Source organism: Noviherbaspirillum aridicola, from assembly GCF_019656455.1.
Taxonomy (GTDB): Bacteria; Pseudomonadota; Gammaproteobacteria; order Burkholderiales; family Burkholderiaceae_D; genus Noviherbaspirillum; species Noviherbaspirillum aridicola.
Genome location: NZ_BPMK01000001.1, coordinates 221044 through 278714, shown reverse-complemented (window position 1 = coordinate 278714; position 57671 = coordinate 221044). Strand labels below are relative to the sequence as shown.

Annotated in this window: 47 protein-coding genes (2 of these 47 only partly in view); 28 read left to right on the top strand and 19 right to left on the bottom strand. The window is 67.4% G+C overall.

The annotated features are described in order from the left end of the window. The 10 genes in view from NCCP691_RS01330 to NCCP691_RS01285 are tightly spaced (at most 24 nt apart) and all read left to right on the top strand, a layout consistent with a single transcriptional unit that may run on beyond the window. Positions 1 to 5 carry the 3' end of a DUF3306 domain-containing protein gene (locus NCCP691_RS01330; protein WP_220806426.1) on the top strand. Its footprint begins 592 nt before the window's first position, so 5 of the gene's 597 nt are visible here — the last part of the coding sequence; the start codon falls outside the window, past its left edge; the stop codon is at positions 3 to 5. Continuing rightward, complete coding sequence (locus NCCP691_RS01325; RefSeq protein ID WP_238482260.1) at positions 2 to 670, top strand: TorD/DmsD family molecular chaperone; 669 nt, start codon at positions 2 to 4, stop codon at positions 668 to 670. The genes NCCP691_RS01330 and NCCP691_RS01325 overlap by 4 nt, the downstream gene beginning before the upstream one ends. After that, positions 667 to 885, top strand: a complete 219-nt coding sequence (locus NCCP691_RS01320) for a formate dehydrogenase (RefSeq protein WP_220806425.1) — start codon at positions 667 to 669, stop codon at positions 883 to 885. The genes NCCP691_RS01325 and NCCP691_RS01320 overlap by 4 nt, the downstream gene beginning before the upstream one ends. A 10-nt stretch (positions 886 to 895) precedes the next feature. Continuing rightward, positions 896 to 3784, top strand: coding sequence for a formate dehydrogenase subunit alpha (locus NCCP691_RS01315; RefSeq protein WP_220806424.1), 2889 nt, complete (start codon positions 896 to 898; stop codon positions 3782 to 3784). An 8-nt stretch (positions 3785 to 3792) separates the two neighbouring features. Then, on the top strand, positions 3793 to 4473 hold the full coding sequence (gene fdh3B, locus NCCP691_RS01310) for a formate dehydrogenase FDH3 subunit beta (RefSeq protein WP_238482259.1): 681 nt from the start codon (positions 3793 to 3795) through the stop codon (positions 4471 to 4473). Next, a complete protein-coding gene (locus NCCP691_RS01305; RefSeq protein ID WP_220806423.1) occupies positions 4470 to 4685 on the top strand; it encodes a hypothetical protein in 216 nt (71 codons plus the stop codon). Before fdh3B ends, NCCP691_RS01305 begins: the two co-directional genes overlap by 4 nt. A gap of 10 nt (positions 4686 to 4695) precedes the next feature. Then, positions 4696 to 5799, top strand: coding sequence for a formate dehydrogenase subunit gamma (locus tag NCCP691_RS01300; RefSeq protein ID WP_220806422.1), 1104 nt, complete (start codon positions 4696 to 4698; stop codon positions 5797 to 5799). Between the two features lie 17 nt (positions 5800 to 5816). Further along, complete coding sequence (locus NCCP691_RS01295) at positions 5817 to 6194, top strand: hypothetical protein (protein WP_220806421.1); 378 nt, start codon at positions 5817 to 5819, stop codon at positions 6192 to 6194. Between the two features lies 1 nt (position 6195). Continuing rightward, positions 6196 to 6567, top strand: a complete 372-nt coding sequence (locus NCCP691_RS01290) for a hypothetical protein (RefSeq protein ID WP_220806420.1) — start codon at positions 6196 to 6198, stop codon at positions 6565 to 6567. A 24-nt stretch (positions 6568 to 6591) separates the two neighbouring features. Then, positions 6592 to 7029, top strand: a complete 438-nt coding sequence (locus tag NCCP691_RS01285; protein ID WP_220806419.1) for a DUF3305 domain-containing protein — start codon at positions 6592 to 6594, stop codon at positions 7027 to 7029. A 52-nt stretch (positions 7030 to 7081) separates the two neighbouring features. On the opposite strand, the gene NCCP691_RS01280 is transcribed toward NCCP691_RS01285, so the two are convergent. The 10 genes from NCCP691_RS01280 to NCCP691_RS01235 form a co-directional block, all read right to left on the bottom strand. Beyond that, positions 7082 to 7969: a transporter substrate-binding domain-containing protein gene (locus NCCP691_RS01280; RefSeq protein WP_220806418.1), complete on the bottom strand. Its 888-nt coding sequence runs from the start codon at positions 7967 to 7969 to the stop codon at positions 7082 to 7084. Between the two features lie 94 nt (positions 7970 to 8063). Next, entirely contained in the window at positions 8064 to 9002 is a 939-nt protein-coding gene (locus NCCP691_RS01275) for a bestrophin family protein (protein ID WP_220806417.1), read from the bottom strand. A gap of 28 nt (positions 9003 to 9030) precedes the next feature. Then, a complete protein-coding gene (locus NCCP691_RS01270) occupies positions 9031 to 9732 on the bottom strand; it encodes a Crp/Fnr family transcriptional regulator (protein WP_220806416.1) in 702 nt (233 codons plus the stop codon). Between the two features lie 63 nt (positions 9733 to 9795). Then, positions 9796 to 11016, bottom strand: a complete 1221-nt coding sequence (locus NCCP691_RS01265; RefSeq protein ID WP_220806415.1) for a YncE family protein — start codon at positions 11014 to 11016, stop codon at positions 9796 to 9798. Between the two features lie 218 nt (positions 11017 to 11234). After that, positions 11235 to 11423, bottom strand: coding sequence for a hypothetical protein (locus NCCP691_RS01260; RefSeq protein WP_220806414.1), 189 nt, complete (start codon positions 11421 to 11423; stop codon positions 11235 to 11237). Positions 11424 to 11710: 287 nt separating this feature from the next. Further along, a complete protein-coding gene (locus NCCP691_RS01255; RefSeq protein WP_220806413.1) occupies positions 11711 to 13168 on the bottom strand; it encodes an aldehyde dehydrogenase (NADP(+)) in 1458 nt (485 codons plus the stop codon). Between the two features lie 68 nt (positions 13169 to 13236). Next, positions 13237 to 14592 (bottom strand): glucarate dehydratase, encoded by a 1356-nt coding sequence (gudD, locus tag NCCP691_RS01250; RefSeq protein WP_220806412.1) that lies wholly within the window; start codon positions 14590 to 14592, stop codon positions 13237 to 13239. 52 nt (positions 14593 to 14644) lie between these two features. After that, positions 14645 to 15595, bottom strand: coding sequence for a Bug family tripartite tricarboxylate transporter substrate binding protein (locus NCCP691_RS01245; protein WP_220806538.1), 951 nt, complete (start codon positions 15593 to 15595; stop codon positions 14645 to 14647). Positions 15596 to 15641: 46 nt separating this feature from the next. Further along, entirely contained in the window at positions 15642 to 16553 is a 912-nt protein-coding gene (gene kdgD / locus NCCP691_RS01240) for a 5-dehydro-4-deoxyglucarate dehydratase (RefSeq protein ID WP_220806411.1), read from the bottom strand. Positions 16554 to 16781: 228 nt separating this feature from the next. Beyond that, complete coding sequence (locus tag NCCP691_RS01235) at positions 16782 to 17849, bottom strand: LacI family DNA-binding transcriptional regulator (RefSeq protein WP_220806410.1); 1068 nt, start codon at positions 17847 to 17849, stop codon at positions 16782 to 16784. A 172-nt stretch (positions 17850 to 18021) separates the two neighbouring features. Here NCCP691_RS01235 and NCCP691_RS01230 point away from each other — a divergent pair, with 172 nt between their 5' ends. The 4 genes from NCCP691_RS01230 to NCCP691_RS01215 all read left to right on the top strand — a co-directional run bounded on the left by NCCP691_RS01230 (position 18022) and on the right by NCCP691_RS01215 (position 22216). Continuing rightward, a complete protein-coding gene (locus NCCP691_RS01230; protein WP_220806409.1) occupies positions 18022 to 18348 on the top strand; it encodes a hypothetical protein in 327 nt (108 codons plus the stop codon). A 1878-nt stretch (positions 18349 to 20226) separates the two neighbouring features. Then, positions 20227 to 21300 carry a hypothetical protein gene (locus NCCP691_RS01225; RefSeq protein WP_220806408.1) on the top strand — a complete coding sequence of 358 codons (1074 nt, stop codon included), beginning with the start codon at positions 20227 to 20229 and terminating at the stop codon, positions 21298 to 21300. Between the two features lie 89 nt (positions 21301 to 21389). After that, positions 21390 to 21728, top strand: a complete 339-nt coding sequence (locus NCCP691_RS01220; RefSeq protein WP_220806407.1) for a DUF6152 family protein — start codon at positions 21390 to 21392, stop codon at positions 21726 to 21728. Positions 21729 to 21730: 2 nt separating this feature from the next. After that, complete coding sequence (locus NCCP691_RS01215; protein ID WP_238482258.1) at positions 21731 to 22216, top strand: DUF6644 family protein; 486 nt, start codon at positions 21731 to 21733, stop codon at positions 22214 to 22216. A 955-nt stretch (positions 22217 to 23171) separates the two neighbouring features. On the opposite strand, the gene NCCP691_RS01210 is transcribed toward NCCP691_RS01215, so the two are convergent. After that, a complete protein-coding gene (locus tag NCCP691_RS01210; RefSeq protein ID WP_220806406.1) occupies positions 23172 to 23636 on the bottom strand; it encodes a hypothetical protein in 465 nt (154 codons plus the stop codon). 470 nt (positions 23637 to 24106) lie between these two features. On the opposite strand from NCCP691_RS01210, the gene NCCP691_RS01205 reads away from it, so the two are divergent. Continuing rightward, positions 24107 to 25057, top strand: a complete 951-nt coding sequence (locus NCCP691_RS01205; protein ID WP_220806405.1) for a nuclear transport factor 2 family protein — start codon at positions 24107 to 24109, stop codon at positions 25055 to 25057. Between the two features lie 6 nt (positions 25058 to 25063). Here the strand turns inward: NCCP691_RS01205 and NCCP691_RS01200 are convergent, their stop codons facing one another. Together NCCP691_RS01200 and NCCP691_RS01195 are read right to left on the bottom strand one after the other, a co-directional pair. Then, positions 25064 to 25657 carry an SAM-dependent methyltransferase gene (locus NCCP691_RS01200; RefSeq protein ID WP_220806404.1) on the bottom strand — a complete coding sequence of 198 codons (594 nt, stop codon included), beginning with the start codon at positions 25655 to 25657 and terminating at the stop codon, positions 25064 to 25066. Next, the gene (locus NCCP691_RS01195) at positions 25654 to 27333 is read right to left on the bottom strand and encodes a tetratricopeptide repeat protein (RefSeq protein ID WP_220806403.1); all 1680 of its coding nucleotides are present in this window, start codon (positions 27331 to 27333) and stop codon (positions 25654 to 25656) included. The genes NCCP691_RS01200 and NCCP691_RS01195 overlap by 4 nt, the downstream gene beginning before the upstream one ends. 118 nt (positions 27334 to 27451) lie before the next feature. Here NCCP691_RS01195 and NCCP691_RS01190 point away from each other — a divergent pair, with 118 nt between their 5' ends. After that, entirely contained in the window at positions 27452 to 27850 is a 399-nt protein-coding gene (locus tag NCCP691_RS01190) for a hypothetical protein (protein ID WP_220806402.1), read from the top strand. Here the strand turns inward: NCCP691_RS01190 and NCCP691_RS01185 are convergent. Both NCCP691_RS01185 and NCCP691_RS01180 read right to left on the bottom strand, forming a co-directional pair. Continuing rightward, positions 27847 to 30495, bottom strand: coding sequence for an AAA family ATPase (locus NCCP691_RS01185; protein ID WP_220806401.1), 2649 nt, complete (start codon positions 30493 to 30495; stop codon positions 27847 to 27849). The genes NCCP691_RS01190 and NCCP691_RS01185 overlap by 4 nt on opposite strands. Further along, a complete protein-coding gene (locus NCCP691_RS01180) occupies positions 30492 to 31613 on the bottom strand; it encodes a metallophosphoesterase family protein (RefSeq protein ID WP_220806400.1) in 1122 nt (373 codons plus the stop codon). The genes NCCP691_RS01185 and NCCP691_RS01180 overlap by 4 nt, the downstream gene beginning before the upstream one ends. A gap of 253 nt (positions 31614 to 31866) precedes the next feature. On the opposite strand from NCCP691_RS01180, the gene NCCP691_RS01175 reads away from it, so the two are divergent. The 6 genes from NCCP691_RS01175 (at position 31867) to NCCP691_RS01150 (ending at position 43548) form a co-directional block, all read left to right on the top strand. Beyond that, a complete protein-coding gene (locus NCCP691_RS01175; protein ID WP_220806399.1) occupies positions 31867 to 32457 on the top strand; it encodes a DUF2760 domain-containing protein in 591 nt (196 codons plus the stop codon). Beyond that, positions 32451 to 34286, top strand: a complete 1836-nt coding sequence (locus tag NCCP691_RS01170; protein WP_220806536.1) for an Hsp70 family protein — start codon at positions 32451 to 32453, stop codon at positions 34284 to 34286. The genes NCCP691_RS01175 and NCCP691_RS01170 overlap by 7 nt, the downstream gene beginning before the upstream one ends. Positions 34287 to 34290: 4 nt before the next feature. Then, positions 34291 to 37050 (top strand): Hsp70 family protein, encoded by a 2760-nt coding sequence (locus tag NCCP691_RS01165; RefSeq protein WP_220806398.1) that lies wholly within the window; start codon positions 34291 to 34293, stop codon positions 37048 to 37050. Between the two features lie 169 nt (positions 37051 to 37219). Then, positions 37220 to 37732, top strand: a complete 513-nt coding sequence (locus NCCP691_RS01160; RefSeq protein ID WP_220806397.1) for a LapA family protein — start codon at positions 37220 to 37222, stop codon at positions 37730 to 37732. A gap of 74 nt (positions 37733 to 37806) precedes the next feature. Beyond that, positions 37807 to 39627 (top strand): autotransporter assembly complex protein TamA, encoded by a 1821-nt coding sequence (locus NCCP691_RS01155; protein WP_238482257.1) that lies wholly within the window; start codon positions 37807 to 37809, stop codon positions 39625 to 39627. A 15-nt stretch (positions 39628 to 39642) separates the two neighbouring features. Next, entirely contained in the window at positions 39643 to 43548 is a 3906-nt protein-coding gene (locus NCCP691_RS01150; protein ID WP_220806396.1) for a translocation/assembly module TamB domain-containing protein, read from the top strand. Positions 43549 to 43763: 215 nt separating this feature from the next. On the opposite strand, the gene NCCP691_RS01145 is transcribed toward NCCP691_RS01150, so the two are convergent. Then, entirely contained in the window at positions 43764 to 44807 is a 1044-nt protein-coding gene (locus NCCP691_RS01145; protein ID WP_238482256.1) for a phospholipase A, read from the bottom strand. Positions 44808 to 44829: 22 nt separating this feature from the next. Then, positions 44830 to 45468 (bottom strand): TetR family transcriptional regulator, encoded by a 639-nt coding sequence (locus NCCP691_RS01140; RefSeq protein WP_220806394.1) that lies wholly within the window; start codon positions 45466 to 45468, stop codon positions 44830 to 44832. 176 nt (positions 45469 to 45644) lie between these two features. Between NCCP691_RS01140 and NCCP691_RS01135 the strand changes: the two genes are divergently transcribed. From NCCP691_RS01135 to NCCP691_RS01110, 6 genes are all read left to right on the top strand, one after another. Further along, the gene (locus tag NCCP691_RS01135; protein ID WP_220806393.1) at positions 45645 to 46868 is read left to right on the top strand and encodes an efflux RND transporter periplasmic adaptor subunit; all 1224 of its coding nucleotides are present in this window, start codon (positions 45645 to 45647) and stop codon (positions 46866 to 46868) included. Between the two features lie 12 nt (positions 46869 to 46880). Continuing rightward, a complete protein-coding gene (locus NCCP691_RS01130) occupies positions 46881 to 50036 on the top strand; it encodes an efflux RND transporter permease subunit (RefSeq protein WP_220806392.1) in 3156 nt (1051 codons plus the stop codon). 4 nt (positions 50037 to 50040) lie between these two features. Beyond that, entirely contained in the window at positions 50041 to 51459 is a 1419-nt protein-coding gene (locus NCCP691_RS01125; RefSeq protein ID WP_220806391.1) for an efflux transporter outer membrane subunit, read from the top strand. 217 nt (positions 51460 to 51676) lie between these two features. After that, complete coding sequence (locus NCCP691_RS01120) at positions 51677 to 53245, top strand: methyl-accepting chemotaxis protein (RefSeq protein WP_220806390.1); 1569 nt, start codon at positions 51677 to 51679, stop codon at positions 53243 to 53245. 142 nt (positions 53246 to 53387) lie between these two features. Further along, complete coding sequence (locus NCCP691_RS01115; protein WP_220806389.1) at positions 53388 to 53864, top strand: c-type cytochrome; 477 nt, start codon at positions 53388 to 53390, stop codon at positions 53862 to 53864. 567 nt (positions 53865 to 54431) lie between these two features. Further along, positions 54432 to 56141: a DNA adenine methylase gene (locus tag NCCP691_RS01110; RefSeq protein ID WP_220806388.1), complete on the top strand. Its 1710-nt coding sequence runs from the start codon at positions 54432 to 54434 to the stop codon at positions 56139 to 56141. Here the strand turns inward: NCCP691_RS01110 and NCCP691_RS01105 are convergent. Continuing rightward, the gene (locus NCCP691_RS01105; protein ID WP_220806387.1) at positions 56105 to 56869 is read right to left on the bottom strand and encodes an SDR family oxidoreductase; all 765 of its coding nucleotides are present in this window, start codon (positions 56867 to 56869) and stop codon (positions 56105 to 56107) included. The two genes, NCCP691_RS01110 and NCCP691_RS01105, sit on opposite strands and share 37 nt — an antisense overlap. 160 nt (positions 56870 to 57029) lie before the next feature. Then, on the bottom strand, positions 57030 to 57671 hold the 3' portion of the coding sequence (locus NCCP691_RS01100; RefSeq protein ID WP_220806386.1) for an NHL domain-containing protein. 585 nt of this gene lie beyond the right edge of the window; 642 of the gene's 1227 nt are visible here — the last part of the coding sequence; its start codon lies beyond the right edge, outside the window — the gene reads right to left on this strand; the stop codon is at positions 57030 to 57032.

The window sequence follows — 57671 nt, the reverse complement described above, 5'->3', positions numbered from 1 at the left end:
AATGAAACCGATGCCGCGCCCCCTGACGGAAGAAGACCAGGCGCGGGCCGACATGTATGCGCTGGTGGCGACGCTGCTGCTCAAGCCGCCGGCGCCGTCGCTGCTGGCCGCGCTGGCGGCGGCCGATTCCCTGCCCGCACGCGGCGCGGGACATCCGCTCGACCAGGCCTGGGAGGCGCTGGTGTCGGCGGCCGGGACGATGGATGCCGACGCCGCGCGGGAGGAGTTCGACGCGCTTTTCATCGGCATCGGCACGCCGCTGCTCAATCCCTATGGCTCGCGCTATCTGACCGGCTTCATGATGGAGAAGCCGCTCGCGCAGCTGCGTGGCGACCTGCACGCGCTGGGGCTGGCGCGCGTGCCGGGCGTGGCGGAATCGGAAGACCACCTCGGCGCGCTGTGCGAGACGATGCGGGTGCTGATCGCCGGTGCGCCGGGCGCCCTTCCCCGCCCCCTGTCCACACAGAAAACTTTCTTCGTCAGGCATGTCTCGCCCTGGTACGGGCGCTGCCTCGACGATCTCTGCCATGCCGCGCCGGCGCGCTTCTATCGCTGCGTCGGCGGCTATGCCCAGGCCTTCCTCGACCTGGAGCGCGAGGCGTTTTCGATCGACGACGAAGATGCCTCATCCGAACCGATTCATGCCGAGACCGAAGGGAGCCTTGAATGAAGGATGCAACGACCAAGGATGCAACGACCGTCAAGCGCCGCTCGTTCCTTGCGGCGGCGCTCGGAGTGCCGGCGGCGGCGGTGGCCGCGAGCTGGCTGGCGCGCCGCAAGGCGCAGCCGCTGCCTGAGGCCGAGCCGGCCGCGACCGCGCCCGCGAGCAGCGGATATCACGAGACAGAACACATCCGCAAGTACTACCGAAGCGCGGATTTCTAGGAGTCGGGCAATGACTCTGCTGAAGAGAAAAGAGGGAAGCGCCGCCAGGACCGGGACGAGCCGGCTTGCCGGAACCTTCGAAAGGCTCGCCGCCACGACCGCGACCGTCGACCGCCGGGGCTTCCTGATCCGGGCCGGCCTCACCGCCGGCGCGGGACTGATCGCGCGCGAACTGCCGCTCAATGTGATCGCTCCGGCCGCCGCCGCCGAGAACGTACAGACGCCGGCGCCGGGCAAGACCGAACTCAAGCACACCGTCTGCAGCCATTGCTCGGTGGGCTGCTCGGTCGACGCGATCGTGCAGAACGGCGTCTGGGTGCGCCAGGAGACGGCTTTCGATTCGCCGATCAACATGGGCGCCCACTGCGCCAAGGGTGCGTCGGTACGCGAGCACGGCCACGGCGAGCACCGGCTGCGCTACCCGATGAAGCTGGTCAACGGCAAGTATCAGCGCATCAGCTGGGACCAGGCGATCGCCGAGGTCGGCGACCGGCTGCTGCAGATCCGCGAGCAGGCGGGACAGGACGCGGTTTTCTGGATCGGGTCGAGCAAGCACAACAATGAGCAGGCCTACCTGCTGCGCAAGTTCGTCTCGATGTGGGGCAGCAATAACACCGATCACCAGGCGCGCATCTGCCACTCCACCACCGTCGCCGGCGTCGCCCAGACCTACGGCTATGGCGCGATGACCAACTCCTTCAACGATCTGCATCATTCGAAGGCGGTATTGTTCATCGGCTCCAATCCGGCGGAGGCCCATCCGATCTCGATGCTGCACTTCCTGCACGCCAAGGAACTCGGCGCGAAGATGATCGTGGTCGACCCCCGCTTCACCCGCACCGCGCGCTTCGCCCATCACTATGTGCGCATCCGCCCCGGCACCGACATCGCGCTCGTCTGGGGCATCCTCTGGCACATCTTCGAGAACGGCTGGGAAGACCGGGAATACATCGCCGCCCGCACGCACGGCATGGACGAGGTGCGCAAGGAGGTGGCCAAATGGACGCCGGAGAAAGTATCCGAGGTGACCGGGGTGCCGGAAGCCGCGGTACGCACGGCGGCCGAGATGCTGGCGAAGAACCGGCCGTCGTCGGTCGTCTGGTGCATGGGGGTGACCCAGCACCATGTCGGCACCGCCAACGTCCGCACGCTGTCCATCCTGCAGCTGGCGCTCGGCAATATCGGCATCGCCGGCGGCGGCGCCAACATCTACCGCGGTCACGATAATGTGCAGGGCGCCACCGACGTCGGTCCGAATCCCGATTCCCTGCCCGGCTATTACGGCGTGGCCGAAGCGGCATGGAAGCATTTCGCCGCGGTCTGGGGCGTCGATTATGAATGGCTGCTGTCCCGCTTCGCCTCCAAGGCCATGATGGAAAAGCCGGGCACCACGGTCAGCCGCTGGTTCGACGGCGTGCTGGAGAAGAACGAATTCGTCGACCAGCCGAGCAATCTGCGCGCGGTGGTGTTCTGGGGCCATGCGCCCAACAGCCAGACGCGCCTGCCGGACATGAAGGCGGCGATGCAGAAGCTCGACATGCTGGTGGTGATCGACCCCTATCCCACCATGACCGCCGCCATGCATGGACGCAAGGACGGCGTCTACCTGCTGCCGGCGACCACGCAGTTCGAGACCCAGGGTTCCTGCACCGCTTCCAACCGCAGCATCCAGTGGCGCGAGCGCGTCATCCAGCCGCTGTTCGAGTGCAAGACCGACCATGAAATCATGTACCTGTTCGCGAAGAAGTTCGGCTTCGCCAACGAGATGTGCAAGAACATCAAGGTCGTCAACAATGAACCGGTGATCGAGGACATCCTCCGCGAGATCAACCGCTCCTGCTGGACCATCGGCTACACCGGCTGCTCGCCGGAGCGGCTCAAGCTGCACATGCACAACAAGCACACCTTCAATCCCACCACCCTGCGCGCCGAGTCCGGGCCCTGCAAGGGCGACTACTACGGATTGCCGTGGCCGTGCTGGGGCACACCGGAAATGAAGCACCCGGGCACGCCCATCCTGTACGACCTGAGCAAACCGGTGGCGGAAGGCGGCCTGCCGTTCCGCGCCAACTGGGGCGTGGCCTACAAGGGCGACAGCCTGCTCGCGGCCGACGGTTCCGCCACCGCGGACAGCGAAATCGACACCGGCTACCCGGAATTCGACCATGTCTTCCTCAAGCGCCTCGGCTGGTGGCAGGAGCTGACGCCCGAGGAGCAGGCGCAGGCGGAAGGCAAGAACTGGAAGACCGATCTGTCCGGCGGCATCATCCGCGTCGCGATCAAGCACGGCTGCGCGCCTTTCGGCAATGCGCGGGCGCGCTGCAACGTCTGGAATTTCCCGGACCCGGTGCCGGTCCACCGCGAACCGCTGATGTCGCCGCGCCGCGACCTCGTGCAGAAGTATCCGACCTATGACGACAAGGCGGCTTTCTGGCGCCTGCCGACGCTGTACAAGTCGGTGCAGGCGGTGGACTTTTCGAAGGACTACCCGCTCATCATGACCTCCGGCCGGCTCGTCGAGTACGAGGGCGGCGGCGACGAAACAAGGTCCAATCCCTGGCTGGCCGAATTGCAGCAGGCGATGTTCGTCGAAATCAGCCCCCAGGACGCGCTCAACATCGGCGTGCAGAGCAAGGAATTCGTCTGGGTCGAGACGCCCACCGGCGCCCGCCTCAAGGTGTATGCGATGGTCACGCCGCGGGTGCCGCAGGGAACGGTCTGGATGCCCTATCACTTCGGCGGATGGTGGATGGGCGAAGACTTGCGCGAGCACTATCCGGAGGGTGCCGCGCCCATCGTGCTGGGCGAAGCCGCCAACACCGGCTGGACCTATGGATATGACGTGGTGACGATGATGCAGGAGACCAAGGTGTCTCTCTGCCGGGTCGTCCGAACATAGGAGGCAACATGGCCTCGAGAATGAAATTCATCTGCGATACCGAGCGCTGCATCGACTGCAACGGCTGCATCACCGCCTGCAAGAACGAGAACGAGGTGCCCTGGGGCGTCAATCGCCGGCGCGTGGTCACCATCAACGACGGCGCGCCCGGTGAGCACTATCTGTCGATCGCCTGCATGCACTGCACCAACGCGCCCTGCATGGCGGTGTGTCCGACCGACTGCTTCTATCACACCGTCGACGGCATCGTCCTGCACGACAAGGACAAGTGCATCGGCTGCGGCTACTGCTATCTCGCCTGTCCGTTCGGCGCGCCGCAGTTTCCCGAGACCGGCGCCTTCAACCATCGCGGCAAGATGGACAAGTGCACCTTCTGCGCCGGCGGCCCCGAGCCCGACAATTCGGAGGCGGAATTCCTCAAGTACGGCCGCAACCGGATCAGCGAAGGCAAGCTGCCGCAGTGCGCGGAGCAGTGCGGCACCAAGGCGCTGATGGGCGGCGACGCCAACATCATCGCCAACATCTACAAGAAGCGCGTCGATACCCGCGGCTACGGCCCGCAACTGTGGGGCTGGGACATCGCCTACGAGCCTGAAAACGGCGGCCCGGTGGAAGGACGCCAGGACGGCCCGCGCACCAACCAGATGCCGGGCGCTTTCCAGAACAATCCGAGGAACCTGCCGACATGAAATCCCTGCGCATGCTCGCTTTACTGATCCTGGTGCCGCTGTCGGGCTGTCTGGAGGTCGAACAGCATCCCGGCTGGCGCGCCGGCGAATACGACGGCAAGCCCGACAACCTGCCGTCGCAGGCCTACTACAGCGGCGACAGGCTGGCCTGGAATGCGGCGATCAGCAACCGCAATCACCTGCAGAACGAGTATGAGCGGACCAGCCCGTAGGAGGACAACGATGATTCGCGCACCCTTACTGTCGCGCTGGCATGCGCTCGTTTTCCTGATCGTCGCCACGCTGCTGGCGTTCGCGCCGGCGCGCGCCGCCGTGCCCCATGACAGCGCGGTGCCCGCCTACGCGGAAGAGCAGACCATCCTGCAGACCGAAAAGGACCAGCCCGAGCCGGGCTTCGGCTCCACCGCGTCGGGACGCCAGCATTTCGACCGCCACTACATCGTGCCGCCGGGGCACATGACCGAGCAGGACGTCGTGCTGCAGCGCGGCGGCAACACCTGGCGCACGCTGCGCAACGGCCCGTTCGCCATCATCGCCGGCACCATCCTGCTGGTGGTGCCGCTCGGGATCTTCGGCTTCTACCGGCTGGCGGGACCGGCAAAGGAGGAGCACGGGGGCGGCCAGATCGAGCGCTTCACCGGCTGGGAGCGGCTGGTGCACTGGGCGACGGCAATCACCTTCATCGTGCTCGCGCTGTCCGGCATCATCATCATGTTCGGCAAGAAGATAATGCTGCCGTGGATGGGCCACAGCGTCTTCTACTGGTTCGCGCTGATCTCCAAGTACCTGCACAACTTCATCGGTCCGCTGTTCATCGTCTGTTCGCTCCTGATGTTCTTCACCTTCCTCCGGCGCAATCTGTTCAACCGCAACGACTGGCAATGGATCAAGAAGGGCGGCGGCCTCATCCGGCACGAGCACATCCCGGCGGGCTTCTTCAACGCCGGGGAAAAGGTCTGGTTCTGGGTCGGCATCACCCTGCTCGGCCTGCTGATGACAATCACCGGCCTGATGCTCAACTTCCCCTACTTCAAGGGACCGGGCAACACGATGGAGATGACGCGCTATCTGCTCCAGATCGCAAACTACCTGCACATCATCGGCGCCACGCTCTACATCGCGTTCGCCATGGGCCACATCTACATCGGCACCGTGGGCACGCCGGGCGCCTGGCATTCGATGCGATACGGGACGGTGGACGAGGCCTGGGCGCACTCCCACCATGAGCTCTGGTACAACGAGCTGGTCGAGCGGCACCGCAGCGGCGCCCGCCGCCCGGCCGCCGGCGGCGACACCGACGGCGCGCCCGCGTATCCGCGCGGCTGAGCCGGGAAAGGACGAGCATGAGGACGGCACCAACACTTTGCCTCGCATTCGGCATCCTGCTGGGCGGCTGCGACCGCGGCGGCGATGCCGCCAGCGAGGTGCGCCAGACGAAGTTCCCGGGACAGGTCACGTCCGGCGGCCTCACCAGCGGCGAAGTGATGGCCCAGGCGACGCCGAAGCATCCGGCGCCGCCCGCGGCGAACGCGCCGCAGGAAGGCGTGCGCGGCCAGGCGCCGGCCGGCAGCGTCAGCGGCACGCCAAGCATTCCGGAAGGCGCGGGCGGCACGGCGAGCGGCGCGCAGATGGGCGGGACCACGCCGGGCGCGGCCGCCACCCAGGCGCCCCCGGCACCGAGCGGCGGCACCCCGGGCGTACCGCGCCAGGAAGGGAAATGACATGCACGACATCATGCAGCGATACCGTATCGCGCTCGGCCTGGCTTGCGCGCTCGTGAGCGGCGCGGCGCTGGCGAAGCTGCCGGCGCTGACGCCGGAGCAGCAACAGGCGGCGGAAGAGAAAAAGCAGGCGGCGGCGGCGCAGGCCGAGCGGGAGAAGAAGGAGCTGGCCGCATCGATGGACAGCGTGGCCGACCACTGGCGCAAGCGTGCCGCGGAAAACGGCTGGCAAGTCCACCCGCAGCAGCCGGCCGGCGGCGCCGCGGCGAAGCCGCAGGCCACGCAGACGCCCCAGATGCCGGTGCGCAGCGAAAAGGCGGGCACCGCCCCGCCGAGCGAAGACGTCAAGAACCCCGCCGAAAAAGGCAAGTAGCCATACTGGGGAAAGGAGCATCCGATGCTGAGGGGCGCCATGCCGATCGCCGTCGTCATGCAGCGGCATCCGCCGGCCCACCGCTGGTGCGACGGCAGCTGGTCGGTCGCCGCCGTGGTGCCCGGCACGAGCGGTGCCGGCAACAGGCTGCTGGAAGAGGATGGCGAACGCCAGACCTGGCTGATGCCGGGCCTGCGGCTGGAGCTGCACCGCGACGAGGACGACGGCTACTTCGAAAACTGGGCGGCGCCCGAGCCCAAGGTATTCGTGATGTGGCAGATGCGGGACGGCCTGCCGCAGCCCATGCTGGCCTCCGTCAGCTATGGCGAAGGCACGCGCATGCTCGATTCCGGCGACTGCACCGAAGGGGTGCCGATGCCGCCGGAAGTGCATGACTGGCTGAGCGCCTATCTGCAGGCGTATTACCAGCCGAAGCCCCGGCGCGGACGGGAGCACGGCTGACGCCGCGCGCCGGCCGCGATGCGGCAAGCCCTCCCCGCCCGCCGGCCGATCCTCAGATTCCCTTGTCGTTCGGCGCCCTGAACGCTTCCTTCAGTGCCGGCGACACCGCGAAATTCAGGTTCACGTTCTTCGGCGGTATCGGCGACATGAACCATTTCGCGTAGATCTTCTCGATCTCGCCGGAGGTCATCACCTGCGCTATCGTCCTGTCGACCAGCGACTTGAACTGGGGGTCGTCCTTGCGCAGCATCATGCTGTACGGCTCCTGTCGCAGGGATTCGGGGATGATCCTGTAATCGGACGGCGTCTTCGCATTGGCGATCTGACCGGCCAGCAGGATGTCGTCCATGACAAAGGCCGACACGCGGTCGTCGACCAGCAGCAGGAAAGACTCGGCATGATCCTTGCCGTAGATTTCCTTCACTTCCACACTCTTCGTTTTTTCGTATGCCTTGAGCAGCGGCACGGCGGTCGTCCCCGAGGTGGTGGAGATGTTCCTGCCGGCCAGGCCGGCGAGCGAGTCGATGCCCGAGGTCTTCTTCACCGCCGCCGTGACATTGATGAAGAAATAGGTGGGCCCGAACGCCACCTGCTGCTGCCTCGCTACGGAATTAGTAGTAGAGCCGCACTCCAGGTCTATCGTCCCGTTCTGCAGCAGCGGAATGCGGTTGCTCGAGGTGACGGGCTGCAGCGCGACCTTCAGATTGGGCATCTTCAGCTCGGCCCTGACCGCTTCGACGACCTTCTGGCACAGGTCCATCGCGTAGCCGATCGGCTGCTGCCTGTCGTCGAGGTAGGAGAACGGGATGGACGACTCGCGGTGGCCGATGGTGATCGTGCCGGTATCCCTGATCTTCTTCAGCGTGCCGGTGGGCTCCTGGGCCTGGGCGGCGGATACGAGGCAGATGGAGGCCAGCGCGGCGGCGGTCATGAGTTTCATTGCAAATGCTCCCTTTGGGTGAATGCCGAGATGAATGGCGAGGGATATCAGCAAATTGCGTGCCGGAAAAAATGCGCCGGAAAGGTGCGCGCCTTCAGGTGAGGACGAAGCCGTTCGGCTGCAGAACCGCGGGCGGCGAGGTATCGCCGGCGGCCGTCCTGAGATCGATCTCTATCGTGCGGCAGATCGCATCGAGCGGCAGGTCGTTGTCGGAGATGCCGAACGGCTCCTCGATCTCGTCGCCCAGCGCGTCCAGGCCGAAAAAGGTGTAGGCGACGATGGCCACCACCACCGGCGTCATGAAGCCGATCGAATCGACCAGCCCGAACGGCAGCAGGAAGCAGTACAGGTAAGCGGTCCTGTGCAGCAGCAGCGTGTAGGAAAACGGTATCGGCGTCGTGCGCAGCCGCTCGCAGCCGGTGGCCGCCTGCACCATGGACGACAGGGTATGGTCGATCGCCGCCGCCCGCGGCCCGTCGAGCAGGCCGTCGGCCTGCAGCCGCCGCAGGTCGCCGCCCATGCCCAGCATCAGGCGCTGCAGCGCCGCGCGCGGCTCGCCGCAGGCCCGCCACTCCTCCTCCGTCAGGTAGGGCCTGAGCTGCGCCGCGTCGGGCGCGTCGCGCAGCAGCTGCCGCAGCGCGTGGGCATAAGCGATCGCGCGGAAGATCATGCGGGTGCGGATGTCGGCAAGCGGCCGTGCGGCTTCGGGCGCGGGGCCGTCCACGAGGCTCAGGCACTGCCGCGCGAGATTGCGGCAGTCGTGCACCAGCCCGCCCCACAGCCTGCGCCCCTCCCACCAGCGGTCGTAGGCAGTGGCATTGCGAAAGCCGAGGAAGATGGCCAGCGCGAGTCCGATCAGCGAGAACGGAATCGGCGTCAGCGTGATCTTCACGCTGAAGAAGGCGCCGTGCAGCAGCGTCACTGCGACGGCGACGAGGATGTTGGCCGCGAGGACGCGCCGCACGCGCGGCAGGACCGAACCCTTGAGAATGAAGAAAAGCTGGAAACCTGTCGGGCGGTCACGAACGATCATGGGATGCGGGGCGGCGTGGAGACTTTCCTCATGATGCGGCCAGCGCCCGCAGGCCGTCAATGTCGAGCAGCTCTATGCCGCCGCGCGAGAGCCGCACGAGGCCGCGGCTTTCCCATTGCTTGAGGATCTGGTTGACGCTCTGGCGCGACAGCGACAGCATCAGCGCGAGCTGCTCCTGCGAGACGTAGAGCAGGCGCCGGCTGCGGTCCTTCCATTCGCCGTAGCCCTCGGCGATCGACACCAGGCGGCGCGCGAGCCGCCCGGCGGCCGGCAGCAGCGCCCAGTCTTCCAGGACGAGGAAGGTGGTGCGCAGCTTCTGCGTCAGCAGCAGTCCGAACTCGCGCCACCATGCAGGGTTGTCGCGCAAGGCGGCCAGCAGCGGCTGCTGCGGAATGTGGAGCAGCACCGTCGTGCCCTCGGCCCACGCATCGTGGGTGCGCGCCTGGCCGTCGAACAGCGCGATCTCGCCGAACCAGTGCGGCGCCTCGACGATCGCCAGCACGGCTTCCTTGCCCGACTCGGAGATGCCGGCCACGCGCACCGCGCCCTCGACCACGCAGTACAGGCCGTCCGGGGCGTCGCCGCGTGCGAACAGCAAACTGCCGGCATCCATGCGCCTGACGAGCGCCAGGCGTTCGAGCTGCGCGCGCAGGCCGTCGGGCAGCGCCTGAAACCAGCTGCCCGCCCGCATCGTCGCGAGATACCTGTCGATGCCCTGCCCTGCCTGCATGTCCGTGCCCGTTTGCTGTTGCGACGAAAGATTGTCGCCGACTTTGGCCCGGCGTGCAGGCGCTCAGCGTATCAGCAGCTTTCCGGTCCGTACCCGCTGCGGGTGGTCGCCGACCGGCACGCTGGCGACTTCCTTGCCGTCCTCGAAAGAAATCACCGAGACCCGGTCCTGCTCGCTGACCGAGATATAGCAGTACTTGCCGTCCGCGCTTTCGGTCGCCCAGTAGGGCTTGGCCCCGAGCGGCTTATCCGACAGCCGGACGGTGGTGTACCTGAAGCTGGCGCGGTCGACGATGGCCGCATAACCCGACATGGTGGCGGCCACGCACAGCTTCGTGCCCTCGGAATTGATCGCCAGACCATGGTGGGCGGAATTGAGCTGGTACTTGCGGTACGGCAGATCGGCGATCTCCTGCGGCACCGGCAGATCGAGCGCACGCGTCACCTTGTCGGCGGCGACATCGTATTCGAACAGGCCGTGGAAGAAGGAGACCTGGAAATAGACATGCTTTTCATCCGGGGCGACCGCCATCGGCCGCACCGCCTTGTCCACCCAGGGCCGCCCGAACTCGGCCAGCTTGCTGCCCATGTCGACGCGCCGCAGCACCTTGTAGGTTTGCGCGTCGACGATCTGGAACCAGCGGTCGCCCTTGATCCAGTCCAGCCAGGAAGCCGTGGTCGGTACATACACCTTGCCGATGCTGGCGTGATAGATGTGTTTGCCGTCCTTCGAGTAGGTGTTCTCATGGGGCTGGTCGCCCGACTCGAACTCGCCCACGATTTTGCCGGTGGCGGTATCGATCGCGTGCACCTTGCGCGCGGTGGACGCGGACACCAGGAAGATGCGGCCGTCCGGAGAGATCGCCGCATGGTCGGCGCGCACGCCTTCGACCGGCGTGCGCCATGCAATCCTGCCGGTCTCGACCTCGATCGCCACCACGTCCGCGAAGCTCGGCCGCGAGGCATAGATGAACCGGCCGTCGCGGGAGGGGAACAGATCGTCGACGAGCTGGTCATGCCCCTCGCCGATCACGTTGCGGATCAGGTGGAAGGCGGCCCGGCGGGTGATGGCGCCATTCTCGATCTCCTCCATGCGCTCCTTGCGGTCGGGCGCGATGTCGATGCGCTTGAGGACCCGGAAGCTGTGGGGATCGAAGATCTCGGCGGTGCCGTCCCAGTTGCTGCCCACCAGGACGACGTCGCGCAGGCCGTCGGGCTGTTGCGCATGCAGGGAGGTCGACGCCAGCGCGGCGGCGGCAAAGGCAAGGGAGATGTGAAGTCGCATGTCTCGGTGCAGGGATGGTTATCGTTATGCGTCCGGCGTGCGGAACCCTTCCGCTCCGGACCAAGCCAATTCTGCACCGGAGGCGCCCGCGGCAGTGTCGGGTTCCCGACATTTCAGCCGCCGTCCGGCAAGCCTCGGCCTGCCGGTCGCGCGCCACATCTCCCTCGCCGGCGCGGGCGACCCGCACCAAGCCGCCCGGCCGTCCTGCCCGCCGCGGCTCAGCCGCCGTGGTAGTACGTCAGTTCGCCCGTCCTCGGATCGACCACCGGGTAATTGGTGGAGTTGTAGTTGGACTCGGGGTAAGCGCGCAGGCTCTGGCTGGAACCGCCCGACGACTCCATGCCGCGCATGCCGGAACAGGCACTGACCGACAGGACCAGCAGCGTCAGGGGGAGGATGTTCTTCATGGTATTTCTCCTGCAAAGGTGGCGAGAAGCAGCAGTGTGCAGCGCACAAAAACCGCCTACGGATAGCTCACCTTAGAGGCATATCATGAGAAAGCAAGGACTCTCTGCGCCGCGCCCGCGATCGCTGTTTTCAGAGGCGGCGAGGCGATGTTCCGGCAAACCGCGGCAGGTCGCCACGTCCTGGCGCGCCTGATGCTTCCGCTATCTTGCGGCGCATCAGCAAAGTGCGGCGCGGGGGGCCGCAGAGAACGCATGCCGGCCGCCTTCACCGATGCCGGTGCCGATCCTCAAAGCGGCATGCCGCGCCGCGCCGCGAGCCATCCCGGCGGCGCCTGCAGGGCGACCGGCCGCAGGAAGCGATGCATGGCCATCAGACCCACCGAGGTGGTCTGCGGCTGGGTCGACGCGGGCCAGGGGCCGCCGTGGTGCTGCGCCCGCGTCACGGCCACGCCGGTGGGCACGCCGGCGAACAGCACGCGGCCGGCGATCCTGATCGCGCTGCGGACCACGGCCGCGGTGTCGGCATCCTCGTTGTCGGCACCCCAGACGGTCACGGTCAGGCTGCCTCCGATCGCGGCAAGCACCTGCTGCAGCGCCTGCGTCGAGTCCACGGTGACCACCACGCAGGACGGCCCGAAAATTTCCTCGCGCAGTTCGGGATGCCGCAGGAAGGCCTCGGTGCCGATCGCCACCAGGTTGGGCACCGGGTGGCGGTCCGGCGTCTGCTCGCCGGCGGTGAGCCGCCTGGCTTCCGGATGCAGGTTCAGGCGGGCGACGCCTTCGTCGAAGTTGGCGCGCATGGCGGGCGTCAGCATCGCATGCGTGTTCTGCGCGTCCATCGCCTCGGCCAGCTGCCTGATGAAACGGTCCGTCGTCGCGTTCCGGTGGACGATCAGCACACCGGGGCTGGTGCAGAACTGGCCGCAGCCCTGCGCGATGGACGCGGCGAGCGCGGTGGCCAGCGCTTCGCCCTGCGTCTCGAGCGCCGGCGGCAGCGCGACGATGGGATTGATCGAGCCGAGCTCGCCGAAGAACGGGATCGGCGTTTCGCGGGCGTTGATTTCCTTCTGCAGCGCGACGCCTCCGCGATGGGAACCGGTGAACGCCACCGCAGCGATATCCGGATGACGCACCAGGTGCACCCCGACTTCGCGCGATGCGCCGCTGACCATGCCGATCACGCCCGGCGGCGCGCCGCAGCGGCGCACCGCCTCGACAGCGAGGTCGAACACCGCGTTCGAGAGACCGGGATGCGCGGGATGCGCCTTCACCACCACCGGGCAGCCCGCGGCGAGCGCCGACGCCGTATCGCCGCCGAGCACGGAAAACGCGAAAGGAAAATTGCTGGCCGCGAACATCGCGACCGGCCCGAGCGGCACGGCCACGCGCAGCAGCCGCGGACGTCCCGCGGGCGGCGCGCCAGCCACCGCCGGATCGTAGATCACGGCATACGGCTCCCCCGCGTCCACCGCATCGGCGAAGGCGCGCAGCTGATAGGCAGTGCGGTCAAGCTCGCCGCTGAGACGGCCGGCGCCGAGATGACTCTCCGCGTCGGCGAGCGCCACCAGGCGTTCGCGCCCGGCTTCGAGCGCGCTCGCCAGTTCCCTCAGCAGCCCGCTGCGCTGCGCGCCGCCGGACGCGGCCCACTGCTCCGCGGCCTGCAGCGCGGCGTTCACCGCCGCGTCGATCTGCGCGAACGTCGATTCCTGCACCGGGACAGGCGTGATTCCTTCGTTGTCGGACATGATGTTTCTGCTCCAGTTAAAACGTCCCGGACAGGGCCGGGACGCGAATGTTCCACGGACGGCGGCGATCAGCGCACCATGCAGGGCTTCTTGTTGTCGAACTTCCAGCCCGGAATCAGGTATTGCATCGCGATCGCGTCGTCGCGCGCACCGAGGCCGCGGGTCTTGTAGAGCTGGTGCGCCTGCTCCAGCTGCTCCATGTCCAGTTCGACGCCGAGTCCCGGCGCCGTCGGCACGTCGACCATGCCGCCCCGGATGCGCAGCGGCTCTCGGGTGAGGCGCTGCCCGTCCTGCCAGATCCAGTGCGTGTCGATGGCGGTGATGTCGCCCGGCGCGGCGGCGGCGACGTGGGTGAACATCGCCAGCGAGATGTCGAAATGATTGTTGGAGTGCGAGCCCCAGGTCAGCCCCCATTCCTTGCACATCTGGGCGACCCGGACCGAGCCCTGCATGGTCCAGAAATGCGGATCGGCGAGCGGTATGTCCACCGACTGCAGCTGTATCGCATGGCCCATCTCGCGCCAGTCGGTGGCGATCATGTTGGTGGCGGTGCGCAGCCCCGTGGCACGGCGGAACTCGGCCATCACTTCACGTCCCGAGTAGCCGTTCTCGGCGCCGCAGGGGTCTTCCGCATAGGCCAGCACGTCATGCTTGTCGCGGCACAGGCGGATCGCGTCCCGGAGCAGCCATCCTCCGTTCGGATCGAGCGTGATGCGGGCCTGCGGAAAGCGCTCGGCCAGTGCGGTGACGGCTTCCATCTCGTCCTCGCCGCGCAGCACGCCGCCCTTGAGCTTGAAATCGTTGAAGCCGTAGCGCTGCCAGGCCGCCTCGGCCAGGCGCACGATCGCCTCCGGCGTCAGCGCCTTCTCATGCCGCAGCCGGAACCAGTCGTCGCCGGCGTCCGGCTCGCTCCGGTAAGGCAGGTCCGTCGCCTTGCGGTCGCCCACGTAGAACAGATAGCCCAGCATCTCCACCTTGTCGCGCTGCTGCCCCTCGCCCAGCAAGGCGGCGACCGGTACGCCGAGGAACTTGCCGGCGAGGTCGAGCAAGGCCGCCTCGAGCGCGGTGACGGCATGGATGGTGATGCGCAGGTCGAAGGTCTGCAGGCCGCGCCCGCCGGCATCGCGGTCGGCGAAGGCATTGCGCACGCCATTGAGAATGCCGTTCCAGTTGCCGATGGTCTGTCCCACCACCATGGCGCGCGCGTCTTCCAGGGTCTGCCGGATGCGCTCGCCGCCCGGCACCTCGCCGACGCCGGTGTTACCGCTGCTGTCGGTGAGGATGACGATGTTGCGGGTGAAGAACGGGCCATGGGCGCCGCTCAGATTGAGCAGCATGCCGTCATGGCCGGCCACGGGGATGACCCGCATGTCGGTGACGACGGGCGCGCCGCGCACGGCTTGCGTAGGATTGAATGCTGACATGGGTATTTCCAGTTCGGTGAGTGGTGTCCTCCCGATGAAGGAGGACGGCTGATCAGTCGAGTTCTATCCTGCCCGCCTCGATCACCTGCTTCCAGCGCGCCAGCTCCTGCGCCTGGAACTTCGCGAACTCCTCCGGCGAGTTGGCGACGATCTCAAAGCCCTGTTCTGTCAGGCGCTTGCTGATCTCGGGATCCCTGAGCGACCCGACCACCGCGTTGTAGAGCTTCGTCTTGACGTCGGCCGGCAACCCCTTCGGCGCGGCGACGCCCTGCCAGGAATAGACGTCGACTTCCTTCACGCCCAGCTCCGACAGCGTCGGCACCTGGGGCAGCAGCGGCGAACGCTTGTCGCCGGTGATGGCCAGCGCCTTGAGCTTGCCGCTCTTGATGTGGCCGGCCACGACGTTGAGGTTCTGGAAGGAGACGTCCGCGTGCCCGCCGATCAGGTCGGAGATCGCCGGCGCGCCGCCCTTGTACGGGACGTGGATGCCGCTGGTGCCCGTCTTCTGCCAGAACAGCGCGGCCGTCAGGTGGTCGGACGAGCCGGCGCCCGAGGTGGCGAAGGTGACCTTCTCCGGATTCTTCTTCAGATGCGCGATCAGTTCGTTGAGCTGATTGGCCGGAAAGGCGGGCGTCGCCACCAGCACGTTGGGCGCGCGCACGGCCACCGTCAGCAGGTCGAAGTCCTTCGACGGATCGTAGACCATCTTCTTCTGCAGAACAGGGTTGACCGAGTACACGCCGATCGAGGCCACCATGAAGGTATAGCCGTCGGGGGCGGCGTTCTTCACGTAGCCGGCGCCGATCGCGCCGGTGGCGCCGGGGCGGTTCTCCACCACGATCTGCTGTCCGAGCGTCTGCGACATCTTCGCGCCCATGGTGCGCGCGATGGCGTCGGTGGAGCCGCCGGGCGGGAACGGCACGACCGCCATGATCGGTTTTTCAGGATAGGCCGCGTGCGCGGATGCGACGGCCGCGAGGCCGAGAAACAGTGCGGCGAGCATTTTCTTCATCATTGTCTCCTTGGTCCTTGAATGGATCGTGTGGTGATTACTGAGGGCCCAGCTTGTTCATCAGTGCGCGAAGCTCCTCGACTTCCGCCGCCTTGAGATCCGACAGCGGAGGACGCACCGGCCCGGCGCCGTGGCCGATGATGGTGGCGCCCGCCTTCACGATGCTCACCGCGTAGCCCTGCCCGCGGTTGCGGAGCTCGAGATAAGGCAGGAAGAAGTCGCGGATCAGACGGTCGGTGGTGGCAGTGTCGCCGGCGGCGTGCGCCTTGTAGAACGCCATCGCCGTGCGCGGAATGAAGTTGAATACGGCGGACGAATACACCGGCACGCCCATCGCCTTGTACGCCCCCGCAAACACTTCCGCGGTCGGCAAGCCGCCGAGATAGGCGAAACGGTCGCCGAGCTGCAGGCGGATCGCCACCATCGATTCGATGTCGCCGATGCCGTCCTTGAATCCGATCAGGTTGGGGCAGGTATCCGCCAGCTGCTGCAGGGACGCCGGCGTCAGCCGGCAGGCGCCGCGGTTGTAGACGATCACGCCGAAGCTCACGCTGCGGCACACGGCCTGCACATGCGCGACCAGGCCTTCCTGCGTCGCCTCGGTCAGGTAATGCGGCAGCAGCAGTACGCCCTGCGCGCCGAGACGTTCCGCCTCCTGCGCGTATTTGATCGCGAGGGTCGTGCCGCCGCCGGCACCGGCGATGATCGGCATGCGTCCGCGGCAGGTCTCCACGGCGGTCGCGACCACGCGCGAATACTCCTCCGGCTCCAGCGAAAAGAATTCGCCCGTACCGCCAGCGGCAAACAGCGCGGACGCGCCGTAAGGCATCAGCCACTCGAGACGCTCGGCATAACGGCCGGGATGGAAAGTGAGATTGGCGTCGAAGTCGGTCAGCGGAAACGAGAGCAGTCCGCTTTCCAGTACGCGCTTGAGTTCTTGAGCTTGCATGGCTTGCCTTTCGATGGGTGAATGCCTGATCAGCGGGGCCCTCGTGTCCTGATGTCTCCTGGTCGCCATGTCTTCCTCATGGGGAGGAGCCGCCGCTGCCGCGCGTCGATGGAAGGGCTGCCAGTCCAGTCCGGCACTTCTATGGTACCGCTACCATCCGCGAGTGAGATGAATGGTAGCGGTACCAAACAGACGTGTCAAACAGTTTTTTGGGAAACAAAAATGGCGTCAGGCGCTGGCGCGTTCGACGATGGAAAAGCCGATGTCCTGGACGGGTTGATCGGGAGTACGTCCCGCTACCCGCTCGATGATGAGCCTCGCCGCGAGCCGGCCGATGGCGGTGCCGTCTATGCGCACCGTGGTCAGCGCCGGATGGAGGTCGCGTGCGAAACCAAGATCGCCGAAGCCGATCACCGCCAGATCGTCCGGCACCCTGACGCCGGACGCCTGGGCTTCGGTGAGGACGCCGAGCGCGAGCAGATCGGAGCTGCAAAACACGGCGTCGATTTCCGGCGAGCGGTCGAGCAGTTCGCGCAGCGCCGCGCGGCCGCTGCCGAGCGTGGTCGGCGCGGGCACGGCGACGGCCGGCGGCGCGCTTTTCCGCTTGCCGCCAATGCCGAGTTCGACGGCCGCTTCGTCGAACGCGCGATGCCGGCGCACTGCCCGTTCATCGTTGCCGTGGATCGAGGCAACGCGGCGCCGTCCGCGTTGCTTCAGGAACGCCGCGACCGCCTTGCCGATGGCTTCATGCGAAAACCCGACGAGCATGTCGATCGGCGTCGGCGTGAGGTCCCAGGTCTCCACCACGGGGATGCCGCTCGACACAAGCCGGCGACGGCCCTCTGGCGAGCGCATGATGCCGGTCAGGACGACGCCGTCCGGACGACGGCCGATGATTGCCTCCAGCAGGGCATCCTCCCGCGAGTCGGCATATCCGCTCTGGCCGAGCATCAGCTGATAGCCATGCTCCGCGAGGGATTCCGTCAGCGATTGCACGGTCTCGAGGAAGACCGGCCCCGAGACGGTGGGCACCACCGCCGCAACCAGCCGGCTCCGGCTCGATGCCAGCCCGCCGGCGAGCATGTTGGGGACGTAGCCCGTCTGCGCCACCGCATCCCGCACCTTGCGCAATACCTCCGGCGACACCGCGTCCGGCGTGTTGAGCGCGCGCGAGGCGGTGATCGGCGCCACGCCCGCGAGCTTCGCGACATCGCGCAGGGTGATCCCGCCGGCGCTGCGGCGAACGCGCCGCTGGCGCGCCGGGTCCTTCTCTTCCGGTTCGGGTTTTCTTGTCATGGGGCGAGATTATAGCGGCCGCCCGGTTGTCGCCGGCAATATCGCCGAACGTGACATACCTGCATTAACACTCCTGCATGAGCGAAGTTTTAACCGTGCCGCTCCGGGCTTCAATTGCTTCGCGTTCAAACGATGAGCCTGTAAGATGCATTCTTTCCGCACAGGATGATGTATGCATTACCAAGACATTTTTGCATTAGTCGTACTCGTCTTCATCGCAAGCGCTTTCGCCGCCTGGCTGGTCTTCCAGGCAGGACGCCTGAACGGATTTCGGGCCGGACTCGAAGAAGGCGCCGGCCGCAGTCGCAAGGCGCAGCACCTGCGCGGCATGGCCGACGGCTACGCGATGGCGCTGCAACACACACCTGCCCAGCGCGATGAATACATGCGCAATGTGCTGCTGAAACTCGGCACCATCACGGAAGCCGACATGGAAGCGGACCGGGCCCGCCGCCGTGCGCGCGAAGAGGCAATGGCCAGCCTTTCCAGGTTCGACTGAGAGCGCCTGACAAAGCTTCTCGACGGACCTCCGACAGATGAGTGCGCGGGCAAGCGTAAGAACGGCTTGGCGGATGTCGGCTCGCCGCTCACAGCGGAGGATGCGCAGTTTGCGGAAACGGTGTAGCCCCCAGGGGGCGTTCAACAACCGGACGCCAGCGGCCGAGCCTTTCGCGTGACTACGCGCTGTGGCGTGCGAAGCGTGCTGATATCCCTCGTCGGCGCAGCCAAGCCTGGCTACTAGCGGCAGCCCACGCTGATCTACCAATAAATGGTGTTTGCGGCCGAGCTTGCTGCGATCAGTCTGCTTTCGGTCGGTATGCTCCCCACCCTGAATGCTGGGACGCTGGCTGCGTCAAGTGCTTGGGCCATAGCATCAGTACGTCTGCGAACTCGGCTGTCATCTTAGCGCCAGAACTGCGTGTGTGTACTTCCGCTATTGACCCAAACCGGGAGTATCCGCTTCCCGAAAGCGGTCGCTCACGGTTCACTTACATATCGGCTGCGGCGACGATAAATTTTGTTCGTTCATGAAGTCATCTTCTCCGAGGGCGGACGCTCAACTAGTACGCTTGCGTGGCTGCGTCCAGGGACGAGCTAAAACTCTGTGATGTCAGAAATCCCGAATTTTTCGCTACCGGGACTGGCATAAGTAACGACGCACGTTTTCTGGTTGAACGGCGTGGTTAGCTAACGAAGCGGTGCCCCGCTCTCCTCCCAGCACGTTTCTGCGGACACGGCAGGGCAGCCGATTTTCCAATGAAGTCGCAGCGGCGCTAAGAGTCGCTGCCAATCTGTAGTCGTTGTTGTTGGTACAAAAAGTACGCTTCAATAAGCCTCCACGATCCAGGCTCTTGATAACAGCTCGCTGCCGGCTGCCTCCATTGAGCTCATGCCTTGCATTCGACAAGCATAGTATTTGGGCTGATGAGCGGCATCGAGGTGGCGGACCCTGAGAATGCGCCGCCCGCTGGACTCCATGCGCCTCCAACGGATCCTGTTCCATATTGACCGAGATATTGAGATCCACGGCTATTCAGGACAACGTATCCTTTTGGGCATACCTCTCCTGCCTTTTCCAGACACGCATCAGCTACAGCTGCTCCGCAGCGAATAGCGTGGGCAGCTGTACCGTTCGGGCCTACGATTTGCCTAGACGTGGCACAGCCTGCAAGGAACGCAATAACGAGGAGCCCGAAGGAAGCTTTCATAGGTAAAAGTGAGGTAGAGTCAATAGAAGGTGCACGTACGTTAAGTGATTCAGCTTGCGTTCTCGTTGGGCAAGATCAGAACGGACGCAAGTCGGCGCGGTTTGATGACCTGTCACGGACTTCTCATGATTGGGTCAGTAGTGACCTACTGCGCTCGCACCTTGCAGGGACCCATGCTGAAAACAAAAATTGCTCGATAGGCACCTTTATCTGAGGCTAATGGAATGCCCACATTCTGGAGCAGGTCATTGGCATGGCTTCAAGAAACCGAATGCGCGGTCGGATCGAATTTGAGAACTGAGCGGAGTAGCGACTATGGGATCGCGCTTAGGCGAGCAAACAAGCCGCCGAAGAAGGGGGCCTCTGCCCACGAAAGTCCGCTTCTGGCCGCAGGCCCGCGCCTTCTCCACGCGCGCGACGAGGCTTCCCTCCATTGCTAAAACCACTGCAAGCGTTGCTCGTTGGCAGCGTTTGCGGGCCGTTCCTGCTCTCTTCTGTGGCGACCGGTTGCCGGTTCCATCCTTCCTTTGATTTTCTTCGATCCAGGCGTCCCGCGCGTTTGCATTTTCTTAACTCCCTGAGGCCTGCTCGCGCGGAAACTTTTCTCCAACGCTACCCGGCACGGTGCCTGTAGCGATGTCTATCGACTGTTCATAGGGAGAAAGAGAATGCTTGCAAAGAAAAAAATCGCGGGGCTACTGACGGTGGCGGCACTCCTGGCTGCATGCGGTGGTGGCGGCGGCGGCGATGACAACACGACGCGTCCGGCAACTGGCGGCACGCCGTCGAGCGGCAGCGACAGCGGCGGCACCCCGACGGGTGGCGGCGATACCTCCACCCCGCCGGGCGGCGGCAATCAGAATCCCGGAACGCAGCAACCCGACAACGGCGGCGGCCAGCAGGTGAACGATACGAAGCTGCAGGGACAGCTCGCGATCGTCGCCGATCAGCTGGTGTTCCTGAAGGCTGACCGCAACTACTACAACGCGATCCAGCTGGAAGAGTTCGAGACCGGCGGCGGCCTGCTCGACGCCGCCGCGGGCGCCACCGGCAACGAAACCAGGCCGGCGAACGACATGGAAGACGGCATCGAGTGGATCGCCCCGACCGTGACCGCACCGGCTGCTCCGTTTGCCTCGGTCGGCTTCCGTATCGACCGGTTCGTGCAGACGACCGAGACCGTCACGTCCGTCGGCAACCAGACCGCCGTCGGCCGGCTCGCGTTCAGGCTCGTCGAACTGCAGTCCTCGCCGGATATCGGCACCAACGAGGTCCCCGAGGAACTGAGCTTCGTCGTGGAAGGCGTCGAGCTGAGCACATCCGAGCAGGGCCTGCTGTCGGCACGCGTGCGTGAGAATTCGCTGATCCATGTACGCGGTCGCACCGCGGCAGGCAATGAAATCAGCGCGAGTTTCCCGGCCAATCCGCAGTCCGTGCGCCTGGCGCCCGCGTCCCAGGTGCTCGACAACTACGGCGACGAGACCAGCACCGTGCTGCTGTTCGACCTGGAGCAGGCCTTCGCCCAGGCCGCTGACCGTCTGCCCGGCATCGAGCTTCTGTCCGGCCAGTTCGCCATGGCACTGACGCTGTCGGCGGCCGACCTTATCCGTCCCGCGTCGGCAGGGCTGCAGCGCGACGAACTCGACGGCGAGTCGATCACCGTCGGCAGCCAGCCCGCGGTGACCGGCGACGGCATCAGCGGCACTGCCTGGATCCGCGCCTATCCGCGCAACCCGTCCTGAGTCGCCATCCGCCGCGCGGGGTGGAACACCGCCTCGCGCGGCTCTGCGATAATGAGCGCCGACCCCGAGCTTTGCTGAAAGGAGATCCGATGAAACGGTATTCCCTGTTAATGCTTTTCGCGGCCGGCGCGGTTTATGCCCATCACGGATGGGGCGAATACGATGCCGACAAGGCGATGGAACTCAAGGGACAGATTCTTGAATCCGGCTACGTGCATCCGCACGGTTTCGTGAAACTCAAGAGCGGCGACCAGACCTGGCACGTGGTGCTGGCGCCGCCGAGCCGCATGGAAAACCGCGGTCTCGCCAGGGACATGCTGCAGGCGGGCGGACAGGCCACGGTATATGGCTATCCGAACCGGAACAAGCCGGACGAGATGAGAGCGGAACGCATCACGGTCGGCGGCAAGACGACGGAACTGCGCTGAGCATGCAGTCGCAAGGCGCGCTGGGCTGGATCGAGCAATCGGCCCTGGCCGAGGCGATGAGGACGGGCCTGTGGACCTACCCTATCGTCGAGATCGTGCACATCGTCGGCTTCGTCCTGCTGGTCGGTTCGGTCGCCATGTTCGATCTGCGCCTGCTCGGCCTGGGCAAGGCACTGTCCGTGCAGGCGCTCGGGCGCCACCTGCTTCGCTGGACGCTGCTCAGTCTCGTCCTGGTGGTCCCTGCAGGTCTGCTGATGTTCTCCGCGCATCCGTCGGACTTCCTCGGCAATCCCGTCTTCCTGCTCAAGCTCGTCCTGATCCTGCTTGCGGGACTCAATGCGCTGCTGTTCCATGCGCGCGTCTATCGTGGCGCAGCGGAGTGGGACGTGGGCGCGGAACCGCCGGCCGCGGCCAAGAGCCATGCCTTGGTATCGCTCTTCACCTGGATCGCGGTGATCAGCTGCGGACGATTGCTCGCTTATACCTGAACGCCTTGCGGACGATGCTGTTCCCGGGACCTGAAGCGCCGGTCGATCGGTGCGCGCACAGGCTGAGGAAGCCGCTCGTTCCATTCCTGCTTCAGGGCGCGGGCGTCCGGTTGTATTCCTGTCGCCGCTCTCACCTTCACGTTCCTCGCTCGCGCTCCTGAAACATGAGGGAACCGGAGGTTCTCACCACGGTTATGAGACACGTCGAGTGTTCGAAGTGCTCTTCCACTGATTCAAGTTCGTCCCCCTGATGATCGCTTGAAGCGGTTGTTGACGGCCGCGCATGTATGGCCGTTCGTTCTGAACGCGTAGCGGCCAGTACACGCGCCGGCCTCGCCCCCCGCCGCACTGCCCGATCGAACCGATCCTTGATCGTACGGCACCGCGCCCGCCCGGAGTCTTCCGGGACAAGCAGGGCAATTAACAATCGAATTCAAACTTGCGTCGCTCTCCGCGTGCCCGACCTCCCCGGCATAGCCCACCCCGCCCTGCTGGGCCTGCAGACTCTGGTTTTCGATAAACCGCATGACGGTTAATTGCATCGGCGAAGTCAGGATGATGATTGGAATGCGTATGAAGGAACGCGGTTTTTGCACACCTCGCCGATGCATCAATGACTACGGAAGCCGCTACGCCTTTCGCATGAAGATCGACCGCGTGTTTAAAAACGAACAATGCTGCACAAGAAAGGCCCGGGCATGACCCCGGATCCGGGGAGCCGCACACCGGCCACCGATGCTTACAGCGAGAACACGAAACGAGCGCGATGCGGCGAGACGTGACGGGCATCCGTCGCATGCCTGCCACGCGTGACTGCGAGCGGAAGTGTTCAATCAGGGGAAAATGCAGAGCGAGGCAGAAGGCACTAGCACCGTCGTGCAGCAGATGGATGACGCGGTGGGGCTGCCGCATGACGGCGGCTGCCCCACCCTCGCTCGGGAATACGCCGCCTGGATCAGGTCGGGCGGAAGAAGCGGCGCTCGCGCCCGCTTCCGCTGTCGGAAATCGTTTTTTCCTTGACCAGCATGTGCAGGGCATTGGCCTGGCGCTGGGACAGCTTCTTCAGGTCATCCCTCGAGGGATCGATGCCCAGGGTCTGGATGGCTGCCTCAAGGATTTCCCTGGTCGAACGCGGCTCGTTGGTCACCAGGCTGGTCCAGAACTCCTTGCCGGTTGCCGGAAGGCCGCCGGACTGCTTCCTGCCGCGGCCGCCCCTCGCCACGGCTTCGGTCTGCTCGGCGCGCGCCGGGCGCCCCTGACGCCGCGGCTTGTCGCCGATGTCGCCTTCCGCGTTCAGGTTATCGAGGGTGGCAAGGGTCTCTTCCAGCGCGTGTACACGGGCATCGTAAAAGGCCAGGCCCTGGCGTGCATGGGCCAGTTCTGCGGCGAGCGAATCTCGTGCGGATCTCAAATTCGACATGACGGCTCCAACAATGAATTGACATGAATGCCGGCTTCTTTGCAAGGCTGCAAGCGCATGCGCGAAACCGCGAACCGGTTCCCGTTGCGGCTTAAGGAACCGGGGGATCTATTAATACAACACACAAGACGGATCAGATTAAACAAAGTTCAAACATTGTGTCCGCGACAATCCCATCGATGACAGTTTTAATACAGGTCTTCTCCAGCTCGAATTTTTGAATGTGTTTGAGCGACGACGGGGCCAGGGTGTGCCGGGCGAAGCGCAATACGCGGACATGACGATACGGCCCGGGAAGTGCGGGCAACACGCCGCGGTCGGCCCGGCCATGCAAGCCTCACTCATCCCCGCTTTGCGAAGCAGGTCATTGATCGGGAGCCCTGAAAGTGATGCGCCTCCCCTGTTTATTGGTATGATTTCCCTTATGAATCATCATCGATCTTCATGATCGAAGCGACCCGGAGTCAATAATGAAAATGAATTTCGCGCATGCGTGGGCCGGACGATTTCTGCCCGGCCTCTCCCTCGTACTGCTCGTCGCGGCCGGGCAGGCGCATGCGGACGCGGCAGGCGACGTCGCCGCGCTCCTCAAGTCCGGACAGAACGAAGCGGCGCTCGCGCGCGCGGATGAACAGCTCAGGAAGCAGCCGCGCGATCCGCAACTGCGGTTTCTGCAGGGACTGGCCCTGACCAATCTCGGACGCAAGGCGGACGCGCTCTCGGTGTTCGGCGCCCTCACCCGGGACTATCCGAAACTTGCGGAGCCGCACAACAACATGGCGGTGATTCATGCGGGGAGCGGTCGTTACGACGAAGCGCTGGCGGCGCTGAACAAGGCGATACAGATCGATCCGAACTATGCGACGGCCTATGAGAATCTGGCCGACCTGCATCTGCAGATGGCCCAGCAGGCGCTGGGCAAGCTGGTGCAGCTCAGCCCGGGCAACGAAGCCGCGCGCCAGCGCCAGGCGCAGCTGCGTAAGATCGGGGATGCGCAGGCGGCAGGCCCGACCCCGGCCCCGGCGGCGGCGTCCGTGACGGAGAAGCCGGCCTCAGCGGTCGAGAAGCCGGCGGCGGCCCCGGACAACGAGGCGGCGCTATCCGTCGTGCGCGGCTGGGCCGCGGCCTGGAGCGCGCGCGACGTGGACGCCTATCTCGCTTTCTACGGGCCGGACTTCCGTACGCCCCGGCAGGAGTCGCGCAGCGCCTGGGAGGCGAAGCGGCGCGAACTCATCCAGGGCAAGTCGAGGATTGCGGTGGAAGTGGACGCGCCGCAGGTGGCCGTCAGCGGCGCGACGGCGACGGTGCGCTTCCGGCAGAATTATTCGTCCGACAATTTCACCTCGAAAGAGCGCAAGACGCTCGTGCTGCGCAAGTACGACGACGGATGGAAGATCGTCGAGGAGCGGGCGGGCGCGTGAAGCCGCTCAGGCCACCGCGCGTTTCTGGGCGTCGGTGATCGTCCAGTAGTAAATGGTGCTGCCGGCGACGGTCTCGGTTTTTTCCGGCGGCCATTCTTCTCCCATGTCGAATGCATGCGAGACCACGCGGGTGCCGACCTTGAGCTGGCGCCAGAGTTGCGGCCGAAGCTCGCGGTTGATGCTGTTGAGCAGATAGAGCGTGAGCACGCTCGCCTCGGAGAGATCGGTCTTGAACAGATCGCCCTGAGAAAAGCGGACCTTGTCGGTCACCTTGGCCTTCGCCGCGTTGGCGCGCGCTTCCGCGATGCGCTGGGGATCGATGTCGATACCGACGCCGCGCGCCCCGTATTTCCGCGCCGCAGTCACCACCATCCTGCCGTCGCCGCAGCCAAGGTCATAGACCAGGTCGTTCTTGCCGACCCTTGCGATCTCCAGCATGCGGTCGACCACTTCCTGAGGCGTCGGCACGTAGGGGACGTCCAGCCTGGGCGCATCCTTGCGCGCCCAGGCCGGCGGCATGCAGGCGGCCGCCACGGTGGCGGCGCACAGGCGCAGGGCAAGACGGCGGGATTCGATTCCTTGCTGCGGCGAGGTTTTCATGTGAACTCCGGGCGGAAACGGAAATGGATTTCCGTCGGATGTGTCCGCGTGCCGGAAGTTCTTTGGTTTGCGCCAGCGCTAGCAACTGCCCATGAAGCAATATCCGCCGGCGCGCAGGCCAGCTGTTCCTGGGAGACGAGCCGCATACCTGGATACCAGAGCGCACTGCCGTCGCGCTCGATCCAGCGCCATTCCGGGGCAGCGGGCTTGATCACTGTCACCGGACAGCCGAGGCTGCCCGCCAGGTGGGCGGCGGATGTATCGACGCTGACCACGGCATCGAGGCAAGCCAGGATGCAGGCGGTGTCATAGAAATCGTGCGCCGCGCGCAGGGGACTGGCGATCCGTTCCCGCAGCGCGTCCGGAAGGTCGTCGATCTCCGCCGCGGCCGGCCCGACCTGCAGGGAGATGAAGCTGCCCGGACAGTGCTCGAGAAAGGGCTGCATGCTGGGCGCGCGGGCGAGCGCGTCGCGGGCGGCGGCTGCCCCGATCGCGGGTATCCCGCAGGCGTCGGCGAGGCTTGCGGCGACCGCCCCCACCCTTTCGTCGTGGCGCAGGCGGCGCAGGCGGCAGTCTCCGTCCGTGGCCAGCGGCAGCGAGCGCCGGATGTCGTGGTCGTGATCGGGCGATCCCGCCCAGCACACGCCGATCCATGGGCGCGGCAAGCCGAGCAGGCGCGCCTGCCAGCCGGCGACATCGGCTGAATCGAGAGAGAATCGCACCGGCGGCGGCATCTCTTCCACCCGAGTGTCGAAGACCCAGGGCAAGGAAGCCAGCGGGCAATACAGATCATGCGGCGGCAGCGTCTCGGGCGCGAGGGCGATCTCCAGTCCCTCGATCCTGCCGAGCAGGCGCGCCAGGCCGGCACGCTCCCGGTGCAGCATCAGGGTGACGCGCGCCCCGCGCTCCATCAGCAGCGGCAGGTAACGGCTGAACTGGAGGATGTCGCCATACCCCTGTTCGCCCATCACCAGCAGGCGGCGGCCGGCGAGCGGGCCGCCGGCCCAGCGCGGCCGGTCCGAGACGACGCGCGCCGACCTGACCGGCTCGATCTCCCAGCGCCATTCCTGCGCTTCCCAGCCTTCGCGGTAATTCCCTTCGCGCAGCTGCTGGAGGCCGCGCGCGAAGCGCAGCGCGGGGTTCAACGGGTCGGCCTTGATCAGGAAGTCGTATTCGGCGGCAATCCGCGCCGGGTCCGCGTCCTGGCCGGTCAGTGCGCGCACCAGCAGGAAATGGGCGGCGGGCCAGTCGGGCCGGTCTTTGAGAAGCGCGAGAGCAATCGTCTCGGCCTGCGCCGGGCAGCACAGCTCGGCGAACAGCAGGCCGGTGTTGTACAGCAGGTCGCGGCTGCCGGGATGCAGGCAGGCCGCGGTGGCCATGCTCTCGAGCGCATCCAGCAGACGCTTGCCGGCGGCGAGCGAGGCTGCCTGCGCGGCATGCAGCAGCGGATTGTCCGGCTGCACCGCGAGCGCGCTGCCGAGCAGGTGCAGCGCCTCGTCGTGGCGTCCGCCCTGCTGCAACAGCAGGGCCAGGCGATACAGCGCTTCCGCATGCCACGGCTCGGCAGCGAGTATCTGGCGATAACAGCGCTCGGCGGCGGCGAGGTCGCCGGTACGAATCAGCTGGCGGGCGTGCACGATGGCCTGGTCGGCGCGAAATGTGGATGGTGCGGACATGAATGGCATTGTCGGATGCGACGTCAGGGAATGCAGGTGAGTGGGCACTCCGGCGCCTGCGGTTCCATTGCCGGCTATACTCGTCATGTTGCCGGCTGCTCCCGTTAAGCGTCCTGTCATGCATCAGCACCCGATACGCAAGGAATGTCCGCCCGGCGCCTGCACCTGCCGGCGCGAGCAATTGTTCGAAGGCCCCGGCGGGGACATGCGCATCCTGCTGCTTACGCGGGAAGAAGAAAAACGGCTGGTCGCGCGCATCGAGGAGCTGACGACGCTGGCCGATCTGCGCCGCATTGCCGACCGCATGCGCGAACAGCTCGGGATGGTGCTGCGGATCGCCCCCGGCGGCGCCGAAGTGCGCACCGTGCGCGGCCTGTCGATCACGCTCGACGAGCAGCCCGGGCTGTGCCGCAAGACGCGGCAGGCGATTCCCGCCGCCGTGCGCCGCTGCCTCGAGCGGCATCCCGAAATCGTCTACGCCATCCTGAACGAGCGCGATCTGCTGCGCGACCTTTAAGCCGACTCGCCGCAGCCCGCCCCCAGCGTGCGGATATCGCGCGCCAGCTCGGGCATGTCGTCCCAGTCCTCGGGATGGCAGGTGAAGATCAGCACCTGGTGGCGACGCGCGGCGTCGCGCAGCGCGCGCTTGATACGCGCGCGGCGCTCGGCATCGGTGTGCACCACCGCGTCGTCGAGTATCAATAGGGTGGGCATGCCTGCCTCGCGCAGCAGATCCGCATAGGCGAAGCGGCCGAGCAGGCCGATCTGCTCGCGCGTGCCGAAGCTGAGCTGTTCCGGCTCGGCGGCGGTGCCGTCGCGCAGCAGGGAGGAGAGCGTCAGCTGTTCGCCGAGCGCGAGCCCGGCCTGGGGAAACAGCTTGCGGAAATAATGCTCCATGCGCGACACCAGCGGCGCCTGCAGCTTCTGCACCGCCTTGTCCCTTTCCTCGATCAGCACCGCGTGCAGCCGGGCCAGGCCGCGCGCCCGGTGCGCGAGTTCCGCGCGGCGCCGGCCGAGCTGCTCCGCCTGCGCGGATGCTTCGGCAAGCTGTTCGCCCAGACCAGTGGCGCCCTGCTGCTCGAGACGCGCCCGCAGCGCCACGATCTCGCTCTGCAAGCGCGCGTGTGCCTGCCGCTGGTTGTCGGCCGCGCGCATCAGGCTGTCGGCTTCATCCTCGTCGACGTCGGCGGCCAGCTGCGCGGCTTCATTCCTGATCTCCTGCACCTGCGCGGCAAGCAATCCGTCCTGCGCCAGCGCCTCGGCGAGTTCGCGCTGCGCGGCCGCGCGCCGTTCGCGGGCCTCGTCGGTGTCGAGACGCTGGCGGCGCGACTGCAGATCTTCGGCGAGCGAGGCGGCGCGCGCACTCAGCGCGAGCTGTTCATCGCGCGCGGCGCGGGCCTGCTGCTGATACGCGCGGTGTCTCGTCTCGGCGGCGGTGACCGCTTCATTCGCGGCGGCGGGATCGCAGGCGGTTTCCGCCGCCGGCAATGCATCGATCCTGGCCTGCAGTGCCTGCAGACGGGCTTCACCCGCCGCGATGGCATCCGCGAGTGCCTGCACGCCCTCCGGCGCGTGGATGCGCTGCTGTTTCTCCAGGCTTTCGATCTCCCTGCGCAAGGCCTGGTGTTCAGCCAGGCGCGCCTCGCCTTCGGCCAGGCTGGCGATGCCGAGCTGCCGCAGCAGCGCGTCGCGTTTTGCAAGGCGGTCGCGCAGCGCCGACGCGAGACCGCTGGCTTCGCTGGCGCCGGGGATGATGCGCAGCTCGCCGACGCCGGGGATGAGGAGCGTGGCGTCGTGTTCCAGCAGCCGGTGTCCGCTGCCGGAGAGCGGCGCGTCGCCGAGCATCAGCGTGGCCTGCGGGGAGAGCCGGTATTCGATGCGGGTGCAGGTCGCCTCCATCTTTGCCTGCAGTGTCGCCACCTCGGCGTCGAGCGCGCGCAGCGTGCGCAGGCCGTCGGCGCCGATGGCGGACGCGGCCGCGGCGGCGGTCGCCGTGGCCAGCTGGGCGCGCAACTGCTGCGTCGCCTGCAGCGCCTGGCGGCGGCGTTCGAGCTGTTCCTGTTCGAGCGCGCGCTGTTCCCGCAGCTGACGTGCCTGCGCCGCCGCCATCGCCGCCTGCGCCGCGGCCCGGGCTTGCCCGAGCGCGGCCAGCGACTGTTCCTCGGCCTGCGCCAGCTCGCGGCAGCGCGCCAGCAGCGCTTCGGCGGATTGCTGGACGGCGGCGCGGTTCTGCTCGAGCGTGTCGAGCGCCGCCATGTCCTGCTGCGCCTGCTGCTCGCGCTCCTGCAGCAGGCGGCTGCGTTCGCGGTTCGCCGCGTGCAGGCGCTCCAGCTGCGCCAGCAGTTCACGGGCCGCGTGCAGCGCGGCCAGCTTGCGCCGCGCCTGCTCGGCGCGGGCGGCCAGGACTTCCCACTGCCTGCGCCGTGCGGCCTGATCGCATTCCTCCTGCATGCGCGCGAGCCGCTCCGCGTCGGCGGCGAAAGCGCCCTGCAGCTTTTCAAGTGTCTGCAGGCGCTCGCACGCCGCCTGCCAGTCGGCCTCGGCCTGGGCATACTCGCCGGTCGGCTGCGCGTTGCGCGGCGTGAGCAGCTTGTGCATCTCCTTCTGCACCGATGCGATCAGGACATCCTCGCCCTGCTCCACCTGCCCGCCGGCCAGCTCCGACAGGGCCTGCCGCAGATGGGCGGCGGCATGGCCGGCGGGGCTGGCCAGGTCGTGGCCCTGGCCCTGCGCGATCCACAGCAGGCCGGGAATGCCGCCGTGCTCGGGAGTGGAGGCGCCGCGCGCGGGCATGGAAAAGCGCAGCAGCGAGGACAGCGCTTCCTCGGCGCCGTCGCCCTGGAATTTCTGCAGGCCGCCGTCGACCAGCAGTTCGCATTCCTGTCCCTTGATGAAGCGTTTGCGCAGGCGGTAGCTGCGCCCGCCGGTCTCGAATTCGACCAGCACCTGGGGACGCGCCGCCGGCGACTGCCAGGGCACCGCGCCCGCCATGGACTTGGAACGGTAGCGTTCGAGGAAGACCGCGCGGATGGCGCTGGCGATGCTGGTCTTGCCCGCCTCGTTGGGGCCGGTGAAGATGTTGATGCCGTCCTGCAGGCCGTCGATTTCCAGTCGGCCGGAGAACTTGCGGAAGTCCTCGATGACGATGCGGCGCAGTTTCATTGCCGTCCCTCCAGTTCCTGCTGAAAGCGCGCCAGCAGCAGCAGCGCTTCGGTGGCGGCGGCCCGCTCCTGCGGGTCCCCGGCTTCCTGCTCGGCGCGCAGGCGCGCCACGGCGTTGGCGAGATAGCCGCCGCGCGCGCCGAGCGCGGCCAGGTCGGCATCGGTCGGCAGAAAGCGCAGCCCTCCCAGGTCGTGACGCAGCGCCCTGACGCGGGCCGCGGTTTCGTCGATCGCTCTTTCCAGGCTGCGCCAGGCGCCGAGGTCGATGCCGCCCTCGACCCTGAGCATCAGCACATCCCCCTGGCCGAGAGGCTGCAGCCGCGCGACCAGTCGCTCGACGTCGCTCGGCACCGACAGCGTCTCCTCCCAGCGCTGCCAGCGGTAGCGGCTGATGCGGTGCGGCGTGACGTCGGGCGTGCTGCCGGGCGCGGCGATGCGCACTTCGAGCAGCATGCCGGACTCGTTGTTGGTGAAGCGGTCGGTCTCGGGCGTGCCGGAGTACCAGGTGCGCTCATCGACGCGGAACAGGCCGTGCCAGTCGCCGAGCGCGAGATAGTCGAGCGAGGCGCGCGCGCAGCGGTCGGCGGCGATCGGGTTGGTCGCGTCGATGCCCTCGGGCAGGCGCTCGGCGACGCAGCCGTGGGAGAGGCCGATGCGGATCATGCCCGCCGGCGTGGCGGTGTCGTCGAACACGGCAGTCACGTCGTCGAGGGTATGGCGCTGGGTCAGCGGCGCGGCCAGCACCGCGCCCTCGCCGAGTTCGATCACCGTGGGCCGGAGGCAGACCTGGACGTTCGGCGGGATGCAGCCGAGCGCCGCCGCCCGCGTCCATACGCTTTCGGCCAGCGCGGCATCGTGATTGCCGGGAATCATGATCCATGGACCGGAGAAGCCCGCCAGCGCGCCGAAGAGCCGGCGGATCACGCGGTCCGAGACCGTCTGCTGGTCGAACACGTCGCCGGCCACCAGTACCGCCTGCACCTGCCGCTGCGCGGCCAGCGCCGCGATGCGCTCGACCGCTTCGAAGCGGGCTTCGCCGAGCAGCGCCGCCTCTTCCGCGCCGAACTGGCCGAAGCGGGCGCCGATCTGCCAGTCGGCGGTGTGCAGAAAATGGATCATCGATTGGTTTCCTCAAGACGGGATGGGCGGCTTTGGCCGAGGATGTGGCGTTCGACCGGATTGCGAGCAGAAATTCTACAGAAAGCACGGTATGGGCATACAGTGATTTATCGGTCCGCGTAGGCTTTCCGGCAACACTGGTAAACTGCGCCCCCTTCGGCAGCAGCGGCGCGAACCATCGCTTCCGCCGCCGGATCAGAGCTGAACGATCCGCCTGCTCTTTCCATTCGTAAAAAATCACAAGGAGCAATACATGAACGAACCGACTCCCGCCGCGGAGAAAGACGCGAAGCCGTCTTTCATGCGCAGGATCTCGATCGCCTTCGGCGCCTTCTTCCGCAGCTTTTCCGACGCCGAGTTCGCGCGCCGGGTCGACCATATCGATGAAATCGCGGCCGTCGCCGAAGTGCCGCGCGCCGAGCCCGCGCCGCCGGAACCGCCCAAACCGGTGGTGCTGAGGGAGGCGTCGCCGGACGCGGCGCTGCAGCTGCTTTCGCTGCTGCAGCGCGATGCGCGCCTGATCGATTTCGCGATGGAAGACCTGAGCGCCTACTCCGACCAGGACATCGGCGCGGCCGCGCGCGTCGTGCATGAGGGCTGCCGCAAGGTGCTCAAGGAACACTTCACCATCGTCCCGGTGCGCAGCGAAAGCGAAGGCAGCCGCGTGACGCTGGCGGAGGGATTCGATGCCGCCTCGGTGCAGCTGACCGGCAATGTGGTCGGCAGCGCGCCGTTCAACGGCAGCCTCACCCACCGCGGCTGGCGGGCCTCGGAAGTGCGCCTGCCGAAGCTGGCGCCCTCGCACGACGCCAGCGTGCTGGCGCCGGCGGAGGTGGAATTGTGAGCGCGCGCTACGCAATCGGCATCGACCTCGGCACCACGCACTCGGCGCTGGCCTGGACGGAGATCGGCAGCGCCGACGGCGAGCGCACGGTGCACGGCGTGCTCGAGATTCCGCAGCTGACCGCGCCGGGCGCGGTGGAAGCGCTGCCGCTGCTGCCCTCCTTCCTCTATCTGCCGCATGCGGACGAACTCGCCGCCGGCGAGCGCAGCCTGCCCTGGGGGGCGGAGCAGCCCGATGTGGTCGGCGAACTCGCGCGCAGCCGCGGCGCCGCCACCCCGATCCGCCTGGTGTCGAGCGCCAAGAGCTGGCTCTGCCATCCGGGAGTGGACCGGCGCGCCGCCATCCTGCCCGCCGACGCGCCGCCGGAAGTCACCCGCGTGTCGCCGCTGCAGGCCTCGATCCGTTATCTCGAACACCTGCGCAATGCCTGGGACAATGCCCATCCCGAGGCGCCCTTCATCCAGCAGGACATCACCGTCACGATCCCGGCCTCCTTCGATCCGGCGGCGCGGGAGCTGACGGCCGAGGCCGCGCGCAGCGCGGGCTACCAGTCGCTGACGCTGCTGGAAGAGCCGCAGGCGGCGCTCTACCACTGGATTCAGGCGAGCCAGGGCCGCTGGCGCAAGGACGTGCGGCCGGGCGACGTGATCCTGGTGGTCGACGTCGGCGGCGGCACCAGCGACTTTTCCCTGATCGCGGTGGTCGAGCGCGAAGGCAACCTGGAACTGCACCGGGTGGCGGTCGGCGACCACATTCTGCTCGGCGGCGACAACATGGATCTGACGCTGGCGCATGTCGTCGCGCGCAAGCTGGCCGCCGGCGGCACCACGCTCGACCCCTGGCAGATGCGCGCCCTGACCTATGCCTGCCGCTCGGCCAAGGAAGCGCTGCTGTCGGACGCCGGCGCGCAGAGCGTGCCGCTGGTGGTGCCGAGCCGCGGCTCGAAACTCATCGGCGGCTCGATCCGCACCGAGCTTACGCGCGAGGAAGTCAGCGGCGTGATCCTCGAAGGCTTCTTCCCGAAGGTCGAGGCCGGCGCGCGTCCGGCCACGCGCACCCGCGCCGCGCTGACCCAGCTCGGCCTGCCGTTCGCGCAGGACGCGGCGGTGACCCGCCATCTCGCGGCCTTCCTCGGCCGCCAGTCCGGCGCGCTCTCCGAGCTTGGCGTGCAGGCGCAGGCGGGCAGCTTCCTGCATCCCACCGCGATCATGTTCAACGGCGGCGTGTTCAAGTCGCGCATCCTGGCCGAGCGCGTGCTGGACACGGTCAACGGCTGGCTGGCGGCGGAAAACGCGGCGCCGGCACGGCTGCTGCAGGGCGCGGATCTCGACCTGGCGGTGGCGCGCGGCGCCGCCTACTACGGTTATGTGCGCACCGGCACCGGCGTGCGCATCCGCGGCGGCACCGCCCGGTCCTTCTATGTGGCGGTGGAGTCCGCGATGCCGGCCATCCCCGGCATGGAGCCGCCGGTCCAGGCACTTTGCGTGGCGCCGTTCGGCATGGAGGAAGGCACCGATGCCGAGCTACAGTCGCAGGCCTTCGGCCTGGTGGTCGGCGAACCGGTGCATTTCCGCTTCTTCGGCTCCACCACACGCCGCCAGGACCGCATCGGCACCGTGCTCGACGTCTGGCAGCCGGACGAGCTGCAGGAACTCGACGAAATCCAGGCCACCCTGCCCGCCGAGGGACGGCAGGCAGGCGAGGTGGTGCAGGTGCGGCTGCATGCGGCGGTGACCGAAGCCGGCACGCTGGAACTGTCGGCCACGCCGCTGACCGGCGGCGAGCGCTGGAAGGTCGAGTTCGACGTGCGCGGCCACGCCGAAGCCTGATGCGATGAAGCGCTTCCAGGTCGGCATCGACCTCGGCACCACCCATACCGTCGTCGCCTTTGCCGAGGCCGGCGGCGGCGACATCCGCCTGTTCGACATCGAGCAGCTGGTCGGCCCCGGCGAGGTCCAGGCCTTGCCGCTGCTGCCGTCGCTGCGCTTTCATCCGGCCGCCGGCGAGCTTGCCGCCGGCGCGCTGCGGCTGCCGTGGTCGGCGCAGGACGAGGGTCTGGTGATCGGCATGCTGGCGCGCCGGCTCGGCGCCCAGGTGCCGGGGCGGCTGGTGACCAGCGCCAAGAGCTGGCTGTCGCACGCGGCGGTGGACCGGCTCGCCCCCATCCTGCCCTGGGGCGCGCCCGCGGAGGTGCCGAGAGTGTCGCCGGTGGAAGCCAGCGCGAGTTATCTCGCGCACGTGCGCGCCGCATGGAACTGGCGCTTTCCCGACGCGCCGCTGGCGCAGCAGGACCTGGTGCTGACGGTGCCCGCCTCCTTCGACGAAGCGGCGCGCGCGCTGACGCTGCAGGCCGCGCGCGACGCCGGGCTGCCGGGCGTGCGGCTGCTGGAAGAACCGCAGGCCGCTTTCTACGACTGGCTGCACCGGCAGGGCGGGCAACTGGCGGCACAGCTCGCCGACGCGCGGCTGGTGCTGGTGTGCGACGTCGGCGGCGGCACCACCGACCTCAGCCTGATCAGGGTGGAACAGGGCGACGCCGGCCCGGTGCTGACGCGCATCGGCGTCGGCAAGCATCTGATGCTCGGCGGCGACAACATGGACCTGGTGCTGGCGCACCTGGCCGAACAGCGGCTGCGGCAGGACGGCGCTTCGGGCCAGCCGCTGTCGGCGGCGCGGCTGTCGCAGCTGATCGAACGCTGCCGCGCGGCGAAGGAAACCCTGCTCGCGGCGAATGCGCCGGAGCGGGCGGCGGTCACCCTGCTCGGCATGGGCTCGCGCCTGGTCGGCGGCGCCAGCACGGTGGAACTCGGGCGCGACGAAGTCGAGCGCGCCATCGTCGACGGCTTCTTTCCGCCTGCCGCCTTCGGCGAGCGGCCGCGGGCACGGCGGTCCGGCATCGTGGAATTCGGCCTGCCCTATGCGAGCGACCCGGCGGTGACCCGCCATCTCGCGGACTTTCTCGCGCAGTACCAGGACGCGGCCCGGGACGCGCTCGGCGACCGCGCCCCGGCCGACGGCCCCGCCCTGCCCGATACCCTTCTGCTCAATGGCGGCGTGTTCCGCGCGCCCGCCATCGCGCAGAGGCTGCAGCGCACGCTCGACGGCTGGCGCGGTCAGCCGCTGCGGCTGCTGCACAACGCCGACCCCGACGTCGCGGTGGCGCGCGGTGCCGTCGCCTATGCGCTCGCGGCCGCGGGCCGCGCGCCGCGCATAGGCGGCGGCTCGGCGCGCAGCTATTTCCTCGCGCTGGATGAACAGAAGGCGGTCTGCGTGCTGCCGCGCGGCAGCGAGCCCGGCCATGAACTGCTGCTGGCGGACCGCGGCTTCGCGCTGCGCGTCGGACAGCCGGTGCGCTTTCGCCTGCTCACCAGCAGCGCCGATCCCGGCAACCGGCCGCCGGCGCCGGGCGAACTGGTCAATATCGCCGGCGCGGACTATGCGCCGCTGCCCCCGATCGCCGCCGCCCTGCGCTCCGACGCCGGCAGCAAGGAAGTGCGGGTGCAGCTGGCGAGCATGCTGACCGAGGTCGGCACGCTGGAGATGCACTGCGTCAGCCTCGACGATCCTGCGCGCCGCTGGCTGCTGGAGTTCCAGCTGCGCGGCGACGCCGCCGACGAGCAGGCGCCGCAGGAGGTGGCGCTGCCGCCGCGCACCGCCGACGCGGTCGCGCTGATCGACCGCATCTTCGGTCCGCGCGCGCAAAAGACCACGCCGAAGGAAGTGCGGCAGCTCAGGATGCAGCTGGAGCGGGTGCTCGGCGAGCGCGAGCGCTGGCCGACGCCGCTGCTGCGCCACCTGTGCGATGCCCTGCTGCAGCGGGCCCGCGGCCGGCGCCGGTCCGCCGATCATGAAAAGGCCTGGTTCAACCTCGCCGGTTATTGCCTGCGTCCCGGCTTCGGCTATCCCGCCGACGACTGGCGCATCGGCCGCCTGTGGCCGCTGTTCGAATCCGGCATACAGCACGGCAAGGATAACCAGGTGGCGAGCGAATGGTGGACCATGTGGCGGCGGGTCGCCGGCGGGCTGGAGCGCGAGGCGCAGCTGCGGCTGCTGGACGACTTCGCGTTCAATGTCGCCGAAGAGGCCGAGCGCGGTCCGCGCCCGCCGCATCTCGTGCCCGGCGCGATCGATGACATGCTGCGCCTGGCCGGCGCGCTCGAACGCATCCCCGCCGGCTACAAGGTGGAAATCGGCGACTGGCTGCTCGGGCTGCTGTCCGGTCAGGCCGGCGCGCCGGACAGCCTCGTCCTCTGGTGCCTGGCCCGCGTCGGCGCGCGCCAGCCCTTCCATGGCAGCGCGCATGACGTGGCGCCGCCGGAGGATGCGGGACGCTGGCTGGAGCAGGTGCTGGCGCTGGACTGGAAACGCGTGGACGGCGCCGCTTTCGCCGCCGCGCACATCGGCCGCATGACTGGCGACCGCGCGCGCGACATCGAGGGCATGCTGCGCCAGCGCCTGCTTGCCCGCCTGGTCGCGTCCGGCGCGCCGCCGGCATGGACGGCGATGGTGCGCGAAACGGTGACACTCGACGAGGCGGCCGAGAGCAGACTGCTCGGCGACTCGCTGCCTGCCGGGCTGAGACTGATCCGCTGACGCCTGTCCGGCCGGCGAGAGAAATACCCGGCGACAATTGCATTCGCCTTGCCCGCTTGATGCAGTTGCAGGGATGGAACCGGCCCGCGCCACGCGGGGTCTCTCCTGCATGACCATCCGGCGATCGCTGTCCGACACGCCGCCGCTTCCCGCCATCCAAGGAGACAAGATGAACATCCGCACGTTCCTGCTGCTGCTTGTCCTCGCCGCCGTGGCCGCCTTCGTCGCCCTGAACTGGTCGACCTTCCTCGCGCCGTCGACCCTGTCTCTCGGCTTCGCGAGCTTCGAGGCGCCGCTCGGGCTGGTGATGCTCGGCCTGCTGGCGGCGCTGGCGCTGGCCTTCCTGGGCTTCATCGTGTTCCTGCAAACCTCGGTGCTGCTGGAGGCCCGCCGCCACGCGCGCGAACTGCAGACGCAACGCGACCTGGCCGACCAGGCGGAGGCGTCGCGCTTCACCGAGCTCCGCGGCTTCATCGAGGGCGAGATGCGCGCCCTCGCCGCCCGTGACACGGACGCGACCCATGCCTTGCTGGCCCGCATCGACCAGCTGGAGACCGGGCTGCGCGGCGCGCTCAGCGACAGCAGCAATACGCTCGCCGCCTATCTCGGCGAGCTGGACGACCGGCTGGCACGCGAAGGCCGGGTAGCGATCGCGCCGGCGACCCCGAGGCGAGACCATTGAACGCCGCGAAGCTGTGGCAATATCCTGCCGGAATCACACTCTGCGCGGCTCCGGGCCGCGCCCCCGGAAGCGACATGACTGAAAGCGATGAAGCACTCGGCAGGCAACACCATGGACGATCCTTGCGCGGCCCGGCGCTGATGCGCGCCTGCCTGTGCGCGCTGGCGCTCTCGTCCGCCTGGCTGCCGGCCGCCGCCGAGAGCTACCGGGTGGAGCTCGACGCCTCGCCCGAGCTGCGACGCCTGCTGACCGAATTCCTCGACCTGATGCGCTACCGGGAACGCGACGACATCAACGCGGACCAGCTCAGCTTCATGGTCGCGACCGCACCGGAACAGGTCGAGCAGCTCGCCTCGACCGAAGGCTACTTCACGCCCCGCACCGACATCCGGCTGGAACAGGAAGACGGCCTGCCGCTGGTGCGCATCACGGTCGACGCCGGCCCGCGCACCCGGGTGTCGACGGCGCGCGTCGACGTCGCCGGCGCCGCCCCGCGGCAGCATCCGGCACAGGTGCAGGAACTGCGGGACGAATGGCCGCTTTCAGCGGGCGAGCCTTTCCGCCAGGAGGCATGGAATGCGGCCAAGCAGCAGGGCCTGCAGATCCTGCAGCGTCGGCGCTATCCTGCCGCCCGCATCGCCGGCTCGGAAGCCCGCATTCTCGCCGACAGCCAGCAGGCCGAGCTGGCGGTCCAGTACGACAGCGGGCCGGTGTTCCGGCTGGGCGAGATCGAGGTCAGCGGCACCGACCGCTATCCGGAAACCATCGTCCGCAATGTCAGCCCGCTGCGCAAGGGCGAGGAATACCGGGCCGAGCGCCTGCTGGAATTCCAGCGCCAGGTGCTGCGCACGCCGTACTACAGCAATGCGGTGATCGATATCGATGCCGATCCGGAGAACGCGGAAGCCGCGCCGGTGCGCGTGCGAGTGACGGAATTCCCGCAGCAGCGCATCCGCACCGGCATCGGCTACACCACCGACACCGGCGTTCACTTCGACGGACTCTACAGTCACAACAACATGTTCGGCCGCGCCTGGGTGCTCGACGCGCAGGCGCGTCTCGAACAGCGCCGCCAGTTCGGCCGCCTCGAACTGTCGCTGCCGCCGGAGCCGGGGGCCTGGGTGCACAGCGCTTTCGGCTCGGTCGAGCGCACCACGCTGGAAGGCATTGAGCTGGAGTCCCGCCGCATCGGCGTGCGGCGCGCGCGCAGCACCGAGTCGCGCGACACCGCCTGGTCGCTCGAGTATTACAACGACGCGCTGCGGCAGATCGACGACGCCGACCTGCCCGCCGACGTGCTGGTGCGGCCGGGCACCCACCAGGCCCTGGTGGCCGGCTATGCGCGCACGCGCCGCTATGTCGACAATCCCCTGTTTCCGCGCGACGGACGCATCATCACGCTGCAGGCGGGCGCGGCGCTCAAGGGACTGCTGACCGACCAGAGCTTCGTGCGCCTGTACGGCCGGCTGCGGGAATTCATCCCGGTCGGCAAGCGCGATCTCGTCATCCTGCGCGCCGAAGCCGGCGCCGTCATCACCGAAGGCGGCAATGCCTCGATCCCCGCCTCGCTTCTGTTCCGTGCCGGCGGCACCGACTCGGTACGCGGATACGGTTACCAGAGCATCGGCAATCGCGTCGGCAACACCGTCTATCCGGTGCGCTATCTCGCCACCGGCGGCGCGGAATATGTGCACTGGCTGAACGAGCAATGGGGCGGCGCGGTGTTCTACGACCTCGGGGTCGCCACCGACCGCTGGCAGGACCGCTCGGTGTTCCATGCGGTCGGCATCGGCGCCCGCTACCGCAGTCCGGTGGGCCGCATCAATGTCGACCTCGCGTACGGCTTCCAGAAAAACCGCCTGCGGCCGCATCTGTCGCTCGGCGTGGCCTTCTGAGCGATGGACCGCGCGATGCCGACCCGCCTTCCCACTTCCCAGCACGGCCGGGCGCTCGCCTGGGTCGCCGGCATCGTCGCGGCGCTGTTGCTGCTGCTGGCGGCGACGCTGCTGGCCGCATGGCGCACCGAGACCGGCGCGCGCATGCTGTGGCAGGCGGCGCAGCGCTTCGCGCCGGGCAAGCTCGAGGGCGAACTGCTGGGCGGCACGCTGGCGGACGGCCTGCGCCTGCGCGCGCTGCGCTATGAGGACGCACAGCGCAGCGTGGCGGTCGACAGCGTGGAGGGTGCGTGGCGCCTGTCCTTCTCGCCGCTGGCGCTGAGCATCGACTCGCTCGCGCTCGGACGCGTCGAGCTGACGCAGCAACCCACGCCGCCGGAACCGGCCACGATGCCGCCCTCCCTGCGGCTGCCGCTGGCGCTGGAGATACGCGACCTGCGGGTGCGCGAACTCATCGTGCGCGAAGCCGGAAAGGAGGGCGGCACTCAGCTGCGGGATCTGCGGCTGCAAGCCAATTCCGACGGCGTGCGCCACCGGCTGCGCCTGCAGCAGGCCGACACGCCGTACGGCCGGGTACGGGCCAGCCTCAACCTCGCCGGCGATGCACCGTATCCGCTCGACGGCGCGGCCAGCATCGAGGGCCGGGTGCAGGAGCAGGAATTCCGCGCCGATGCGCGCCTGTCCGGCAGCCTGGAGACGCTGCGCATCGACGCCGACGGCGGCGCAGGCAAGCTCAACGGTCAGGCCGGGATCGAGGCATCGCCGTTCGCGCAGGTGCCGCTGCGCCGGGCCGTGGTGAAGATCGACGACTTCAATCCGCAGGCGCTCAGGCCCGACCTGCCGGAGGCACTGCTGCGCCTGCGCGCCACGCTGGAACCGGAGGGCACCCCGGCCGAGCTGTCGCAGCTGGTGGTGCGCGGCCCGGTCGAACTCGTCAACGCCAGCCCGGGCAGGATCGACAAGGGCCGGCTGCCGCTGGTATCGGCGGACATGAAGGTTCGGCTCGATGCACAGCGGCAGCAGATCGAAGCCGTGACGCTGAAGCTGAGCGGCGATGGCGAGCTGTCGGGCAAGGGCGAGATGCGCACCGACGGCAGCGGCGAATTCTCCCTGCAGGCGCGCGACCTCGATCTCAACGCCCTGCACGGCGCGCTCCTGCGGACCAGCCTGGACGGCCCCCTCACGCTCAGACAGGCCGACGGCAGGCAAACCGTCGGCCTCGATCTCGCCGATCCCAGCATGCAGGCGAGCGCCGACATCGAACTCACGCCCGCGCAGATCGGCGTACAGACCGCGCGCCTGCAATCGGGCGACACGCGACTCGACCTGCGCGGCACGCTCGCGCGGGCCGGCAACGGCGAGTTCAGCGCCAGCGGCCAGCTGCAGGACTTCAACCCGGCCCGCTTCGCCGCCCGCATGCCGCCCGCGGCGCGCGGCAAGCGGAAGTTCGTGATCCCCCGGGCGCAGATCAACATGAGCTTCGAGGCCGAGGGCGCGCTGCGGCCAGAGCTCGCAGCCGCGCTGCGCTTCGATATCGACGACAGCAGCTATGACGGCTTGCCGATGGCGGGCAGCGGCCGCGTCTCGGTCGCCGGCAAGCGCCTGTTGCCGAGCGAGCTGCAGCTGACCGTCGCCGGCAATGATGCCCTGCTCAAGGGCAGCTTCGGCGCGCCCGGCGACCGCGTCAGCTTCGATATCGACGCCCCCGCCCTCGACCGCCTCGGCTTCGGTCTCGCCGGCCGCCTCCGCCTGGAGGGCGACGCCGCCGGCACCATCGAGCGGCCGGTCGTGAACGCCGCCTATCGCGGCCAGGACCTCGCCTTCGGCGATCACCGCCTCGCCTTCCTCGAAGGCGAAGCCAGCATGCAGGGCGTGCCCGGAACCAGCCCCGATGCCCTGATCGATCTCGACCTGCAGGCGCGCGGCCTGCGCAGCGGAGATCTCGCGCTCGACAGCATCAGCGCCGACCTCGACGGCAGCTACGCGCGCCATACGCTGCGGGCGGAAGCCGAGGGAAAACTGCGCGGACAGGCGCTGGCGCTGAGCACCTCCGCCCGCGGCCGCCTGCGCGAAACGCCGCAGGGCCTGGCCTGGGACGGCACGCTCGACACGCTCGAGAACCGGACGCAGCCGCGCATCGCGCTCGGCGCGCCGTTGCCGCTGGCGCTGGCGCCGGGCTTCGTCGAGGCGGGCAGCACCCGGCTTTCGATCGCCCAGGCCGACATCGCATTGCAGCAGCTGCGCTACGACCATGGCCGGCTGCGCACCGCCGGCGGCTTCTCCGCCCTCGATGTCGGCCGTCTGCTGGCGCTGCAGCAGCAATTCACAGGCAAGGCCGCGCCGGTGTCCACCTCGCTCGTGCTCGACGGCAGCTGGGACCTGTCGCTGGCGGAGACCGGCTCCGGCTTTCTGCGGATCGACCGCCGTTCAGGCGACGTCAGCATTCCCGGCGCCGCCGGCGAGCGACCGCTCGGCTTGTCCACGCTCAGCCTGCGTGCCGACCTGCAGGGGGAAAGCCTCGTATTCGCCGCCCGCACCGAGGCGGCCCGGATCGGCAGCGTGCGCGCCGACGGCCGCCTGCAGCTTCAGCGCAGCGGCGAACTGCTGGCGCCCGGTCCGGACTCGCCCCTCGACGCGCGCGTCGTCGCCGAAGTGCCCCGGCTGCAGAGCATCGCCGCCCTCGCCGGTCCCCGCATCGCGCTCGACGGCGCCATCAGCGCCGATATTTCGATCACGGGGACGGCCTCATCGCCGCGTCTCGCCGGCCGCGTCGACGGCGAGCGACTCGCGCTCACCCTGTACGACCAGGGCGTGCGCCTGTCCGACGGCACCGCGCATCTCGTCCTGCGCGACAATATCGTCGAGCTGCGCGAGGTGCTGTTCCACGGCGGCGAAGGCACGCTGCGCGCCACCGGCAGCATCGACGTCGGCAATGGCGGCGAAGACCTGCGCGCACGCATCGTCGCCGACCGCCTGCAGTTGCTCGCCAGCCCCAGCGGCAGGCTGACGATCTCCGGGCAGGCGGAAGCCGCGCAGGCGGACGGCCAGACGCTCGTCAGCGGCAAGTTTGTGGTCGACCGGGCGCTGTTCAGCCTGCCCGAGAAAAGCGCGCCCAGGCTGGACGACGACGTGGTGGTGATACGCGGCGACCGCCCGCAACCGGCACGCCGCGAGCAGCCGGGCGACAAACGCGCCTCGCCGCTCAGTCCTCGCGTGGATGTCGTGGTCGATCTCGGCCGTAATTTCCGCTTCGAGGGTGCGGGCGCGGAACTGCGGCTGGCCGGCGGCCTGAACCTGCGCAGCGCGCCGGGCGAGACGCCGCAGGCGATCGGCACGGTGCGGGTGGCGGAGGGCACGTATGAAGCCTTCGGCGCCGAACTCGACATCGAGCGCGGCCTGATCAACTTCCAGGGCCCGCTCGCCAATCCCAACCTCAATATCCTTGCGATGCGGCGCGAGCAGGAAGTCGAGGCCGGCGTGCTGGTGACCGGCACCGTGCAGAACCCGAGGGTGCAGCTGGTTTCCGAGCCCACCGTATCCGACGAGGAAAAGCTGTCGTGGCTGATCTTCGGGCGCGGCGGCGGCGGCGCCGAACAGGGCCAGGCCAGCGCCGCCGCCCAGGGCGCCGCGCTCGGCCTGCTCAACAAATTCGGCGGCGCCCGCGTCGCCAAGGGCCTCGGCCTCGACGAACTCTCGATCGGCAGCAGCGAATACGGCATGGAAGGCAGCCAGGTCGTCAACCTCGGCAAGGAAATCACCGACCGCCTCACCGTCGGCTATGAACAGAGCCTGGCGGGCGCCGAGAGCGTGCTCAAGCTCACCTACCAGCTGTCGCGCAGCTGGACCGTCGTGCTGCGCGGCGGCGCGGTAACAGGCATCGATCTCTCTTACAACAAGCGTTTCGACGGCGACAGGAAGTGAGGTCGCTGAAAGCAGCGCGGCGTCCCTGCCGGCGATGCAGGTTGCGCGAGCTCCGCCGGGCCGGCCCTACTCACACTCGGTAGGGCCGGCGTCCCTGCCGGCCCAAGCCCCGTGCGTCCGGAGAGTCGTTGATGCGCGGGATGCTCAGGATGCTCGGGGCGGCGCGCGTTGGGCGACCTCCGCCGGCCGGCACGGAGGCCGGCCCTACTCCCCCCTCAATACGTCACCAACACCCCCAACCCCATCACCCGCTGGTGCGCGTTGTAATCGATCAGCGAATGCCCGTACCCGGTGAAATACTGCACATAGCCCTTGAGCCTCGGCGCGAGCGGGAAAGCCCAGCCGATCTGCATCGCACCCTTGTCGGTACTGAAGTTGTAGCGCGTCAGCAGCGATACTTCGTGACCGTTGCTGCGCCAGGTGCCGACCAGGTCGCCGCGGCCCATGTAATCGACGATGTCGGGATTGTCGTCCTCGTCCGCGCTCTCGTTGACCCGCTTCCACGCGCGTGCGAGCAGGCTGAAATTGCCGCGCTCGAAGCCGGCCTGCAGATAACTGCGGTTCCAGCTGCGCGACAGCACCGAACCCTGGCCATTCGACTCATGCACGAAACCGGCGTTGATGAATCGCAGCTTCAGACCGAGCAGGTCGAGGTTCAGCGGCACCACCGCCATCACCTCGGGCTGATAATTGGTTTCGCGGAACGGGCTCGATGCCTCGCGGTTGTTTGCCTGCCAGTAGCTGGTCTGGGTATAGCCGAACCAGAAGTCGACCGGCAGGTTCGCCGGGTTCTCGGCGATCTTGAGCTTGAAGCCAATCTGGAACTTGAGCTCAGCATTCGCCAGCCCACCGCCCCGGCCGGGCAGGCGCAGCGGACGATACGGTTCCACGTTCGGCGAATCGTTGTAGGTCGCGATCAGGTAGTTTTCGCGATGCGGCCGGAAATGAAAGATGCCGCGCTTGTCCCCGGCATCGAGCTCCCAGTAGCGCGAAAGATAGGACACGCCGCGCTCGCCGCCGCTCTCCGCAGCCGTACTCGCGGCGAGCGCGGGGCTCTCGGGCTGAGGCGAAACCGCCGCAGCCGCCCGCTCCTGTTCCGGCACAGGCTCGCCCCGCGCAAGCCTGTCATAGCAGGACAGCCGCTCGCGATCGTCGGCGATGGCGGCGCAGGCCTCCAGCCGGGTGGGCACTTCCTGGCCCCAAGCACAGGCGGATGCGAACAGTCCGGCGAGCGCGCCGCAGAGCAGCTTCTTTTTCAAGATCCCCTCCAGGTGAGGACGTCTAGGTTTTTTTTCGAAGGCTCGGCGCATAACGCACCATGTCGAGGCAGGCATCGACCAGCCGCTCGGCCTCGTCGACCAGACTGAAAGACCCGGTGGAGAAGAGCCAGTTCCGCAGCGTGCCGTCGATTGCGCCATGGAACATGATCGCGGCCAGAGGGACGTCGAGGTCGGCCGCAAGCTGACCTTTCTCCACCGCCTGTTCCAGCAGCAGCGTCAGCCGGCCGCGGCCGCGCAGGAACGCTTCCTGCTGGCGCACGTACGCCTGGTCAGTCGGGTCGACGAATTCGCACTTGAAAAACAGGATGTCGGTGACCTTGCGGAGATGGACATCGGTCGCCGCCTGCGTCAGGAAGAAAAGGCAGACCTTGCGCAGATGACCGAGCGGATCGTCGTTGCCGCGCGCCTCGCCTGAAGCGGCAAGTTCTTCCATCGGCAGCCTGACCCTTTCGCACATCGCGTTGAACAGGTCGCTCTTGTTCTTGAAATGCCAGTAGATGGCGCCGCGCGTCAGGCCGGCCGCTTCGGCGACTGCCTCCAGCGTGGTGCGGGCATAGCCGAGACGATGGAAGACATCTTCGGCGGCGTCGAGCAGGTGATTGCGCGTTTCCAGCGCTTCTTCCTTGGTTTTCCTAACCATGAGCAATAAGGAGTGTCGGGTGGGTGGGCGCGGAGCGCTCGCAACATACATTCAGGATCGTATGTATAATACACCCTCGAACACGATAGCGGAAAAGAGATTGCGGCCGACAGGGCTGTCAGGCGCAGTCTGACAAACTGCTGTAAGTTATTCCACTTTTGCCCCGGAAATCCTTCATGAGAGCACTTTACCGATATACCCCGCTGGCGGCCGTGCTTGCCGCCGCGCTCAACCTGTCGGGCTGCGGCGACCAGATCGCGAGCGCGCATGCACAGGCGCCCGGTGGCATGCCGCCCCCCGAAGTCTCGGTCGTGACTGCGGCGGCCGAACGTCTGACACTGACCAATGAACTGCCCGGCCGCCTCGAGGCTACCCGCGTCGCCGAAGTCCGCGCGCGCGTCGCCGGCATCGTCACCAAGCGGGTCTTCCAGGAAGGCAGCGAGGTCAAGGCCGGCCAGGTTCTGTTCCGCATCGATCCGGCGCCCTTCGAGGCGGCGGTCAACAGCGCGCAGGCCTCGCTCGCCCGCGCCGAAGCGAACCTCGCGCAGGCCACCACCACCGTGCAGCGCTACAAGCCGCTGGTGGAAACCAATGCGATCAGCAAGCAGGAATTCGATGTCGCCCAGGCCACGCAGAAGCAGGCCGCCGCCGACGTGCAGGCCGCCAAGGCGGCGCTGACCACGGCTCGCCTGAACCTCGGCTACGCCACGGTGAACGCGCCGATCTCCGGCCGCATCGGCCGCGCGCTCGTGACCGAAGGCGCGCTCGTCGGCCAGGGCGCCGCGACGCCGCTGGCCACCGTCCAGCAGCTCGATCCCATCTACGTCAACATCACGCAGTCCGCGTCGGAAGCGCTCAAGCTGCGCCGCGCCATGAGCGCCGGCCAGCTGCAGAAGGCCGGCAAGGATGAAGCCAGGGTCACGATCGTGATGGAAGACGGCGAAGCCTATCCGCACCCGGGCAAGCTGCTGTTCTCCGACCAGACCGTGGACCCGAGCACGGGCGCGATCACGCTGCGCGCGCTGGTGCCCAACCCCGACCGCTTCCTGCTGCCCGGCATGTACGTGCGCGCACGGGTCGAGCAGGCGGTGCGCGAGAACGCGATCACGCTGCCGCAGCAGGCGGTGCAGCGCATGCCCAACGGCTCGGTGGTGATGGTGGTCGGCGACGACAACAAGGTCGCGCCGCGCCCGGTCAAGGCCGACAGCGCGCTCGGCGACAAGTGGGTGATCAGCGAAGGACTCAAGGGCGGCGAGCGCGTGATCGTCGAGGGCTTCCAGAAGGCGCAGCCGGGCGCGGTCGTCAAGGCCGTGCCGTGGAAGCAGGCGGGAGCAGCGGGCGCGCAGGCGCAGCCGGCTCCCCAGACCGGCGGCCAGCAGCAATCCGCCGGCAACAAGTAAGAGAGCAAGCGAATGGGAAAATATTTCATTGATCGCCCGGTCTTTGCCTGGGTGATCGCGGTCTTTATTCTGCTCGCGGGCGCGCTGTCCATCACCGGACTGCCGGTCGCGCAGTATCCGACGATCGCGCCGCCCGCGGTGCAGATCACCGCGACCTACCCCGGCGCCACCGCGCAGACGCTGGAAAACAGCGTCACCAGCCTGATCGAACAGGAACTCAACGGCGCTCCCGGCCTGCAGTACATGGAATCGCAGAGCCAGGGCAACGGCCAGGCGCAGATCACCGCCACCTTCCAGCCGGGCACCAACATCGACCTCGCCGCGGTCGAGGTGCAGAACCGGATGCGCCGCGTCGAGTCGCGCCTGCCGCAGCCGGTGACGCAACAGGGCGTGCAGGTGACCAAGGCACGCAGCAACTTCCTGATGGTGATCACGCTGTCTTCCAAGGACGGCAGCATGGACCCGATCGCCCTCGGCGACTACATCTCGCGCAATATCGCCAATGAAGTCAAGCGCGTCTCCGGCGTGGGCGACGTCATCCTGTTCGGTACCGAGCGCGCGATGCGCGTCTGGATCGACCCGGCCAAACTGGTCGGCCTGCAGCTCACGCCGACCGACGTGGCCAACGCCATCCGCGCGCAGAACGCGCAGGTGGCGTCGGGCACGCTGGGCGAACTGCCCTCTCCCGGCAGCCAGCAGGTCACCGCGCCCATCGTGGTCACCGGGCAGCTCACCAGCCCCGAACAGTTCGGCAACATCGTGCTGCGCGCCAATACCGACGGTTCGGTGGTGCGCCTGCGCGATGTCGCCCGCGTCGAACTCGGCGGCCAGGCCTATGCGACTTCGGCGCGCCTCAACGGCAGTCCGTCGTCGGCGATGGGCGTGCAACTGTCCCCGACCGCCAACGCGCTCGGCACCGCGACCGCCATCCGCGCCAAGATGGAAGAGCTGGAGAAGTACTTCCCGCAGGGCATACAGTACGAAATCCCCTACGACACCTCCAAGTTCGTCAAGATCTCCATCGAGGAAGTGGTCAAGACCCTGCTCGAAGCGGTGGTCCTGGTGTTCCTGGTGATGTACCTGTTCCTGCAGAACATCCGCTATACCCTGATCCCGACCATCGTGGTGCCGGTGGCATTGATGGGCACGTTCGCCGCGATGTACGCGTTCGGTTTCTCGATCAACGTGCTGACCATGTTCGGCATGGTGCTGGCCATCGGTATCCTGGTCGACGATGCGATCGTGGTGGTGGAGAACGTCGAACGCATCATGAGCGAGGAAGGCCTGTCGCCGGCGGAAGCCACGCGCAAGGCCATGGGCCAGATCACCGGCGCCATCATCGGCATCACGCTGGTGCTGATCGCGGTGTTCATCCCGATGGCCTTCTTTGGTGGCGCGGTCGGCGCGATCTACCGCCAGTTCTCGCTGTCCATGGTGGCATCGATGGCGTTCTCGGCGCTGATGGCGCTGACGCTCACGCCGGCCCTGTGCGCGACCCTGCTCAAGCCGGTGGAAGCGGGCCATCATCATGAAAAGCGCGGTTTCTTCGGCTGGTTCAACCGCCGCTTCAATGCGGCGACCAACGGTTATCAGCGCGTGGTGGTCGGCATGCTCGGCAAGACCGGCCGCTACATGGTGGTGTACGGCCTGATCGTCGGCGTCATGGGCCTGCTGTTCATGCGCCTGCCCTCTTCCTTCCTGCCGAATGAAGACCAGGGCTACATCCTGACCAACATCCAGCTGCCGCCGGGCGCCAGCGCCAACCGGACGCTGGACGTGGCCAAGCAGGTCGAGGGCCACTTCCTCAAGCAGCGGGGCGTGGAGCACATCATCTCCGTCATCGGCTTCTCCTTCTCCGGCAGCGGCCAGAACGCGGGCATCGCCTTCGTCCCGCTCAAGGACTGGGACGAGCGCGGCGACGACACCGCCGACAAGATCGCGGGCAAGGCCATGGGCGTGCTGATGGGTATCAAGGACGCGATCGTGTTCGCGCTCAATCCGCCGCCTATCCCCGAGCTGGGCACGGCGACCGGCTTCAACTTCCGCCTGCAGGACCGCGGCGGTCTCGGCCACGACAAGCTGCTTGCGGCCCGCAACCAGCTGCTCGGCATGGCCGGCCAGAGCAAGCTGCTCGCCGGCGTGCGTCCGGAAGGACTGGAAGACGCGCCGCAGCTGCAGGTCGACGTCGACCGCGACAAGGCCAGCGCCCTCGGCGTCTCCTTCGCCGACATCAACAACACGCTGTCGGCCGCGCTCGGCTCGTCCTACCTGAACGACTTCCCCAACCAGGGCCGCCAGCAGCGCGTGATCCTGCAGGCGGAGTCGACCAAGCGGGTACAGCCGGAAGACCTGGGCAACCTGTATGTGCGCAATGCGGCGGGCAACATGGTGCCGCTGTCGACCTTCATCTCGGCCAGGTGGATCAACGGCCCGGTGCAGATCGTGCGCTACAACGGCTATCCGGCGATGAAGATCGCGGGCCAGGCGGCGCCCGGCTACAGCTCGGGCGAGGCGATGGCGGAAATGGAGCGGCTCGCCTCGCAGCTGCCGGCCGGTTTCGGTTTCGAGTGGACCGGCCAGTCGCGCGAAGAGCGCACCTCGGGCGCACAGATGCCGATGCTGATGGCGCTGTCGCTGCTGGCGGTGTTCCTGGTGCTGGCGGCGCTGTATGAAAGCACCTCGATCCCGCTGTCGGTGATGCTGGTGGTGCCGCTGGGCGTGCTCGGCGCGGTGCTCGGCGTGACCCTGCGCGGCATGCCGAACGACGTCTACTTCAAGGTCGGCCTGATCACCATCATCGGCCTGTCGGCGAAGAACGCGATCCTGATCATCGAGTTCGCCAAGGATCTGCAGGCGCAGGGCAAGGGACTGATCGAGGCCACGCTGGAAGCATCCAAGCTGCGTTTCCGGCCGATCATCATGACCTCGCTCGCCTTCATTCTCGGCGTGCTGCCGCTGGCGATCGCCACCGGCGCGGGTTCCGCGAGCCAGCGCGCGATCGGCACCGGCGTCATGGCCGGCATGATCAGCGCCACCGTGCTCGCCGTGTTCCTGGTGCCGGTCTTCTTCGTCGTGGTGCGCAAGCTCTTCCGGGCCAGCAAGCGCCAGGAAGAATTCTGGGCCAGCCATTCGCCGCGACTCGACCCCGCCGACCAACAGGGTGTCTGAACCTATGCAAATACTACGCAATTCCGTTCTTCTGATGCTGGCCGCGGGCGTGCTCTCCGCCTGCTCGCTGGCGCCGCGCTATGAGCGTCCGGCGGCGCCGGTCGCCACCGCCTTCCCGGCCGAACCGCTGCCGGTGACCGCCGCCGCCGGCGTCTCCGCCGACACCGGCTGGCGCCAGTTCTTCCAGGACCCGCGCCTGCAGGCGCTGATCGAATCGGCGCTGCAGAACAACCGCGATCTGCGCACCGCCGCCCTGCGCATCGAGGAAGCGCGCGCCCAGTACAACATCGTCGCCGCCGACCTGCTGCCGAGCTTCAATGCCGCGGTCTCCGGTTCGCGCGGCCGGAACTCGGCGGCCACCTCGCCGCTGGGCGTTTCCACCGTGACGACGGCCTACCAGGTCGGGGTCAACCTGGCCGCCTTCGAACTCGACTTCTTCGGCCGCGTGCGCAGCCTGAACGAAGCCGCGCTCGCGACATACCTGGCGACCGAAGAGGCGCAACGGGCGGCGCAGATCAGCCTGGTGGCGGAAGTCGCCAAGGCTTACCTCGCCGAACGCGCCTACGCGGAACAGCAGGAACTGGCCCAGCGTACGCTCAACGCGCGCGAAACCGGCTACAGACTGGCGCAGCAGCGTTTCGAGGTCGGCGCCTCCTCGGCGCTGGACCTGCGCCAGCAGGAAGTGCTGGTGCAGACGGCGCGTGCCACGCTCGCCACGCTGGTGCGCCAGCGCGCGCAGGCGCAGAACGCGCTGACGCTGCTGGCCGGCCGCCCGCTCGGCGACCTGCCGCCGGCGCGCACGCTGTCCGAGCAGAACATCGTCGCCGAACTGCCGGCCGGACTGCCGTCCGATCTGCTGACCCGCCGGCCCGACATCCGCGCCAGCGAGCAGCAGCTCATCGCATCCAATGCCAGCATCGGCGCGGCGCGGGCCGCCTTCTTCCCGCGCATCTCGCTCACCGCCGGCATCGGCAGCGCCAGCACCGAACTCGGCAATCTGTTCGAGGCCGGCACCCGCACCTGGTCTTTCGTGCCGCAACTCGCGCTGCCCATCTTCGACGCCGGCCGCAACCGTGCCAACCTGTCGCTGGCCGAGGTCCGCAACAATATCGCGGTGGCGAGTTATGAAAAGACCATCCAGACCGCCTTCCGCGAAGTCGCCGATGCGCTGGTCGCGCGTGGCGCCATCGACGAGCAGATCGACGCGCAGCGGCGGGTGCAGGAAGCGCAGGCCGACCGCCTGCGGCTGGCCGAGCAGCGCTTCCAGAGCGGCGTGGCCAGCTCGCTCGACGTGCTCGACGCGCAGCGTGAACTGTTCTCCGCCGAACAGTCGCTGGTGCAGACCCGCCTGCTGCGGCTGACGAACGCGGTGGATCTCTACCGCTCGCTCGGCGGCGGAATCAACGAGACGAACGCCCGGTAAGCGCATCCACGCACCGCTCCGACGACACCCCTCGCGCAGGGGTGTTTTTTTGCGCGGCTTTTCCTTATTTGCCCGGCCTGTTGTTTTCGGTGTCGATTCGGAAGAGTTTGACTTGAATCAACTAGGTGCCGTACGGAAACTATTTAGACTCCTCTTCCGCCGCATAGCGGCTGCGTGATTCACACCGGACAGGAAGCCTTCGGGCGCGGAAGTCGAGATGAAATTGAGAGATTTGAAACTGGGTACCCGGCTCGGACTGGGTTTCGGACTGGTCCTGCTGCTGATGGTGGCGCTGGTCGCCATCGCGCTGATTTACTTCCAGGGCATCGGCCGCATGACCTCGGACATGATCGAGAAGGACTGGCTCAAGGCGGAAGCGGCGCATACCGTCAATGCGACCGTGCGGGCCAACGCCCGCCGCACGATGGAGCTGTTCGTCGTGACCGAACAGGCGCAGCGCGACAGGGTGCTGGCCAAGATCGAGGAAAACAAGAAGACCATCACCGACGCGCTGACCACGCTGGACCGCCTCGTCGAACGCGCTGATGCCAAGGCCATCCTCGTACGCATCAGGGAGGAGCGCGCGCAGTATGTGAAGTCGTTCACCCAGGTGTCGAAACTCATCGCCGAGGACCGGCGCGACGAAGCCGGCCGCATGCTGATCGCGGACACGCTGCCGGCGCTGGACCGCCTGCAGGAATCGGTGAAGGAACTCTCCGCCGTTCAGACCCAGGTGGTACAGGAGACCGGCACCGCCGTGCGTAACAATATCGCCTCCGCGCGCAATGTGATGCTCGCGCTCGGCGTGATCGCGGTGATCATCGGCGTGGTCTTCGCGGTGCGCCTGACGCTCGGCATCACCCGGCCGCTGCGCAATGCGGTGCGCGTCGCCGAGACCGTCGCCGCGGGCGACCTCACCAGCGTGATCGACGTGGATTCCCGCGACGAGACCGGCCAGCTGCTGCAGGCGCTCAAGCAGATGAACGGCAATCTCGAGCAGATGGTGGCCAAGGTGCGCAACGGCACCGATACCATCGCCACCGCCTCGGTGCAGATCGCCGCCGGCAATCTCGACCTGTCCTCGCGCACCGAACAGCAGGCCGCCTCGCTGGAAGAGACCGCCTCCTCGATGGAGCAGCTCACCAGCGCCGTGCGCCAGAACGCGGATCATGCAAGGGAAGCGAACGCGCTGGCGGAAGCGGCATCGCGCAACGCCGGCGAAGGCAGCCGCGCGATCGGCGAAGTCAACGCCACCATGTCCGCCATCAACGACTCGGCACGCAAGATCGCGGACATCACCAGCCTGATCGACGGCATTGCCTTCCAGACCAACATCCTCGCCCTGAATGCCGCGGTGGAGGCGGCGCGCGCCGGGGAGCAGGGCCGCGGCTTCGCGGTGGTGGCGAGCGAAGTGCGATCGCTGGCTCAGCGCGCGGGTGCCGCGGCACGGGAAATCCGCCAGCTGATCGCGGATTCGACCGGCCAGTGCGAGACCGGCGCCCGCCAGGTGGAGCAGGCCGCCGCCACCATGGCGGCCATTGTCGACAGCGTGCGACGCGTCACCGAGATCATGGGCCACATCAGCCAGGCGAGCAACGAGCAGTCGACCGGCATCGAGCAGGTCAACATCGCGATTGCCCAGATGGACGAGGTCACGCAGCAGAATGCGGCACTGGTCGAGCAGGCCGCGGCCGCCGCCGGCGCGCTGGAAGACCAGGCATCCGGCCTGACGCAGCTCGTCGGCGCCTTCAGGCTCGAACAGCGCTTCCTCGCCCTGCCCGCCTGATTCCCGCCGCAGCTCCGGCCGGCCGCGATCGCGTGCATGAACAGCACGCCATCGCGGCCGCCGTGTTTTTCATCGACGCCCGTTTCCGTCCCTGCGGTATGCTCTGCCCATCGATACAGGCATCAGCAAAGATGGAGGAAGCATGAAAGGCAAGGCTGTACTGGCGATCGCCGTCGCGCTCGCGGTGCTGGCGGCAGCGGCGTTCATCGCCACAAGGGAGAGCCGGGCCGCGCGCGGCTACATCGATCCCTCCGACACGCAACTCGTGCAGCGCGGCCGCCCCCTGTACGACCAATATTGTGCGGCCTGCCACGGCAAGGCGCTCGAAGGCCAGCCCGAGTGGCGCAAGCGCCTGCCCAACGGCCGCCTGCCGGCTCCGCCGCATGACGAGAGCGGACACACATGGCATCACCCGGATGCCGTCCTGATCGACATCGTGCGCAACGGCCTCGTTCCCGGCCGGACCGCGCCGGACGGTTATGAGAGCGACATGCCCGCGTATGCGGGCACGCTGTCGGACGACGACATCGCCGCCGTGCTCGCGTATATCAAGAGCCGCTGGCCGGAGAAGGCGCTGGCGGCGCAGAAGGAGATTACGCTGCAGCGGACGGCAAGATGAGGTGAGGCGGGCATCCGCCGCAGATCACCACCCGGGTTTTCGGTCTACGGAACCGAACAGGGGCGGTGAACACTTACCGGCTTTTCACGCCGAGTTCAGCAGATGCCCGTATTTCGCCCCATACTGCCCGCCTTGCCCAGGCTACCCGCGGCTTCCGACGCGGCGACACGCCCGACTCCTCCCGCGCCGCCCGAGCTTGCCCGCACGCTCGCCGCGCATTACCGGTCAGCCGCCGAATCAGGATACGAGGCGGCTGCACCCGACGCGACGGAAATCGGTCGCTCGCGGTTCGAACGGATCGCACCGCAGCGCGCACGCGTAATTTCCCATCCCGGGACACCCCGTGAACGTGAATGCTATCTTTCCGCAGCTCCCGATCTGCTCGACAGGATCGCGGCCGCCGCCAGTCAGCTCGCGGAACCGTCCGCCGCGCTCCCGCCTCCCCCGCACCGGGCGCCGCCAGGCAGAGTGACGGGTTCGGCCACGTGGTTGGTGCGGCACGGGCCGGCCGCGGGTCCGGCATCGCATACGAGACATCGTTCGCCGCCGGCCGAGCCGGGCAGAGACATGAAGCGCCTGAAGGCAGGCAGCGATACAGACGCTCCGGCCGCGCAGCCGCCCATGCAACTCATGGCGATCGACGACGCCGACTGGAAACGGGTTGATTACCCGGCTTTTCCAATGCTTGGCAGCAAGCGCTCGCTGCTTCAAACCGATGCAGGAAAGGCATTGCCGACTGCGCTCCTGGCAGCCGTGAAGGCACGGGACTTCACCCGATTCCTCGATCTGTTCGCGGGCACGGGATTCGTCTCGCTCTGGGTCAGGTCGCATAAGCCGGACGCGCGCGTGGTGCTGAATGAGCTGGACGCCTACCGCCACCTGACCCATCGATACATCATCGACAACCATGAGGCGGTCGTCGCCGAACTGGAGGCAATGAAGACCGAAATCAAGGAACTGTTCTACAGGACCGCGCACTCCGCGCCCCCGGCGGACGCCGGCAGTGCGGACGCGGAACCGGTTGCCGCGATCGACCCGCAGGAGGTGGCGGAATGGATAGCCTCCAGTTCGTTCGACCGGGAAGCAAACAGGCGACTCTCCGCTGCCCTGAGAGAGTACCTGCTGCAGAAACTGCGGGCGAACATGAGCGACGACGGCACGCCGCTTGATGTGCCTTTGAACGCTGCCCTCTACCTGATCGCCCAGCACAATCTGTATATGCCGAATGGCCCGGTCAACATCCGGCTCGGCACGGGTTACACGATGGGAGCCCAGATTGCTCATCCCACGGGCGTCACGATGGGTTCCGGCGGCTCGATCATGAACAGAATGATCGGAAGAAAGCTGGAAGACAGCCCTCATGTCAGAGAGCCCCTGCTGGTGGATGCCAAGATCGACGAGATCGTGACCAAGCTGCGCTATGTGGCGGGCCGGATGCAAGGCGCGACGGTGAGCCGCGGGAATGGCTGGGAGAAGCTGGCCGAGGTCGGGCAAGGGGATCTCGCGATGGTCGATCCCGAGTACTGGCTGCCGGAAGGAAAATTGAGAGGGAAAGGGTACACGAACGGCTCCCAGCCGGCGGACGAATCATCTTCATCCGCCAGACTTCCGGAGTTGTCGGAGACGGGCTTCATCGAACAGGTGGTCGCCACGGTGATGCCCGCCTGGGAAAGACAGGGACGCCTGATCCTGACCAACAAGGAGTCGGAGTACGTACGGGGCAATCTCGAAAAGCTGGGCTTTCTCGTGCTCACCTCGGCCAAGGCGCAGACGACCGCCCGATCGCATACCCGGACCTTGAGGGAAATCGTCGCGATCAACTTCAAGCCCCAGTCGGGAGCGGAAATGCTGCCGTATCAGTATCCCGCGGCGCTCGACCCCGCCCTGCTGCCGAGCGTGCATATTCCGATCGCCGCCAACAAGAACAATCCTGCGCTTCCTGCTTTCTTCAGATGCCATGCCGCCGACACGACCCCTTTCCAGAGGTGCCTGCTGCGGGCCGGCATCAGCGCCGCGTTCACCCAGGACGCCGTCGTGATGGAAAACGGCACCGGACGCGCAGAGAATGTCGAATTCCAGTACCGCAGGCGGCAGTATGAGATCTCGTTCAGCTTCAGCGGCAACCACCTCGAGTCTTGTTCGACCTCGCGAATCATTGGCGACGCCCGATTCGCGATGCTTCAGGTATGGGAGCCTGGCCAGGCCGGCGAGGCCCGGGCACCGGATGCATCGTCGTCCGGTCAGATCGTCGCGCCGCCGTCGACCACGATCGCCTGACCGGTGACGAAGCTGCCGGCGGCGGACGCAAGATAGACCGCCGCACCGGCGATTTCATCCGGCTGTCCGATGCGTCGCAGCGGCGTGGTGGACGTGGCGCGGGACAGCGTGTCCGGGTTTTCCCACAGGGCGCGCGCAAAGTCGGTCTGGATCAGGCCCGGCGCGATGCAGTTCACCCGCACATTGTGCGGCCCGAACTCGACCGCGAGATTGCGCGCGAGCTGGAAGTCGGCCGCCTTGGATACGTTGTAGGCGCCGATCACGGGCGAGCCGCGCAGGCCGCCGATCGACGACACGATGATGATGGCGCCGTCCCGCCGCTCGATCATCTGCGGCGCGATCATCTGGATCAGCCAGTGGTTGGCGATCACATTATTTTCGAGAATCTTGCGGAACTGGTCGTCCTCGATGCCCGCCATCGGACCGTAATAGGGATTGGAAGCGGCATTGCAGACCAGGATGTCGATGCGGCCGAAGGCCTGCATCGTCGCCTGGACCAGGTTCTGCAAGTCGGGCTTGGATGCGATGCTGGCCGGGACCGCGATCGCGCGGCCGGCACCATGGCGGGCATTGATCGCGCCGGCGACTTCGTCGCACGGGGCCTGCTTGCGGGATGAAATCACCACCCTGGCGCCCTGTTCGGCCATGCGTTCGGCGATGGCGCGGCCGATGCCGCGCGAGGATCCGGTGATGACGGCCACCTTGCCGCTCAAGTCGAAGAGGGACATGTCTCGCTCCTGTTGTTGCGCACCGGATTTTCTAAAAAGACCGGGGCATATCGTTATGACAAGACATGTTTATAGCGTCAGCCAACTCGCACTGTCAATACCCGCTTTTCTAAGAATGCCGGCGCCATCAAACGGGCGCCGGCGTGGCCCCGGAACGGACTCAGGGCGTGTCGGCGTACCCCGGCTCGCCGGGTTGGCCGGCGTAGACGCGGTATTCCAGCCCGGACGTCAGGAGATCGATCGTGTGCTTGCGATGGTCGGAAACCAGCAGCGGGCCCTGCCAGTGGACGGTGACATCGTGCAGATTGGCGAAGGCGCCCGGCGGCGTCGGCAGCGTGGTGAGCTGGCCGTCGACCCCGAGCCGCTGCAGCCGGCCCTGGTTGTTGAAGTAGTCGGCGATGAACAGGTTGCCCGCGTGATCGACTGCGATACCCTGCGCCTCATTGAACCGGGCGGCGGTTTCTGGGCTGCCCGCGGGCGGATCCACCGGCACCCCGTAGCTGCCCGCCAGCGTCGTCACGGCGCCGCTGCGCGTATCGATGCGGCGGATGAAGGTGGAGCCGGAATGCGGGGTGGTCGCGCCGCGGAAGGCCACGTCCGTCACATACAGCCTGCCGTGGCGGTCGATCGCCATCCCCGTCGGCGTGTCGAAGCCGGCGGCGCCGCCGATGCCGTCGATGATGGTCCGGTAGTCCTGGTAGCCGCCGGCCAGCGTGCTCACCATGCCATACGGCGTGATCTTGCGGATCCTCGCATTGTTGGTATCGGCGACGTAGACATTGCCGTCGCGGTCCACCGCGAT

Bases quoted from the DNA above. Each gene is read 5' to 3' on its own strand.
- NCCP691_RS01325 (WP_238482260.1), top strand. From the start codon at position 2: ATGAAACCGATGCCGCGCCCCCTGACGGAAGAAGACCAGGCGCGGGCC.
- NCCP691_RS01320 (WP_220806425.1), top strand. From the start codon at position 667: ATGAAGGATGCAACGACCAAGGATGCAACGACCGTCAAGCGCCGCTCG.
- NCCP691_RS01315 (WP_220806424.1), top strand. From the start codon at position 896: ATGACTCTGCTGAAGAGAAAAGAGGGAAGCGCCGCCAGGACCGGGACG.
- fdh3B (WP_238482259.1), top strand. From the start codon at position 3,793: ATGGCCTCGAGAATGAAATTCATCTGCGATACCGAGCGCTGCATCGAC.
- NCCP691_RS01305 (WP_220806423.1), top strand. From the start codon at position 4,470: ATGAAATCCCTGCGCATGCTCGCTTTACTGATCCTGGTGCCGCTGTCG.
- NCCP691_RS01300 (WP_220806422.1), top strand. From the start codon at position 4,696: ATGATTCGCGCACCCTTACTGTCGCGCTGGCATGCGCTCGTTTTCCTG.
- NCCP691_RS01295 (WP_220806421.1), top strand. From the start codon at position 5,817: ATGAGGACGGCACCAACACTTTGCCTCGCATTCGGCATCCTGCTGGGC.
- NCCP691_RS01290 (WP_220806420.1), top strand. From the start codon at position 6,196: ATGCACGACATCATGCAGCGATACCGTATCGCGCTCGGCCTGGCTTGC.
- NCCP691_RS01285 (WP_220806419.1), top strand. From the start codon at position 6,592: ATGCTGAGGGGCGCCATGCCGATCGCCGTCGTCATGCAGCGGCATCCG.
- NCCP691_RS01280 (WP_220806418.1), bottom strand. From the start codon at position 7,969: ATGAAACTCATGACCGCCGCCGCGCTGGCCTCCATCTGCCTCGTATCC.
- NCCP691_RS01275 (WP_220806417.1), bottom strand. From the start codon at position 9,002: ATGATCGTTCGTGACCGCCCGACAGGTTTCCAGCTTTTCTTCATTCTC.
- NCCP691_RS01270 (WP_220806416.1), bottom strand. From the start codon at position 9,732: ATGCAGGCAGGGCAGGGCATCGACAGGTATCTCGCGACGATGCGGGCG.
- NCCP691_RS01265 (WP_220806415.1), bottom strand. From the start codon at position 11,016: ATGCGACTTCACATCTCCCTTGCCTTTGCCGCCGCCGCGCTGGCGTCG.
- NCCP691_RS01260 (WP_220806414.1), bottom strand. From the start codon at position 11,423: ATGAAGAACATCCTCCCCCTGACGCTGCTGGTCCTGTCGGTCAGTGCC.
- NCCP691_RS01255 (WP_220806413.1), bottom strand. From the start codon at position 13,168: ATGTCCGACAACGAAGGAATCACGCCTGTCCCGGTGCAGGAATCGACG.
- gudD (WP_220806412.1), bottom strand. From the start codon at position 14,592: ATGTCAGCATTCAATCCTACGCAAGCCGTGCGCGGCGCGCCCGTCGTC.
- NCCP691_RS01245 (WP_220806538.1), bottom strand. From the start codon at position 15,595: ATGCTCGCCGCACTGTTTCTCGGCCTCGCGGCCGTCGCATCCGCGCAC.
- kdgD (WP_220806411.1), bottom strand. From the start codon at position 16,553: ATGCAAGCTCAAGAACTCAAGCGCGTACTGGAAAGCGGACTGCTCTCG.
- NCCP691_RS01235 (WP_220806410.1), bottom strand. From the start codon at position 17,849: ATGACAAGAAAACCCGAACCGGAAGAGAAGGACCCGGCGCGCCAGCGG.
- NCCP691_RS01230 (WP_220806409.1), top strand. From the start codon at position 18,022: ATGCATTACCAAGACATTTTTGCATTAGTCGTACTCGTCTTCATCGCA.
- NCCP691_RS01225 (WP_220806408.1), top strand. From the start codon at position 20,227: ATGCTTGCAAAGAAAAAAATCGCGGGGCTACTGACGGTGGCGGCACTC.
- NCCP691_RS01220 (WP_220806407.1), top strand. From the start codon at position 21,390: ATGAAACGGTATTCCCTGTTAATGCTTTTCGCGGCCGGCGCGGTTTAT.
- NCCP691_RS01215 (WP_238482258.1), top strand. From the start codon at position 21,731: ATGCAGTCGCAAGGCGCGCTGGGCTGGATCGAGCAATCGGCCCTGGCC.
- NCCP691_RS01210 (WP_220806406.1), bottom strand. From the start codon at position 23,636: ATGTCGAATTTGAGATCCGCACGAGATTCGCTCGCCGCAGAACTGGCC.
- NCCP691_RS01205 (WP_220806405.1), top strand. From the start codon at position 24,107: ATGAAAATGAATTTCGCGCATGCGTGGGCCGGACGATTTCTGCCCGGC.
- NCCP691_RS01200 (WP_220806404.1), bottom strand. From the start codon at position 25,657: ATGAAAACCTCGCCGCAGCAAGGAATCGAATCCCGCCGTCTTGCCCTG.
- NCCP691_RS01195 (WP_220806403.1), bottom strand. From the start codon at position 27,333: ATGTCCGCACCATCCACATTTCGCGCCGACCAGGCCATCGTGCACGCC.
- NCCP691_RS01190 (WP_220806402.1), top strand. From the start codon at position 27,452: ATGCATCAGCACCCGATACGCAAGGAATGTCCGCCCGGCGCCTGCACC.
- NCCP691_RS01185 (WP_220806401.1), bottom strand. From the start codon at position 30,495: ATGAAACTGCGCCGCATCGTCATCGAGGACTTCCGCAAGTTCTCCGGC.
- NCCP691_RS01180 (WP_220806400.1), bottom strand. From the start codon at position 31,613: ATGATCCATTTTCTGCACACCGCCGACTGGCAGATCGGCGCCCGCTTC.
- NCCP691_RS01175 (WP_220806399.1), top strand. From the start codon at position 31,867: ATGAACGAACCGACTCCCGCCGCGGAGAAAGACGCGAAGCCGTCTTTC.
- NCCP691_RS01165 (WP_220806398.1), top strand. From the start codon at position 34,291: ATGAAGCGCTTCCAGGTCGGCATCGACCTCGGCACCACCCATACCGTC.
- NCCP691_RS01160 (WP_220806397.1), top strand. From the start codon at position 37,220: ATGAACATCCGCACGTTCCTGCTGCTGCTTGTCCTCGCCGCCGTGGCC.
- NCCP691_RS01155 (WP_238482257.1), top strand. From the start codon at position 37,807: ATGACTGAAAGCGATGAAGCACTCGGCAGGCAACACCATGGACGATCC.
- NCCP691_RS01150 (WP_220806396.1), top strand. From the start codon at position 39,643: ATGCCGACCCGCCTTCCCACTTCCCAGCACGGCCGGGCGCTCGCCTGG.
- NCCP691_RS01140 (WP_220806394.1), bottom strand. From the start codon at position 45,468: ATGGTTAGGAAAACCAAGGAAGAAGCGCTGGAAACGCGCAATCACCTG.
- NCCP691_RS01135 (WP_220806393.1), top strand. From the start codon at position 45,645: ATGAGAGCACTTTACCGATATACCCCGCTGGCGGCCGTGCTTGCCGCC.
- NCCP691_RS01130 (WP_220806392.1), top strand. From the start codon at position 46,881: ATGGGAAAATATTTCATTGATCGCCCGGTCTTTGCCTGGGTGATCGCG.
- NCCP691_RS01125 (WP_220806391.1), top strand. From the start codon at position 50,041: ATGCAAATACTACGCAATTCCGTTCTTCTGATGCTGGCCGCGGGCGTG.
- NCCP691_RS01120 (WP_220806390.1), top strand. From the start codon at position 51,677: ATGAAATTGAGAGATTTGAAACTGGGTACCCGGCTCGGACTGGGTTTC.
- NCCP691_RS01115 (WP_220806389.1), top strand. From the start codon at position 53,388: ATGAAAGGCAAGGCTGTACTGGCGATCGCCGTCGCGCTCGCGGTGCTG.
- NCCP691_RS01110 (WP_220806388.1), top strand. From the start codon at position 54,432: ATGAAGCGCCTGAAGGCAGGCAGCGATACAGACGCTCCGGCCGCGCAG.
- NCCP691_RS01105 (WP_220806387.1), bottom strand. From the start codon at position 56,869: ATGTCCCTCTTCGACTTGAGCGGCAAGGTGGCCGTCATCACCGGATCC.